The sequence below is a fragment of the Thiopseudomonas denitrificans genome, from assembly GCF_002866065.1.
In the GTDB taxonomy this organism is placed as follows: Bacteria; Pseudomonadota; Gammaproteobacteria; order Pseudomonadales; family Pseudomonadaceae; genus Thiopseudomonas; species Thiopseudomonas denitrificans.
Window position 1 is genome coordinate 230,687 of sequence record NZ_LNJZ01000009.1, and the last position, 57,671, is coordinate 288,357.

The 57,671-nt window shown below is 60.6% G+C and carries 45 protein-coding genes, 3 tRNA genes and 1 pseudogene (2 of these 49 running past the window's edge); 22 read left to right on the forward strand and 27 right to left on the reverse strand.

Going from position 1 to position 57,671, the window contains the following annotated elements; translation table 11 throughout:
* A protein-coding gene (locus AR306_RS10280; protein ID WP_101497483.1) for a diacylglycerol kinase crosses the window boundary here: on the reverse strand, positions 1-51 show its 5' portion. Its footprint begins 318 nt before the window's first position; only the first 51 of its 369 coding nucleotides appear in the window; the start codon lies at positions 49-51; its stop codon lies off the left edge, out of view.
* A 3-nt stretch (positions 52-54) separates the two neighbouring features.
* A complete protein-coding gene (gene erdR, locus AR306_RS10285; protein WP_101497484.1) occupies positions 55-708 on the reverse strand; it encodes a response regulator transcription factor ErdR in 654 nt (217 codons plus the stop codon).
* A gap of 303 nt (positions 709-1,011) precedes the next feature.
* Between erdR and AR306_RS10290 the strand changes: the two genes are divergently transcribed.
* Positions 1,012-2,028, forward strand: a complete 1,017-nt coding sequence (locus tag AR306_RS10290) for a DMT family transporter (RefSeq protein ID WP_338066596.1) — start codon at positions 1,012-1,014, stop codon at positions 2,026-2,028.
* Here the strand turns inward: AR306_RS10290 and AR306_RS10295 are convergent.
* The 4 genes from AR306_RS10295 to clpB form a co-directional block, all read right to left on the reverse strand.
* Complete coding sequence (locus AR306_RS10295; protein ID WP_101497486.1) at positions 1,955-2,671, reverse strand: tRNA-uridine aminocarboxypropyltransferase; 717 nt, start codon at positions 2,669-2,671, stop codon at positions 1,955-1,957. The genes AR306_RS10290 and AR306_RS10295 overlap by 74 nt on opposite strands.
* A gap of 255 nt (positions 2,672-2,926) precedes the next feature.
* Entirely contained in the window at positions 2,927-3,535 is a 609-nt protein-coding gene (locus AR306_RS10300) for a cytochrome b/b6 domain-containing protein (protein ID WP_101497487.1), read from the reverse strand.
* Positions 3,532-5,196 (reverse strand): tetrathionate reductase family octaheme c-type cytochrome, encoded by a 1,665-nt coding sequence (locus AR306_RS10305; protein WP_101497488.1) that lies wholly within the window; start codon positions 5,194-5,196, stop codon positions 3,532-3,534. Before AR306_RS10305 ends, AR306_RS10300 begins: the two co-directional genes overlap by 4 nt.
* A 229-nt stretch (positions 5,197-5,425) precedes the next feature.
* Positions 5,426-7,990, reverse strand: a complete 2,565-nt coding sequence (gene clpB, locus AR306_RS10310) for an ATP-dependent chaperone ClpB (RefSeq protein ID WP_101497489.1) — start codon at positions 7,988-7,990, stop codon at positions 5,426-5,428.
* A gap of 677 nt (positions 7,991-8,667) precedes the next feature.
* Between clpB and AR306_RS10315 the strand changes: the two genes are divergently transcribed.
* The 4 genes and pseudogenes from AR306_RS10315 (at position 8,668) to AR306_RS10330 (ending at position 13,197) form a co-directional block, all read left to right on the forward strand.
* A complete protein-coding gene (locus AR306_RS10315) occupies positions 8,668-8,931 on the forward strand; it encodes a DUF4212 domain-containing protein (protein ID WP_101497490.1) in 264 nt (87 codons plus the stop codon).
* A gap of 2 nt (positions 8,932-8,933) precedes the next feature.
* Positions 8,934-10,684: pseudogene (locus AR306_RS10320) on the forward strand (sodium:solute symporter family protein).
* A gap of 240 nt (positions 10,685-10,924) precedes the next feature.
* The gene (locus AR306_RS10325) at positions 10,925-11,440 is read left to right on the forward strand and encodes a hypothetical protein (protein WP_101497491.1); all 516 of its coding nucleotides are present in this window, start codon (positions 10,925-10,927) and stop codon (positions 11,438-11,440) included.
* A gap of 89 nt (positions 11,441-11,529) precedes the next feature.
* Complete coding sequence (locus tag AR306_RS10330; RefSeq protein WP_101497492.1) at positions 11,530-13,197, forward strand: Na/Pi cotransporter family protein; 1,668 nt, start codon at positions 11,530-11,532, stop codon at positions 13,195-13,197.
* Positions 13,198-13,896: 699 nt separating this feature from the next.
* Here AR306_RS10330 and AR306_RS10335 read toward each other — a convergent pair.
* From AR306_RS10335 to AR306_RS10350, 4 genes are all read right to left on the reverse strand, one after another.
* On the reverse strand, positions 13,897-14,349 hold the full coding sequence (locus AR306_RS10335; protein WP_101497493.1) for a YaiI/YqxD family protein: 453 nt from the start codon (positions 14,347-14,349) through the stop codon (positions 13,897-13,899).
* Positions 14,350-14,378: 29 nt separating this feature from the next.
* Entirely contained in the window at positions 14,379-15,998 is a 1,620-nt protein-coding gene (locus AR306_RS10340) for a sensor domain-containing diguanylate cyclase (protein WP_101497494.1), read from the reverse strand.
* A 163-nt stretch (positions 15,999-16,161) separates the two neighbouring features.
* Entirely contained in the window at positions 16,162-19,425 is a 3,264-nt protein-coding gene (locus tag AR306_RS10345) for an SbcC/MukB-like Walker B domain-containing protein (protein ID WP_101497495.1), read from the reverse strand.
* On the reverse strand, positions 19,422-20,684 hold the full coding sequence (locus AR306_RS10350) for an exonuclease SbcCD subunit D C-terminal domain-containing protein (protein WP_101497496.1): 1,263 nt from the start codon (positions 20,682-20,684) through the stop codon (positions 19,422-19,424). The genes AR306_RS10345 and AR306_RS10350 overlap by 4 nt, the downstream gene beginning before the upstream one ends.
* A 191-nt stretch (positions 20,685-20,875) precedes the next feature.
* Between AR306_RS10350 and AR306_RS10355 the strand changes: the two genes are divergently transcribed.
* Positions 20,876-21,769: a class I SAM-dependent methyltransferase gene (locus tag AR306_RS10355; protein WP_206168002.1), complete on the forward strand. Its 894-nt coding sequence runs from the start codon at positions 20,876-20,878 to the stop codon at positions 21,767-21,769.
* 191 nt (positions 21,770-21,960) lie between these two features.
* On the opposite strand, the gene AR306_RS10360 is transcribed toward AR306_RS10355, so the two are convergent.
* Both AR306_RS10360 and AR306_RS10365 read right to left on the reverse strand, forming a co-directional pair.
* Positions 21,961-23,013: an AI-2E family transporter gene (locus AR306_RS10360; RefSeq protein ID WP_101497497.1), complete on the reverse strand. Its 1,053-nt coding sequence runs from the start codon at positions 23,011-23,013 to the stop codon at positions 21,961-21,963.
* A 128-nt stretch (positions 23,014-23,141) separates the two neighbouring features.
* Positions 23,142-23,218, reverse strand: a tRNA-Asp gene (locus tag AR306_RS10365).
* 167 nt (positions 23,219-23,385) lie between these two features.
* Between AR306_RS10365 and AR306_RS10370 the strand changes: the two genes are divergently transcribed.
* Entirely contained in the window at positions 23,386-25,671 is a 2,286-nt protein-coding gene (locus AR306_RS10370) for a fatty acid cis/trans isomerase (RefSeq protein WP_101497498.1), read from the forward strand.
* A 186-nt stretch (positions 25,672-25,857) separates the two neighbouring features.
* On the opposite strand, the gene AR306_RS10375 is transcribed toward AR306_RS10370, so the two are convergent.
* Positions 25,858-25,934 (reverse strand) — tRNA-Asp (locus AR306_RS10375).
* Between the two features lie 15 nt (positions 25,935-25,949).
* A tRNA-Val gene (locus AR306_RS10380) sits at positions 25,950-26,025 on the reverse strand.
* 214 nt (positions 26,026-26,239) lie between these two features.
* Here AR306_RS10380 and rdgC point away from each other — a divergent pair.
* From rdgC to AR306_RS10420, 8 genes are all read left to right on the forward strand, one after another.
* On the forward strand, positions 26,240-27,160 hold the full coding sequence (gene rdgC, locus AR306_RS10385) for a recombination-associated protein RdgC (RefSeq protein ID WP_101497499.1): 921 nt from the start codon (positions 26,240-26,242) through the stop codon (positions 27,158-27,160).
* 705 nt (positions 27,161-27,865) lie between these two features.
* On the forward strand, positions 27,866-29,227 hold the full coding sequence (gene pcnB, locus AR306_RS10390; RefSeq protein ID WP_101497500.1) for a polynucleotide adenylyltransferase PcnB: 1,362 nt from the start codon (positions 27,866-27,868) through the stop codon (positions 29,225-29,227).
* Positions 29,227-29,718 (forward strand): 2-amino-4-hydroxy-6-hydroxymethyldihydropteridine diphosphokinase, encoded by a 492-nt coding sequence (gene folK, locus AR306_RS10395; RefSeq protein WP_101497501.1) that lies wholly within the window; start codon positions 29,227-29,229, stop codon positions 29,716-29,718. Before pcnB ends, folK begins: the two co-directional genes overlap by 1 nt.
* Positions 29,719-29,792: 74 nt before the next feature.
* Positions 29,793-30,593: a 3-methyl-2-oxobutanoate hydroxymethyltransferase gene (gene panB / locus AR306_RS10400; RefSeq protein WP_101497502.1), complete on the forward strand. Its 801-nt coding sequence runs from the start codon at positions 29,793-29,795 to the stop codon at positions 30,591-30,593.
* 3 nt (positions 30,594-30,596) lie between these two features.
* Positions 30,597-31,451: a pantoate--beta-alanine ligase gene (gene panC, locus AR306_RS10405; protein WP_101497503.1), complete on the forward strand. Its 855-nt coding sequence runs from the start codon at positions 30,597-30,599 to the stop codon at positions 31,449-31,451.
* Between the two features lie 50 nt (positions 31,452-31,501).
* The gene (gene panD, locus AR306_RS10410) at positions 31,502-31,882 is read left to right on the forward strand and encodes an aspartate 1-decarboxylase (protein WP_101497504.1); all 381 of its coding nucleotides are present in this window, start codon (positions 31,502-31,504) and stop codon (positions 31,880-31,882) included.
* Between the two features lie 297 nt (positions 31,883-32,179).
* The gene (pgi, locus tag AR306_RS10415) at positions 32,180-33,853 is read left to right on the forward strand and encodes a glucose-6-phosphate isomerase (protein ID WP_101497505.1); all 1,674 of its coding nucleotides are present in this window, start codon (positions 32,180-32,182) and stop codon (positions 33,851-33,853) included.
* 93 nt (positions 33,854-33,946) lie between these two features.
* Entirely contained in the window at positions 33,947-35,221 is a 1,275-nt protein-coding gene (locus tag AR306_RS10420) for a lytic murein transglycosylase (RefSeq protein WP_101497506.1), read from the forward strand.
* A 51-nt stretch (positions 35,222-35,272) separates the two neighbouring features.
* On the opposite strand, the gene AR306_RS10425 is transcribed toward AR306_RS10420, so the two are convergent.
* The 6 genes from AR306_RS10425 to AR306_RS10450 all read right to left on the reverse strand — a co-directional run bounded on the left by AR306_RS10425 (position 35,273) and on the right by AR306_RS10450 (position 41,697).
* Complete coding sequence (locus tag AR306_RS10425; protein WP_101497507.1) at positions 35,273-36,898, reverse strand: GGDEF domain-containing response regulator; 1,626 nt, start codon at positions 36,896-36,898, stop codon at positions 35,273-35,275.
* A 123-nt stretch (positions 36,899-37,021) separates the two neighbouring features.
* Positions 37,022-38,668 carry a chaperonin GroEL gene (gene groL, locus AR306_RS10430; RefSeq protein WP_101497508.1) on the reverse strand — a complete coding sequence of 549 codons (1,647 nt, stop codon included), beginning with the start codon at positions 38,666-38,668 and terminating at the stop codon, positions 37,022-37,024.
* A gap of 55 nt (positions 38,669-38,723) precedes the next feature.
* A complete protein-coding gene (locus AR306_RS10435; RefSeq protein ID WP_101497509.1) occupies positions 38,724-39,017 on the reverse strand; it encodes a co-chaperone GroES in 294 nt (97 codons plus the stop codon).
* A 270-nt stretch (positions 39,018-39,287) separates the two neighbouring features.
* Positions 39,288-39,752, reverse strand: coding sequence for an FxsA family protein (locus AR306_RS10440; protein WP_101497510.1), 465 nt, complete (start codon positions 39,750-39,752; stop codon positions 39,288-39,290).
* Between the two features lie 41 nt (positions 39,753-39,793).
* Positions 39,794-41,305: an AmpG family muropeptide MFS transporter gene (locus tag AR306_RS10445; RefSeq protein ID WP_101497511.1), complete on the reverse strand. Its 1,512-nt coding sequence runs from the start codon at positions 41,303-41,305 to the stop codon at positions 39,794-39,796.
* Positions 41,306-41,340: 35 nt separating this feature from the next.
* Complete coding sequence (locus AR306_RS10450) at positions 41,341-41,697, reverse strand: MGMT family protein (RefSeq protein WP_101497512.1); 357 nt, start codon at positions 41,695-41,697, stop codon at positions 41,341-41,343.
* Positions 41,698-41,738: 41 nt separating this feature from the next.
* Here AR306_RS10450 and AR306_RS10455 point away from each other — a divergent pair, with 41 nt between their 5' ends.
* Both AR306_RS10455 and AR306_RS10460 read left to right on the forward strand, forming a co-directional pair.
* Positions 41,739-42,752 carry a DUF481 domain-containing protein gene (locus tag AR306_RS10455; protein WP_101497513.1) on the forward strand — a complete coding sequence of 338 codons (1,014 nt, stop codon included), beginning with the start codon at positions 41,739-41,741 and terminating at the stop codon, positions 42,750-42,752.
* Positions 42,753-42,821: 69 nt separating this feature from the next.
* The gene (locus AR306_RS10460; protein WP_101497514.1) at positions 42,822-44,417 is read left to right on the forward strand and encodes an NAD+ synthase; all 1,596 of its coding nucleotides are present in this window, start codon (positions 42,822-42,824) and stop codon (positions 44,415-44,417) included.
* A gap of 86 nt (positions 44,418-44,503) precedes the next feature.
* Here AR306_RS10460 and AR306_RS10465 read toward each other — a convergent pair whose 3' ends face one another.
* The 4 genes from AR306_RS10465 to hemC are packed head-to-tail and all read right to left on the reverse strand — an operon-like array spanning position 44,504 to position 48,761.
* Positions 44,504-45,703, reverse strand: coding sequence for a heme biosynthesis HemY N-terminal domain-containing protein (locus AR306_RS10465; protein ID WP_101497515.1), 1,200 nt, complete (start codon positions 45,701-45,703; stop codon positions 44,504-44,506).
* Positions 45,703-47,028 carry a uroporphyrinogen-III C-methyltransferase gene (locus AR306_RS10470; RefSeq protein WP_166627820.1) on the reverse strand — a complete coding sequence of 442 codons (1,326 nt, stop codon included), beginning with the start codon at positions 47,026-47,028 and terminating at the stop codon, positions 45,703-45,705. Before AR306_RS10470 ends, AR306_RS10465 begins: the two co-directional genes overlap by 1 nt.
* A 12-nt stretch (positions 47,029-47,040) precedes the next feature.
* Positions 47,041-47,811 carry a uroporphyrinogen-III synthase gene (locus tag AR306_RS10475; protein ID WP_101497998.1) on the reverse strand — a complete coding sequence of 257 codons (771 nt, stop codon included), beginning with the start codon at positions 47,809-47,811 and terminating at the stop codon, positions 47,041-47,043.
* Positions 47,812-47,816: 5 nt separating this feature from the next.
* Complete coding sequence (gene hemC / locus AR306_RS10480) at positions 47,817-48,761, reverse strand: hydroxymethylbilane synthase (protein ID WP_101497517.1); 945 nt, start codon at positions 48,759-48,761, stop codon at positions 47,817-47,819.
* A gap of 243 nt (positions 48,762-49,004) precedes the next feature.
* Here hemC and AR306_RS10485 point away from each other — a divergent pair, with 243 nt between their 5' ends.
* On the forward strand, positions 49,005-49,496 hold the full coding sequence (locus AR306_RS10485) for a disulfide bond formation protein B (RefSeq protein ID WP_101497518.1): 492 nt from the start codon (positions 49,005-49,007) through the stop codon (positions 49,494-49,496).
* A 135-nt stretch (positions 49,497-49,631) separates the two neighbouring features.
* Here AR306_RS10485 and AR306_RS10490 read toward each other — a convergent pair whose 3' ends face one another.
* Positions 49,632-51,704 (reverse strand): TonB-dependent receptor family protein, encoded by a 2,073-nt coding sequence (locus AR306_RS10490; protein ID WP_101497519.1) that lies wholly within the window; start codon positions 51,702-51,704, stop codon positions 49,632-49,634.
* 402 nt (positions 51,705-52,106) lie between these two features.
* On the opposite strand from AR306_RS10490, the gene AR306_RS10495 reads away from it, so the two are divergent.
* Genes AR306_RS10495 through AR306_RS10505 form a run of 4 tightly spaced genes read left to right on the forward strand, consistent with a single transcriptional unit; the run spans position 52,107 to position 54,812 of the window.
* Positions 52,107-53,138, forward strand: a complete 1,032-nt coding sequence (locus tag AR306_RS10495; RefSeq protein WP_101497520.1) for a type I restriction endonuclease — start codon at positions 52,107-52,109, stop codon at positions 53,136-53,138.
* Positions 53,139-53,148: 10 nt separating this feature from the next.
* On the forward strand, positions 53,149-53,820 hold the full coding sequence (locus AR306_RS10500) for an ATP-binding protein (RefSeq protein WP_206168003.1): 672 nt from the start codon (positions 53,149-53,151) through the stop codon (positions 53,818-53,820).
* A 16-nt stretch (positions 53,821-53,836) separates the two neighbouring features.
* On the forward strand, positions 53,837-54,451 hold the full coding sequence (locus tag AR306_RS13745) for a Fic family protein (RefSeq protein ID WP_407071213.1): 615 nt from the start codon (positions 53,837-53,839) through the stop codon (positions 54,449-54,451).
* Complete coding sequence (locus tag AR306_RS10505; protein ID WP_101497522.1) at positions 54,435-54,812, forward strand: DUF3597 domain-containing protein; 378 nt, start codon at positions 54,435-54,437, stop codon at positions 54,810-54,812. Before AR306_RS13745 ends, AR306_RS10505 begins: the two co-directional genes overlap by 17 nt.
* 353 nt (positions 54,813-55,165) lie before the next feature.
* On the opposite strand, the gene htpG is transcribed toward AR306_RS10505, so the two are convergent.
* A complete protein-coding gene (gene htpG / locus AR306_RS10515) occupies positions 55,166-57,067 on the reverse strand; it encodes a molecular chaperone HtpG (protein WP_101497523.1) in 1,902 nt (633 codons plus the stop codon).
* A gap of 108 nt (positions 57,068-57,175) precedes the next feature.
* Positions 57,176-57,671: the 3' portion of an aminotransferase-like domain-containing protein gene (locus AR306_RS10520; protein ID WP_101497524.1), read on the reverse strand. It continues 923 nt past the right edge of the window; the window shows 496 of its 1,419 coding nt (coding positions 924-1,419); its start codon lies off the right edge, out of view; the stop codon is at positions 57,176-57,178.

Genomic DNA, 57,671 nt, shown 5'->3' on the forward strand with positions numbered 1-57,671 from the left:
AGCACTGACAAGGCGACGCCAACCGGTCTGCCCCTTGAAAGGAGAGGTCACGGATCAGGCCTGTTGCGGGATCGATTCCATCTGCTGCAGCAACAGGGCTGCCTGGGTACGGGTACGTACGTTGAGCTTGCGGAAGATCGCGGTCACGTGGGCCTTGACGGTGGCCTCGGACACATTCAGGTCGTAGGCGATCTGCTTGTTGAGCAGGCCGTCACAGACCATGGTCAGGACACGGAACTGCTGTGGTGTCAGGCTGGCCAGACCGGCACTGGCAGCCTTTTCCTCTTCGGTCATGGCGGTGTCTTCGTCCGGCTGCTCGGGCCACCAGTCATCGCCGTCCAGCACCGTCTGCACCGCCTGCTGGATCTGCTCAAGCGAGCTGGACTTGGGAATGAAACCACTGGCACCAAACTCGCGGGAGCGGCTCATGACAGCTGCCTCTTCCTGTGCCGAGACCATCACCACGGGAATTTGCGGGTATTGGCCGCGCAACAGCACCAGTCCGGAAAAACCGTGTGCCCCCGGCATGTTCAGGTCCAGCAGCACCAGGTCCCAGTCGGACTTTTCGGCCAGCCGGGCTTCCAGCTGGGCAATGCTTTCAGCCTCGACCAGGCGTACACTGTCGCCCAGGGTGATGGTCAATGCTTGCTGCAGGGCGCTACGGAACAGGGGGTGATCATCGGCAATCAGGATATCGTAAGCAGCCATGAAATAAGTAACCCGTCTCTTGAAAATAACTGGAATGTGACCGCCACAGTGTCGTGAGCACAGTGTTGTGCCCGTTACGCAGGCCAGGACTTGAGCCCTTGCAGTCACTGCGTGTCATCGGGCAACCGGATATGTATATGCCATATCGCCAGCAATACAGGCCATTTGCCAGCCTGCCACGAAATGACACCATCTTGCCGCGTTGACACGGGCAACTACCTTATACTAAGGCCCAAGCCAGCACAAGACTAACAGCGAATATCAACTTTTCACCTGACCCATACCAAAATGCCGAAAAAACTCTTGCAAACTAACCTCCTGCTGTTACTCGTGGCCATGATCTGGGGCAGCGCCTTTGTCGCCCAGCGGCTGGGCATGGACAGCATCGGCCCGCTGCTATTTTCCGGTTTGCGTTTCATTCTCGGCGCTCTGGTGGTGCTGCCTTTTCTGCTTTATCGCCGCCATGCGGGCAAGGTCAGTACGCCCTTTCTCGACCAGTCCCTGCTGCGCGGCGGTTTTCTGCTGGGCCTGATCGTCACCGCCGGCATCAACCTGCAACAGGCCGGCCTGCTGTTTACCAGTGTGTCCCATGCCGGTTTCATCACCGGCATGTATGTACTGATGGTGCCCCTGCTGGGTCTGCTGATCGGCCTGCGTACCAACACCGGTACCTGGCTGGGCGTTGTGCTGGCCATGTGCGGCCTGTACCTGCTGACGGTAGAAGACGGTTTCCGCATTGCCGGCGGTGACTGGCTGCAGCTGGCCAGTGCACTATGCTGGGCTGTGCAGGTACTGGTGATGGGGTATCTGGCCAAAAAGCACGACCCGCTGCGGCTGGCCTTTATCCAGTTCGTCACCTGCGCCGTTTTCAGCCTGCTGGCGGCCCTGTTGCTGGAACCTTTCTCCCTGCCACACATAGTGCAGGCCGCACCGGCCCTGCTGTACGCCGGCATCCTGTCCATCGGCATCGCTTTCAGCCTGCAGGCGATCGCGCTGCAGCGGGCCCGGCCGGCGCACGCCGCCATCATCCTGTCGCTGGAAGGCGTGTTTGCGGCGATTGCCGCAGCGCTGTTCCTTGGCGAAACTCTGTCGGTACAAGGCTATTTCGGTGCTGCCCTGATGCTGGGTGCCATGTTGCTGGCCCAGCTGTGGCCGCAGCAGCCACAACCCGCACCAGGCACCGAGCCGCTGCACTGTCTGAGCACCGGACCGGCCGCCCTGCCGGTCAGTGACGGCCAGACTGTTGTCATGGACGTTGCAACAGCGCCTGTTCCTGCAGCGGCGTCAGCGGACGCTTTGCCGCCAGATAGTGACGGTTGAAACGGGCAAACCAGCCGGCCAGCGCCTGTGCCGCCTCTGTATCCCCGGCCTGCTGCAGGCAGTGCACCATGACCTCGGCGGTCGATAGCTGTTCGGCGCTCTGTGCGGTACGCAGGTGATAGCGCGAAACCTGCTGTGGCTGCAGGCTGAGCACCGGCAATTTCTGCAGATATTCCGACTTGCGGTACATCTTGCGCGCTTCCTGCCAGGTGCCATCAAGCAGCACGAACAAGGGACGCTTGCCGCTGTTGTCGGCTCCGGCCGTTGCAGGCAGCTCATGCACCACCGGCTGGCCGGCAACCGCATTGTCGGCCGGAAACACCAGCCATGGCTGCCACTGCGGGTTTGCCAGCAGCGCCAGCATATCGGGGCCAGGCTCGGTGCGCGACCAGAGGAAGGCATGGGTATCCGGCACCACATCAGCAATCAGCCAGCCGGTGTTGCTCGGCTTGAGCGGTTCCTTGTCGGCCATCAGCAGGCAGACACCGCTGTGCGCCGCCACCTGCGGCTGCCAGGCACAGATACAGTAGCGCTCGGCCACCCGGCAACGCGGGCAGCGCACCAGCAGTGCGCCACGGGCGGCAAAGGGTTTCTGGCTGCGGGCCAGACGCGCGGCGCGCAAGCGGGCTACGGCGTGGGGCATGGCGGGGCTCCAAAAAGCGGCTACCTTAGCATGGCCCATGTTTCCATGGGAGCCGGTTTTCCGCACAACCAGCCGCCAGCCGGCTATAAGTCCGGTCTATTCGGGCATTGATTTGTAGATCCGGTCTCTTCGGGCATTGATTTGTAGGTCCGAATTTATTCGGACAAGCCCGGCAAAGCCGGGCAGCAGGGCCCGACGTGCGAATGAATTTGTGCCATGCGGGACGTGGTTGTGCGAATGAATTCGCACCTACGGTCAACCTTTCGCGTCTTCGTCGTCCAGTTCCTCGTAGCCGGTGATCATGGCATGCACATACTCGTAGAACGGCTTGCCGGTAAAGGCCAGATAGACGTGGGCAATGAAGAACACCAGCATGGCAAAGGCGGCTGCGGTATGCACAATCGCCACCGGCGCCAGCGTCAGCCAGCCCAGCCCCAGCTGCGGCCAGTAGGGATACAGCAAGTACAGCATGCCGCTGACCCAGATCACCGGCGAGATCAGCAGCTTGAACACCAGATAGGCCAGCCGCTGCAGCGGGTTGTGCTTGGCACTGAGCGACTTCTTGTAGGGCTTTTCCTCGTCCTTGAACATGCCGAACGCGTAGTAGCGCGCCATCGCGGCCAGCTTCTCGGTGGTCGGTATGTACTGGCGCCACTCGCCGGTGGTGAAGTGCCAGAAGATCGCGAACAGCCAGAGGGCGATCAGCAACAGCGCCATGACGATGTGCGCATTCACCGCCGTCTCGAAGCCGAGCCAGCTGTAACTGGAGTGGATCTCGAAGCCGGTCAGCATCAGGCCGATGATCAGCGCTGCCTGCGACCAGTGCCAGAAACGTTCGAATCTTTTGTAAACCATGACCTTCATGAGCGCTTCCTCCCGAAAATGATGCGGCCCAGCAGATGCACCAGCACCCCGGCCAGAGCGGCCCAGATGGCCCAGGTACCCAGGCGGTCAACCCAGACCGAGGAATCACGACCCGGCATGTAGAAGCCCTTCAGCTCGGCCAGGCGGCCATCGCGGGCATGACAGGAGTCGCACTGCAGTGCCTGCTCCTTGGGTGCCACCATGTGGGTGATCGGCCAGAACATCTCGTTGTCGACAAAACCGTGCTTGCCGCTGAACGGATCCGGTGCCGCGCCGGTTGCCACGGCATCAGCCTGACCAACCATCAGCGCCTTGACCCAGTTGAAGTTGGTCCAGAGCGCATCATCGCCATCCGGGCCGAACACGTTGGTCGCCAGCAGGCGGCTGGTCTGCTTGTCGTAGGGCTGCTTGCCGGTCATGCGCTTGAACGGCCAGATACGTGAATCGGGATCATCATGGCTGCCCTTGACCTTGTTGACCGACACCCGCTTCTCCGGATCGATCTCGTCATCCAGCATGGTGTACTCGACCTGGCCGTCAAACCAGCGGTAGACCGGCGGCACGTTGACCGCGTTGCGGAACTCGCCCTTGTGGTTGGCATAGGTCATCCAGCCATTGTCGTCATATTCGAAATACAGCACCGGCTTGCCTTTGGCATTGAGCACCAGTTCGCCGTTTTCGTCCCGTTTCATCTTCGTGCCGGCCTGCGACCAGTCCCAGTACATCTTGGTCGGCACGCCACCACGGGCAAACTCGGGAATGTGACAGGTCTGGCATGCCACCTTGCCGGTGTGGTCATTGAGCTTGTTGTTGACGCCGAAATCGTGCGGCTTGTCGCCATGACAGGACTCGCAACTGGCACGACCGCCATGACTGCTGCCGGGAATGTCGATGCCGTGGGTATCCTTGGCTTCCATGGCATAACGGCTGCCGGCCACGCTGTGCTCGTCCGAGGTGTGGCAGGTGGCACAACTGAAGTTGAGGCCGCCCGCATCCATGTGCACGTCCAGCGCCCGGTCGGGATTGATCAGCGAGCTGTCCAGATCGCCGTGCTTGACCCCGTCACCGCCACCCCCGAAGAAGTGACAGCTGCCGCAGTTCTGGCGACTGGTCGGGCCGACATTGCGTGCCACCATGCCCAGATCGACCTTTTTCACCGGGCGCTTGTTCTCGATCTTGTATTCGCCGTTGACCAGCACATCCTCATAGGCCGGATGTCCGGCACCGGCTTCGGTTTTCAGGTAGGTGGCGGTGGTGTCGTGACAGGCCAGGCAGTCGACGTTCTGCTCGGCAGTGAAATCGAAATCCTTGTCTTCCCAGCCATAGCCGATATGACAGGAGGTACAACGCGGATAGTTGGACTTGAGGCTGCCACAGAACACGTTGGGCTCATGCTTCTTGCCCAGCAGCTGTCCGGTTTGTGGCTGATTGAACTCCCACTTCCAGTGGGTGGTCTGCTGCAGCTGTTTTGCCGCCTCGGTATGGCAGGCGAGACAGGCACGGGTGACTTCCGGACCGCTGGCAAAGTCTTTTTGCAGCTCGGCGAACTTGCCGTGATCCGCAGTTGACGAGCCCGGCTTTACCGGAAGCCCGGTGCTTGCTGCCGCCGACCAGGAGCCGGCCACCAGCAACAAGAGACAGATCCTGATTAGAGTGCGCATGGCAATGATCCATAAAATACTTAATCTTCAGCTCATACTGTTCCCTGCTACAGAGTGACGCAATGACCTGCGACAATTGACCACGCTTAATTGAGAATGCCTATTACTAACAAGATGTTGGAGCAAACCCGGAAAAACTCCGAACCGCTGCGCCACAAGCAGACTTTTTGGTCAGCCAATAAAAAGCCCCTCTTCCGCAAGGAAGAAGGGCTTGCTTGAATCAACAGCCTCAGGCGAAGACTATTTCGCCGCCTGCCACCTGTGCCCTGATCTGCGCTCCCTCGCCAAACTGGCCGGAAAGAATCTGCTGGGCCAGCGGGTTTTCGATCCAGCGCTGGATGGCACGTTTGAGCGGCCGCGCACCATAGACAGGGTCGTAACCCACATCGATCAATTTGTCCATCGCCTCGCTGCTCAGCTCCAGGCTCAGACCGCGCTCAGCCAGACGCTGACGCAAGCGGCCCAGCTGGATCTGTGCAATGCCGGCAATCTGCTGCTTGTCCAGCGGCTCGAAGATCACCAGCTCGTCAATCCGGTTGACGAACTCGGGACGGAAGTGGCTGCCCACGGCATCCATCACCGCGGCACGCTGGGCTTCGCGATCACCGACCAGCTCCTGGATCTGTGCCGAACCGAGGTTGGAGGTCATCACCACCACGGTATTGCGAAAGTCCACGGTGCGGCCATGGCTGTCGGTCAGGCGACCATCTTCCAGTACCTGCAGCAGCACGTTGAACACATCGGGGTGGGCTTTTTCCACTTCGTCCATCAGCACCACGGAATACGGCTTGCGGCGTACCGCCTCGGTCAGGTAGCCGCCCTCTTCGTAGCCGACATAACCGGGAGGCGCACCGATCAGGCGTGCCACGGAATGCTTCTCCATGAACTCGGACATATCGATGCGCACCATGGCATCCTCGGTGTCGAACAGGAACTCGGCCAGCGCCTTACACAGCTCGGTCTTGCCCACACCTGTCGGGCCAAGGAACAGGAAGGAGCCTGCCGGGCGATCCGGATCGGCCAGACCGGCACGTGAACGACGTACCGCGTTGGACACGGCGGTCACCGCCTCGTCCTGGCCAATGACACGGGTGTGCAGCAACTGCTCCATCCTGATCAGCTTGTCGCGCTCGCCTTCCAGCATCTTGGATACCGGAATGCCGGTCCACTTCGACACCACATCGGCCACTTCCTCGTCGGTGACCTTGTTGCGCAGCAACTGATTTTCGCTCTTGCTGTGCTGGTCGACCATCTGCAGGCTGCGCTCCAGATCGGGAATCACGCCATATTGCAGCTCGGCCATGCGGTTAAGATCACCCTTGCGGCGGGCCAGCTCCATTTCCTGGCGGGCCTGCTCAATCTGCTGCTGCAGCTGGGCAGAACCCTGCACCTCGGCCTTCTCGGATTTCCAGACCTCCTCTAGGTCGGCATATTCGCGTTCGAAGCGGGCAATTTCCTCTTCCAGCTTTTCCAGCCGCTTGCGGGTGTCGGCGTCGTCTTCCTTCTTCAGGGCTTCACGCTCGATCTTCAGCTGGATCAGACGACGATCAAGACGGTCCAGCGCTTCGGGCTTGGAGTCGATTTCCATGCGGATCATGCTGGCCGCCTCGTCAATCAGGTCGATGGCCTTGTCCGGCAGCTGGCGGTCGGTGATGTAGCGATGGCTGAGTTTGGCGGCGGCAATGATGGCGCCGTCGGTGATGGTGATGCCGTGGTGAACCTCGTAGCGCTCTTTCAGGCCGCGCAGGATGGCAATGGTGTCTTCCTCGCTCGGCTCGTCGATCAGCACCTTCTGGAAGCGGCGCTCCAGCGCGGCATCCTTCTCGATGTACTGGCGGTATTCGTCCAGCGTGGTGGCCCCGACACAGTGCAGTTCGCCACGCGCCAGCGCCGGCTTGAGCATGTTGCCGGCATCCATCGCTCCCTCGCCCTTGCCCGCCCCGACCATGGTGTGCAGTTCGTCAATGAACAGGATAATTTGCCCTTCCTGCTTGGCCAGCTCGCCGAGCAGGGCTTTCAAGCGCTCCTCGAACTCGCCACGGTATTTGGCACCGGCAATCAGCGCACCCATGTCCAGCGACAGCAGGCGCTTGCCTTTCAGGTTGTCCGGCACTTCGCCATTGATGATGCGCTGCGCCAGCCCCTCGGCAATGGCGGTCTTGCCCACGCCAGGCTCGCCGATCAGGACCGGGTTATTCTTGGTGCGGCGCTGCAATACCTGCACGGTACGGCGGATCTCGTCATCACGGCCGATCACCGGGTCCAGCTTGCCCTGCTCGGCCCGCTCGGTCAGATCGATGCAGTACTTCTCCAGCGCCTGGCGGGACTGCTCGGCATTGGGGTCATCGACACTGGCACCGCCACGCAGGTTATTGATGGCGTTTTCCAGCGCCTGGCGGCTGACGCCCTGGCCCAGCAGGATCTTGCCGACACGCGTGTTCTCGTCCATCGCCGCCAGCAACACCAGCTCGCTGGAAATGAACTGGTCTTTCTTCTGTTGTGACAGGCGGTCGGCCTGGTTGAGCAGGCGCGCCAGATCCTGCGACAGGCTCATGTCGCCGGTGGGACTCTGGATTTTTGGCAAATCCTCCAGTACCCGGTTCAGTTCGGCCTTGAGCTTGTTGACATCAAAGCCCACCTGCATCAGCAGCGGGCGAATGGCCCCGCCCTGCTGGTCGATCAGCGCCAGCAGCAGGTGGACGGGTTCAATGGCGGTGTGGTCCTGGCCCAGTGCAACGGACTGGGCATCGGACAGGGCCAGTTGTAATTGACTGGTCAAACGATCGGCTCGCATGTTTTTTCCTCCAGATATCCTGTTGGGCGAGCCGTGGCGTATATCCATTAGTCTTACCCGGGCTCACCGGTAGCGAATGAATAGATAAGGACGCGACCACAAATTTCAAGCCGCCCGCCTTGCTTCGCTACAAGCAGAAGCCCGTTGACGGACATTTCTGGCGAACGGCTGCCTGCAAGCCGGCCAGCCTCCCACCCGGATTCGCCGCCCGAACAGGTGCCATCCCCCCTGCCCTGCAGCGCTACACACCAGCAAAGTGATACCTGCCAGGCCATTTTGCAACTGACCAGAAAACATTAAAAAACATTTAAAACATATTAGCATGCAAACAATTAGCACGAATCTTGTTGTCGTGCTAATTACATTTAAAGGTCAAACACAGTAGCCTGCTATTAATATGCTCCCAAACTGATAGCATCGAATAATCTAAAGGTCGAATACACAATTATCTGCCAAACCCTAGCATAAGCCACAAGCCATGAGCCGCAGTATTCAAGGCCCGGACCAACATCCAAAAAAACCGGCCACTCATGGAAACAATAAAAACAAACGCTGAAACTTAAACATTTCAGGACATCTTGCAACCCTTATAAAAATAAGACCGGAGGTTGAATAAAAATAAAGCCCGATTCTCTCGCCTGCGTTAACAAAAACAATTAAATCTGGAGTGCACAGTCATGCCAAAAGAAATTACTGAAAGGGATCAGCAGTACTGGAGTACCAACCTCCGCCTGATCATCATCTGCCTCGCCATTTGGGCCTTCGTGTCCTATGGGCTTGGCCTGTTGCTGCGACCGCTGTTCATGGGCATCCACATTGGCGGAGCCGACCTCGGCTTCTGGTTTGCCCAGCAAGGTTCAATTTTCACCTTCCTCGCCTTGATCGTCTTCTACGCATGGAGAATGAACAAGCTTGATGACGAATTTGGTCTGGAGGACTGATCATGAGCCAATTTACTATCAACCTGATTTTTGTACTGGGCTCGTTCGCCATCTATACCTGGATCGCGGTCTGGGCCCGGGCAAGATCAACCCGCGAGTTCTATATCGCCGGTGGTGAAGTTCATCCGACCATGAACGGCATGGCGACCGCGGCTGACTGGCTGTCTGCTGCCTCCTTCATCTCGGTGGCCGGCCTGATTTCCGTCGGTTACGTCAACTCCGCGTTCATCATGGGCTGGACCGGCGGCTATGTACTGCTGGCAACCCTGCTGGCTCCGTACCTGCGCCGCTTCGGTACCTATACCGTGCCGGACTTCGTTGGTAAGCGCTATGACAGTAAAGTGGCCCGCGTGGTTGCGGTACTCTGCCTGATCATCATCTCGCTGACCTATGTAATCGGCCAGATGACCGGTGCCGGCGTTGCCTTTGCCCGCTTCCTTGAAGTCAAGGTCTCTACCGGACTGCTGATCTCCTCTGTCGTGGTATTCGCTTACGCGGTACTGGGCGGCATGAAGGGCGTAACCTACACTCAGGTAGCCCAGTACATCGTACTGATCCTGGCCTTCCTGACCCCTGCCGTCTACCTGTCGCTGATGGTAACCGGCCACTTCCTGCCACAAACCGGCTTTATCGGTGCTCACGCCGAGTCCGGCACCCCGATGCTGATGAAGCTGAACGAAGTGGTGCGTGACCTTGGCTTCCAGGACTACACCGCAGACGTGTCCAACAAGTGGAACATGTTCCTGTTCACCCTGACCCTGATGGTCGGTACTGCAGGCCTGCCACACGTGATCATCCGCTTCTTCACCGTACCCAACATCAAGGACGCCCGTCGTTCTGCTGCCTGGGCTCTGGTGTTCATTGCGCTGTTCTACACCACCGCACCTGTTGTTGCCGCCATGGGCCGCATGAACCTGCTGGACAACATCTATCCTAATGGTGTTCACGAACCTTCGCTGTCCTATGAAGAGCGTCCACAGTGGTTCAAAAACTGGGAAGAGACCGGCCTGTTGAAGTTCGAGGACAAGAACGGCGACGGTCGCATCCAGTTCTACAACGACGGCACCCTGCCAACCCCCAACAAGAGCTTTGTTGCTCCTGAGGGCTGGGCCGGTAACGAGCTGACCGTGAACAACGACATCCTGGTACTGGCACTGCCTGAAATTGCCAACATGCCTGGCTGGATCATTGGTCTGATTGCTGCCGGTGGGGTATCGCTGCCGCCCTGTCAACCGCGTCCGGTCTGATGCTGGCCATTTCCTCCGCCATCAGCCATGACCTGCTGAAGAACACGCTGACACCGAACATGTCGGAAAAAACCGAAATGCTCTGTGCTCGTATCTCGATGGTCGGTGCGATCTCCGTGGCCACCTGGCTGGGCCTGAATCCTCCCGGATTCGCGGCACAAACAGTAGCTCTGGCGTTCGGTATAGCTGCATCCTCGATCTTCCCTGCCCTGATGATGGGTATCTTCATCCGTCGCATCAACAGCAAGGGCGCAATTGCCGGCATGCTGTGTGGTGCGGGTGCCACCCTGGTGTACATCTTCCTGTACCTGGGCTGGTTCTTCATCCCCGGCACCAACACCTTCCCGAACAGCCCCGAGTACTACCTCTTCGGTATCATCTCTCCGCTGTCCTTCGGTTGTATCGGTGCGCTGATCAACTTCACCGTGGCCATCGTGGTGTCCAACGCCACCGAGAAACCATCTGAAGAGATCCAGGACATGGTACGTCGCGTACGTTACCCATAAGCCCTGACTTGCTGTAAACTTACATCGACCTTTAGTGGGCTTTCATTGAAAGCCCACTTTTTTTGCCAGAAGAAACAACCCCGCCTCAAGACAACAGTCACTCCCGCCCGCGCAGGAGCAGGCTGTGGCCTGACCGGTTTCATCGCCGCCCGGCCGGGCTGACCGCTGTTTTTTGTGGCCCATGGAGGCACCCGTCACCATGAGCGTTAACCAGACCTGCAGTTTTTTGGAGTGTGTCGCATGTGGCATCTAATCGCTGTTTTCATCTCGGGCCTGAGCATGGGTGGCCTGGCCTACCTGGCCCGCAAACTGTCCCGCAACAGGCTGCCGTCATGGATCATCCCGGTCGCCGCCGGCGTCAGCATGTTCGGCTATCTGGCCGTTTACGATTACACCTGGTACGGCTACAAGACCGAACAGGTACGCATCACCCAGCCCTCTGACGACCTTGTGTTTTTTGGCGAAAAACAGGAGCGCAGCTTCTTCAAACCCTGGAGCGTGATCCGGCCCGCCATCAACAGCTTCTTCATTTTTGACGGCAACTCGAAAACCGTCGAACAGGACAACCAGGTCATCGTCGAGTACTTCCTCTACGAATTCATCAAGGACCCGATCGAGCGCCAGCAGGTCTATATGGCAGTGCTCAACTGCACCACTCTGGAACGCGCCGTAATTCCCCAGGGGAAAACTGTCAAGGCCGCCCAGCACGAGAAAATCGACACCAGCGACCTCTTCTATCAGAAGCTGTGCCGCTAAGCACTTGCCGTTTCCTATACAGACGTCGTACTCCATGCCCGCTGGCAGAATGCTAGGATGCAAACAAACATCCACACAAGCAGCTGACCATGGGCATTAAAGTCATTCTCAATCTTGCCGGCGGTGTAGCCCTGCTGTTGTGGGGGCTGCACATGGTCAATACCGGCATCATTCGTGCATTCGGTGCGCGCCTGCGGCGCTTTCTCGGCAAGGTGCTGAAGCGGCGTCTGCCGGCATTTCTGGCCGGCATGGGCGTTACCGCCATTCTGCAAAGCAGTACCGCCACCGCCCTGATGCTCAGTTCCTTTACCGCCTCCGGGCTGGTTGCGCTGGCTCCGGCGCTGGCCGTGATGCTCGGTGCCAACGTCGGCACCACACTGATCGTGCAGGTGCTGTCCTTCGATGCCTCGGCCATCGCTCCCACCTTGCTGTTGCTGGGTTTCATCACCTTCAAACGCAGCAAGCACACCATGCTCAAGGATCTGGGCCGGGTCGGCATCGGCCTGGGCCTGATGCTGCTGTCACTGGAAATGCTGGTCAGCAGCCTTGAACCGATCCAGGATGCACCCGTGGCCCGTGAGCTGTTCGCCGCCATTACCGGCGAACCGGTGCTGACCCTGCTGATCGGGGCGGTGCTCACCTGGGCTGCCCACTCCAGCGTAGCCACTGTATTGCTGACCATGTCACTGGCCACTTCCGGCCTGATCACCCCGCTGGCGGCACTGGCGCTGGTGCTCGGTGCCAATCTGGGCAGTGCCCTCAATCCCTTGCTGGAAGGGCTGGGCAGCAGCAACCCGGCCCACCGCCGGATGCCGCTGGGCAACCTGCTCAACCGCCTGCTGGGCTGCATCATTTTTGTGCCGCTGTTGCCACTGGTGGTGGAGTACCTGTCACTGCTGGACAGTCAGCCGGCCCGGCTGAGCGCCAATTTCCACATGCTGTTCAACCTGTTCATGGCGCTGGTGTTCATCGTGCCGCTGGGGCTGGTCGCCCGCCTGCTGGAGCGCATGCTGCCGGAAGCGGAAAACGAGAACGACCCCGGCCGGCCCCTGTACCTGGACTCGCACGCCATGGACACACCCAGCGTGGCCCTGTCCAGCGCCGCACGGGAAACCATGCGCATGGGCGACATCATCGAGAAAATGCTGCAAGACAGCATCACCGCCATCATGACCAATGACCGCAAGCTGGTCAGCAAGGTCAGTGCCATGGACGATGCCGTCGACCGGCTGCATGAAAGCATCAAGCTCTATGTGATCAAGATCACCCGGTCGGCGATGGATGACCGGCAAAGCAGGCGTGCAATGGAAATCCTCAGCCTGACCATCAACCTGGAGCACATCGGCGACATCATCGACAAGAACCTGATGGAACTGGCCAGCAAGAAAATCAAGAAACAGCTGCAGTTTTCCGGGGAGGGTGCCCGCGAGCTGACCGAAATCCATCGTGCCGTACAGGACAACCTGCGCTTGGCGATGAGTGTGTTCCTGTCTGGTGACGTAGCATCGGCCCGCATGCTGCTGGCACAGAAAAACCGCATTCGTGACCTGGAGTTCCGCGCGGCGGAAAACCATATCGAACGGCTCAAACAGCAGCGGGTGGAGAGCCTGGAAACCAGCTCCCTGCACCTGGATATCCTGCGTGACCTGAAGCGCATCCACTCGCATGTCTGCTCGACCGCCTACCCTGCGCTGGAAGCGGCCGGTGAATTGAATCAGCCCGGCCTGAAGCCGCCCGCTCCTGTTACCGGAAGCTGACTCCGCAGCGCTCTCCTGTTACATCACCAACCTGGTGCGCAACATTTGCGGCGAATGCCGCTCGCTGTGCAATTGGCCATCATCCTGTAGGTCCGAATTTATTCGGACAAGCCCGGCAACGCCGGGCAACAAAGCCCCGTGTGCGAATAAATTTGCGCAATACGGACCGGCTGCTTTCATGTGCGAATGAATTCGCACCTTTTGGCGCGAATGCCGCCACTCGCTGTGCAATTGGCCACCACCCTGTAGGTCCGAATTTATTCGGACAAGCCCGGCAACGCCGGGCAACAAAGCCCCGTGTGCGAATGAATTTGCGCAATATGGATGGGCTGCTTCATGTGCGAATAAATTCGCACCTACATTTGGCGCGAATGCCGCCACTCGCTGTGCAATTGGCCACCTTCCTGTAGGTCCGAATTTATTCGGACAAGCCCGGCAACGCCGGTCAACAAAGCCCCGTGTGCGAATGAATTTGCGCAATATGGATGGGCTGCTTCATGTGCGAATAAATTCGCACCTACATTTGGCGCGAATGCCGCCACTCGCTGTGCAATTGGCCACCTTCCTGTAGGTCCGAATTTATTCGGACAAGCCCGGCAACGCCGGTCAACAAAGCCCCGTGTGCGAATGAATTTGCGCAATACGGACCTGCTGCCTTCATGTGCGAATAAATTCGCACCTACAGGGACGTTTTATCGCTCAGCGGGCCAGCCGGGTCAGCAGGCGGTCCAGTGCGTTGGCAAACTGTTGCTTGTCCCGCTCGCCATACGCGGGCTGGCCGCCACTGGCAATCTGGCCGGTATCGCGCAGGTCGGCCAGCAGGTTGCGGGTGGCCAGGCGGTCGCCCATGTTCTTTTCGGTAAACTCGTGCCCGCGCGGGTCAAGGGCGGCCACGCCCTTTTTCAGCAAACGGTCAGCCAGCGGTATGTCGCTGCAAATGGCCAGGTCCCCGGCTTCGGCCTGCTCGACAATATGGTCATCAGCCGCATCCGGCCCGCTGGGTACCACCACCAGCCGTACACAGGCAAAGTTCGGCTTTTGCTGTGGCTGACCGGCCACCATGACCACATCCAGCTTGCGCTTCAGGGCGAAACGCACCACCAGGTCCCGTGCTGCTCGCGGACAGGCGTCCGCATCAATCCATATCTGCACCTTTGTGTTCTCCAGACTCCGTTTGCGCTTCAGTTTTCCGTGTCGATTGCCGACAGCTGGCTGTATACCCGGTTGCGCCCCAGCTTCTTGGACTGATAGAGGGCTTCGTCAGCCGCCTGCAACAGATCCAGGTAGCCGGCTGGGGAACCGGGCATGGCGCTGGCCACCCCGGCACTGATGGTAACTACTGGCCCCACCAGAGAACCGGCATGCGGCAGGGCCAGGGCCTCGATTTCCGCGCGGATGCGCTCCGCCTTGGCCAGCGCTCCGCGCAGCGGTGTATTGGGCAGCAGGCAGGCAAATTCCTCACCGCCGATCCGCGCGACCAGGTCATGCGAGCGGGTCAGGCTGTTCTTCAGGCTGGTGGCAATGCAAACTAGCCCGTCATCTCCATGCTGATGGCCATAAAGGTCGTTGAACTGCTTGAAATAATCGACATCCATCATGATCACCGACAATGGCTGCCCTTCACGCTGGCAACGGCGCCACTCGGCTTCGAGGCTGCGATTGAAGTGGCGGCGGTTGGCGATGCCGGTCAACTCGTCAAGAAAGGCCAGCGAGCGCATGTTTTCGGTTTGCTGCTCGAGCTGCCGGTTGAGCCGCAGCAACAGCGCGTTACTGGCAACGGTTTCCTGCTGGGCTCTGCGCAGCTCCCTGAACACCTGCTTGCTTTTGCGCCGCCACAGGCGCATGGCGCAGAGACTGACGCAGACCAGCAACAGGTACAACAGGGCGATCATCAAGCGATCATGACGGAATTTGGCAAAAATGGCGTCATAATTGCGGCTGATCGATACCACCAGCGCATCGCTGATATTCAGTTCCGACGGCATGATGGTCTGCTGGACCATCATGCTCTTTTCACCACTGGACAACAGCAGACCTTCCTGCACGCTGATTTTCCTGCCGCTGAGCTGATGGCGGGTAAACAGCGTGCCCGTCCGTGACAGGTTGAGCCCCAGCACCGTTTGTGCATTGGGTTCCGCCAGGAATATGGTGCCGTCAGCATGGGCGATGTTGGCCTGCATGTCATCGGCATAGAACACCGAGTCCAGCAGGATGCCGATTTCCAGCGGGCTGAGCTCGGTCAGCACCATGCCGGCAAAGCCGCCCTGCTCGTCGGTCAGTGCACTGGCCAGCGTAATGGTCAGCAAGTTGTCGGTCAGCTGATAGGGCTTGCTCACATACAGGATGCCGGTCTGCCGTTCCTGCATGACTCGTTGCACCAACTCATTGTCTGCCAGGCTTCCGCGCTGCTGGTCCGGGTCGCTGCTGGCCAGAATATGGCCATCGGCATCCAGCAGGATGGTGGCCCGCACCCCGACAATGGTCTGCACGAAAGCACGCAGGCGCTTGTCGATGAACGGCCGGGCCCGGACAAAGCCGGCCGGTTCCGACAGTAACTCTGCCTGCAGATTGTAATGCGAGGCGCGAATGCTCATCAGCTGACGGCGCAGGTCGTGATAGATGATGCCGCTCTGGGTCGACAAGCGACTGTACTCACCCGTGCGAATGGCCCGCTCCTCGCCCGTCTGCCATGCCAGGATGATCACACCAAGTAACAGCAGGCCGGCACTGAGCAGCAGCAATTCCAGCCTGCGTGAGCCATGCTGCAGTTTTTTCAGCGTGTGGTCGTAATTGTTTAACATGTGTGAAGGTCTTCTCACGCGACAGACGGCATGCCGGTACGGGCAGGAGCAGCCGTGGCAATCATGGCATTATGCCGCCCGCATGGCGATAAAACAAAGTTTTGAGTATCGCCACGGCTGGTTTCTTCCACTTCCACCAGGGTTCAGCATACCGCTTGCGGTTTCAGTCCGGACCTGTTTCTTCCAGCCGGCTGCATCCGGGACCTTCGATACGGCTGCGGCCACCATTGAGCGGGCGCACCCGGATCTGCGTGGCAATGCGCTCCTTCAGTGCCTGCACGTGGGAAATCACGCCAATCAGCTTGCCGTCCTGCTGTAGGCCGGCCAGGGTATCCAGCGCCACATCCAGCGCTTCCTCGTCGAGCGTTCCGAAGCCTTCATCAAGAAACAGCGAATCCACCCGCACGTTCTGGCTGGCCATGCGCGACAGGCCCAGCGCCAGCGCCAGGCTGACAATAAAGCTTTCACCGCCGGACAGGTTCTTGGTCGAGCGGATTTCGCCGGCCTGGTAATTGTCCAGCACGTTCAGTTCCAGCGGCTCGCTGCTGTCGCGCACCAGCAGATAGCGGTCACTCATCTGCTGCAGTGTGCGGTTGGCGTGGGCCACCATCAGCTCGAAGGTCAGCCCCTGGGCAAAGTTGCGGAATTTCTTGCCATCAGCCGAACCGATCAGCGCATGCAGGTTATCCAGCCGGCGGCATTCTTCCTGCTGCAACGCCAGCTGCTCCAGCAACTGCACCTGGCCGGCGCGCGCCTGCTCGTTTTCCTGCAACTGATGTGTCAGGGCCGCCATGCGGTTGCGCAATTGCTGCAATTGCTCCTGCGCCAGCTGCAATTCAGCCTGCACTTCCTCCATGGTGCGAGTTGTCAGCTCACGCGCCTGCTCTGTAGCCAGCCTGTCCTCAAGGTCGTCCAGCCGCGCACGCAAGGCGGTTTCGTCCGTGTCCAGCTGCCTGGCCCGCAATTGCAGATGCTGCCTGGTTTCGGCCGGCAGCAATGCCTCCTGCAGCGCCTGCTCGCTGACAAATCCGTGGGCCGTCAACTGGCTGGCCAGCCTGTCTTGCGCGACGGCCAAATCCGCCTGTCCGGTCTTGCACTGGCGTTCCAGCCCGGCAATCCGCTCCTGCAACCTGGCCAGCAACTGCTCCTGCTCTTTAAGCTGCTGCGCCTGTTGCTGGTGTGCCTGCTCCGCGCTGACAGCCGCTTCCTGCAAAAGCCGCTCTTGCGCGTCCGGATCGCGCTGGCCGAACAGTGCCAGCCGTTGCTGTTGTAACACTTCCTGCTGTTGCTGGCTCGCCTGCAGCTGCTGCTCCTGCTGTTGCAGGCTGTCTTGCTGCAAGCCGATCAGCGCCTGCAGGCGAGAGGTTTCCGCCTCGAAGCCCTGCTGTTGTTGCTGCAGCAGGCGCGCCTGCGCCATCTGTTGTTGCCAGCGGTCACGGCGAATGCGCAGTTGCTCAAGCAACTGTCCGGAACGGGTCGCCTCACCCGGCAGTACACCCAGCGGCTCCAGCACGCCGCCAATCTGTTCCCTGAACGCGGCCAGTGTCTGTAGTTGTTTCTGGCATTCGTCCCCGAGCGAGGACAACTGTTCCCTGTAGCCCGCCTCCCGGGTGGACAGCTCCAGGCCGGTTTTTTCGGTCCCGGCAAATTGCTCGCGCAAGCTCTGCAACCGTCGCTCGTGCTGACGGCACTGCTCCTGCAACATTCTGACCTGCTTGATCTGTTCTTCAATCGCCCTGATTTGCTCGCCCAGCCCATCCAGCCGGGGAACCTGCCCGTGCGCATAAGGATGCCTGGTGGCACCACACAGCGGGCAGGGTTTGCCGTCATGCAAGCTGTCGCGTTGAGCCTCCAGGCTTTCAATGCGGGCCAGCAATTCACGCTTGTCCCATAGGTGGCGCTGCTCGGTCTCGTAATCTTCCAGCTGCCGGCCAGCCAACACCGCGGCCAGCTGTTCCTGCGTATTGCTCAGGGTTGCTGTCGCCTGTTCTACGGCCTGCTGGTCTTGCCGCCAGCGCACGCGTTGCTGTTCCAGCTGCGAAGCGAGTGCCTGCAGCCGCTCCTGTGCCTGCTGCTCATGCTGTCGTGCATCCTGCAGCCGGTTTTGCAGCTGCTCCAGTTGCACCAGCTGCTGCTCGCCTCCGGCCAGGCCGGTGACCAGCCACTCATCCGCCGCATTCTGCTGGAAAAACACCTGTAACCCGGACTGCTGCTGCGCGTTTTTTTGCTGCAGGTCGTCATTCTCTTGCCGGGCCTGATGCAACCCGGCCAGTTTCTGCACCAGCACGTCGCGGCCCTGCACTGCCAGCGCCAACTGTTCAGCGTGCTGGCGCAACTCCTGATCCAGCACCCGCACCCTGCGCAGCTCCGGTGCCTGCATGACCTGCTGCTGACGCGCCTGCTCCAGCACAGTCGCCTGCTGCTCCAGCAGATGCTGTGCTGTCCGTACCGTTTCGGTCAGTTGCGGCAACCGCGCCTGCTCTTGTTCATGCGCGGCAGTAGCCGTTTCCAGCGCTCTGCGGGCAGCCTGTAACCTGGCCAGGTCCGGTTCCAGCTCTGCTGCCTGCAGTGCCAGCGCCAGCCGGGCACGTTCGGGCTCAAACTCCTGCTGTTGCGTGGCCAGCTGTTGCCGGCCCTGCTCAAGCTGCGTCTGTTGCAGCTGCAACTGGCGGATCTGTTCCTGCCAGCGCACGCTGGTCTCCAGCGTTGTCACCTGTTCCACCAGCGTCCGCTCACTGCTGCGCTCCTGCTCGAGCGCCTGCAGCAGCTCTTGCTCCTGCTCTGTGCTCAGCAGGCGCACACCGCCCAACCGGGCCTGCAACAGTTTCAGCTGTTCGCGCTGTTCACGCTGCATTTCGTGGGTGCGGATGGAAATGCGGCTATAGATGTCGGTGCCGGTAATCTGTTCAAGAATAGGAGCCCGGCTGTCCGCTGTTGCCTGCAAGAAGGCGGCAAAACCGCCCTGGGCCAGCAGCACCGAACGGGTAAAGCGCTCAAAATCCATGCCGGTCAGCTCGATGACGGCTTCCTCGACCTCGCGCAATTTCGACTCCAGCACTTCGCCGCTGTCGGCCCTGACCAGCTCCTGCTTCGGCTGTTGCAACTCGCCGCCGGGGCTGCGTCTTGAGCGGTGCTGGCTCCAGTGGCAGCGATAGCGCCCGGCCACCGTGGCAAAGGTGACCTCGGCAAAGCACTCGCCGCTTTGCCGCGACATGATCTCGTTGCTGCTCTTGGTGACCCGCCCCAGACGCGGCGTGCGTCCATACAGGGCCAGACAGATGGCATCCAGGATGCTGGACTTGCCGGCTCCGGTCGGCCCGGTAATGGAAAAAATGCCCTCGGCGGCAAAGGCCGGGTCGGTAAAATCGATCAGCCACTCGCCGGCCAGCGAGTTAAGGTTCTTGAAACGCAGTTGCAGGATTTTCATGCCGGCTGCTCTCCCTGCCCGGCCATGCCGTCTGCATCGTGCAGCGACTCCAGCACCTGCTGATAGCTGTGCAGCAGCTCGTCACGCTGCTGTTCCGGCACCTGGTGTGCATCCAGACAGCGCCCAAACACATCCAGCTCGCTCAGGTCGTCCAGGGTTTCCTCCGCCCGGCCCTGTTCCAGCACCTGCTGCACCACGCGCTGATTGCGGATGCGCAGGATCTCCAGCGCACTGCCGGCCACCTGTTCTTCCAGCTGTTCGCGCAGGTCACTGGCAATCTCCACACCGGTATACAGCACTTCCAGCCAGACCGGATCATTCTCGTCACGTAACGCCTGCAAGCGCAGGCTGATGTCCGGCAGATTGCCGGCAATGCGCTCCAGGCGCTGGAACACCGGTATGTCGAGCAACTCCACCTGCGGTACAAACGCCTGCTGTCCATCCCGGGCAAACTGTACCAGACACAGGCTCTTCTGCTGCCGCGCCTCGCCAAAGCCCATTGGCAGGGGCGAGCCGCTATAACGGATATGCGCCTGCCCGCCCACCTGCTGCGGCACATGCAAGTGGCCCAGCGCGACATAATCAAAGCATCCGGGAAACACTCCGGCATGCACATGGGCCAGCGACCCCACATACAGCTCGCGCACGCCATCACCTTCAACCGTCTGCCCGCCGGCGACAAACAGGTGGCCGGTACCGATCACCGGCACCGCCCGCTCCAGCCCGGCATTCAGGGTGCTGGCCGCCGCGCCGATGGCGGCATAATGAGCACGGATACCGTCTTGCAGTTTCTGCTCCTTGTCGCGGATGCTTTCATCCGCTTCGGCCTGGCGGATATCGCGGTCACGCAGATAGGGCACAGCGCAGACGATCAGCTGCGGCGCACCCGCTGCGTCACGCAGCAACAAAACCTGATCGGCCGGATCAGCACAGGCCTGCCCCACCACGTGCACATCCAGCGCCCGCAGCAGCCCGGCCGGTGCATCGAGAAACGAGGGCGAGTCGTGGTTGCCGCCGACAATCACCACATGCCGGCAACCGGTTTTGCCAACCCGGGCCAGAAAACGATAATACAGCTCCTGCGCAGCAGTGCCCGGCGTGCTGGTATCGAAAATATCACCCGCCACCACCAGCACGTCGACCTGTTCGCTGGCCAGGCGCTGCAGCAGCCAGTCAAGAAAAGCAACAAACTCGGCCTGTCGCCTGCGCCCGTACAGGGTGCGGCCCAGATGCCAGTCGGAGGTATGCAGGATTTTCATGGTTGTAATGAACGCCAGAAGAATGAATATATGGACTGAATAGCGCAGGGGCGGGGCTCCACAGCAGCACCGGGGGTGACTGCCGGCAGTCGCCCCGTTCTGCCAAAGCGGCTTCAGTTGCGTATATGTTACCCTGAGTGCCACCGGATGACCGCCCGTCATGCACCCACTTTCACCTGCAGGAGCACACTGTGTACGACGACTACGATTATGACGAGTATTCCATGGACGAGCTGAACTTCGGCGAAGACCCTTCCATGGACTATCTGCTTGAGGATGCCCTGCTCGAGGGTCTGCATCTGGACGAGTACAGCATCGACGAGCCGGACATCATGCTTGACGTACCCTATGTGCCGACAGACGAGAAGATCGTTGACGCCCTGCTCGACCTGGCCGGCGTGACCTCGCGCGACATCCTCTACGACCTGGGTTGTGGCGATGGCCGTATCGTGGTCGCCGCCGCCATGCAGCGCAACGCCCGCGGCATCGGCATCGACCTTGACCCGATGCGCATTGCCGAAGCGATGGAGTATGCCGGCAACTCGCGGGTCGAGCACATGGTGGATTTCTTCGAGGCTGACCTGCTCGAAGCCGATTTCCGGGAAGCAACCGTGGTCACCCTGTATCTGCTCGACATCATCAACCTGGAGCTGCGCCCCCGCCTGCAGCAGGAACTGCGTCCGGGCACACGCATCGTTTCCCACGCTTTCGACATGGGCGACTGGAAGCCGGACGAGCGCGTCAACTGCGGCGGCATCAACCTGTACAAATGGATCGTGCCGGCACAGCTTGCCGGGCACTGGCACTGGCAAGACAGCACCGGCCGTTCGTTCAACCTGCAGCTCAAGCAGAAACACCAGAAACTCAGTGGCCAGGCGCTGGTTGACGGACAGCCAGCCAGGCTGGTCAGCGCGCTGTTGCAAGGTGACTTGGCCGAATTTCGCATCCAGCAGGAGGGCAGCAGTCAGCTGCTCAACTTTGTCATGCGCTACAAGGATGGCCAGCTGGTACCTGAGGATAACGAACTGCAACCCGAACCGGCTACCCGCTGCTATACGGCAAAACCGGAAATAACAGAACCCTAGTGGCCTGTACGACTAATTCCATTAGTCAACGAACTAGCCGTTCAGGCCACTAGACATCCTCTGTTTGTAGGTGCGAATTCATTCGCACAAAAATTTTGGCGGCTTGACCAGGTGCCTGATTTTGTTCGAATAAATTCGAACCTACATTGGCATGCCCAAATAAGCCCAGACCCACAAACCAAAACAGACCACTAATCGCTTTTGTCACCTTTCAGCCGCACACCATCACTGAGCATGATGCCCAGCCAGCGTGTGGCCGGGCTGGACTCCAGCGCCAGCTTGACGATCATCGTCAGCAGGATTGACAACAGCATCCCCACCGGTCCGAACACCCAGCCCCACAGCATCAGCGACAGCAGCACGATCACCGGTGACAAGCCCAGCGTCTGCCCCATGAAACGCGGCTCGATGATGCTGCCGATGGCAGTATTCACGGCGATATACAACACCAGGGTCATCAGCCCCTCCGGAACGCCCAGTCCGAGAAAGGCGATCAGCACCGGCGGAATGGCGGCAACAATCGAGCCGATGGTCGGAATGAAGTTCAGCAGCCCGGTCAGCACGCCCCAGAGGATCGGGAAGTCCACCCCGATCGCCCACAGGCCTATACCGGCAATCAGGCCAGTACAAAAACTGCTGGTGGTCTTGATGGCCAGGTAACGGTTCACCGAACGCAAGAAGCTGCGCGTGCGCACCCGCATCCTTTTCTTGCCGGGGAAAGCCGCTTCCAGCTTGTCAACAATCGAGCGCTCCTCCAGCAACAGGAACATGAACACCAGCAGGACAAAGAAGGTATAGGCGGTGAACTGCCCCAGCGTACCGGCCAGATTGCGTGCCAGGCCGGTCAGCGTACTGACATTGGGCAGGGGGATGGCCGACGGAATGAATTCCTGCGGCACGCCGTAACTGGTGGCCAGGTTCCGCAACAGCAGCAGCTGGTCGGTCAGGCGCTCCTGGTACAACGGTGCCTTGAGCACCAGGCTTTCCGAGGTACCTTTGATCGCCAGAAACAGCAGAAAGAAAGAAAACCCGACCGTGGAAAACAGCAGGACAAAAGACACCCAGCCGGGAATGCCCTTTTTTTGCATCCAGGTCAGCGGCGGAATGCAAATGATGGTCAGGAAAGCCGCCAACAAGAACGGAGTGATGACAGAGCTGACGGCCTTGAGCCCGCCAATGATGATGACTGTGGCAGCCAGGCCAAACAGCCACAGCCATGAGCGTGATAAGACAGTGCGTTCCATGATGTTGCCCGTATGCAAAACACGGATCTTAGCACAGGGACCCAGCGGCTCAGGGCATTTTTGGCCGACACCCCGCACCCGCAAACAAAAAAGCCCTTAACTTTCAACAAGCTAAGGGCTTTCAAATATGGCGCAGTGGACGGGACTCGAACCCGCGACCCCCGGCGTGACAGGCCGGTATTCTAACCAACTGAACTACCACTGCGCGGCGCTTACGACGTATCGCCGTAGACAGGTCGCGCATTTTACTGTGTTTGCCCGGCAAGTCAAGCACATGAACAAAACCGGCGGCAGCAGCCCATGCTCCGGCGATGGCCAAACTGGCCAAAAACCTGCACACTGGCGCCTTTTGACAATATCCGCAGGAGCAGGATGACCATGCGTTCATTGATGATGATTTTCGGGCTGGGCTGGTGCCTGCTGGCCCAGGCTGGGCAGGTATCTTTCAGCCGTGATGTGCAGCCGGTACTGGCCGAAAAATGTGTGGCCTGCCATGCCTGCTATGATGCGCCCTGCCAGCTCAACCTGGGCAGTGCCGAAGGTCTGGAACGTGGCGCACACAAACTGCCGGTCTATCAGGGCTCCCGCCGTCATGCTCAGCAGCCGACGCGGCTGTTTGTTGATGCCAACAACGAAGACGAATGGCGCGGACTGGGTTTTTTCGATGTGTTGCAAGACCCGCAACAGCAATCCGTACTGTTGCAGATGCTCAGCCTGGCACGCCGGCACCCGCTGCCGGCCGACAACAGCAAGCTGCCGACCGGGCTGGATCTTAGCCTGAACCGCAGCGACAGTTGCCCCACCCCGGCCGAATTCAACACTTACGCCGACAAGCACCCGCACGGCGGCATGCCCTATGCCGTCACCGGCCTGAGCGACAGCGAATACGACACCCTGGCCAACTGGCTGATACAGGGTGCCGCCATGGATGCAACGTCCTGGCAACCCACGGCAGCCGAGCAGGCGCAAATCGACCAGTGGGAAACCCTGATGAACGGCACCAGCAACGAGCAGCGCCTGCTGGCCCGCTGGCTGTACGAGCACCTGTTTCTCGCCCATGTCTACCTTGATGAAGAAAGCGGCAAGCAGGGGCGGTTTTTCCAGTGGGTACGTTCGCACAGTGACAGCAGCGCCGCTCCCCGCGAAGTGACCAGCCGGCGCCCCAACCAGGATGCCGGCACCCACTTCCAGTACCGTCTGCGGCCGGTGCAGGATGTACTGGTACACAAGACCCACATCACCTATCCGCTTACGCAAGCCAAACTGGAGCGTGTCCGCGAGCTGTTCTGGGCCAGGCCGTGGCAGGTCGACGCCCTGCCCGGCTACGGCAGGCGCGCCCGCTCCAACCCGTTCGAGACCTTTGCCGCCATTCCGGCCGCAGCCCGTTACCAGTTCATGCTGGATGACGCCGAATATTTTGTACGCACCTTCATCCGCGGTCCTGTCTGCCGTGGCCAGATTGCCACCGATGTCATCCGCGACAACTTCTGGACCCTGTTCCAGGACCCGGCCCATGATCTTTACATCACCGATGCCGCCTACCGTGAGCAGGTTGATCCGCTGCTGGCCCTGCCTGGCGCCAATACCCGTGAAGAAAAGCTGTTGTCGTCCTGGCGTCGTTACAGCAAGTCCCGCAATGCCTATGAAAAAATCCGCAGCAAGGCCTATGCCCGCCTGCCGGCACCCGGCTGGGACGAGCTGTGGCAAGGCAACGACAATGCCCTGCTGAGCATTTTCCGCCACCATGACAGCGCTTCGGTGCGCAAGGGGCTGGTCGGTGAAGTGCCGCAAACCCTGTGGCTGATGGACTATCCGCTGCTGGAACGCACCTATTACCAGCTGGTGGTCAACTTCGACGTGTTCGACAACCTGTCACACCAGCTGCAGACCCGTCTGTATTTCGACCTGATCCGCAACGGCTCGGAAGTAAACTTCCTGCGCCTGATGCCGCCCAAAAGCCGTCAAAGCATCCTCGACAGCTGGTATCAGTACAGCGGCAAGGTCAAGAAGTGGCTGGTCTACACCAAAATCGACACCCACACTCCCAGCGCCCTGGCGCTGCCGGCTGAACGCAGCGTACAGGAATTCGGCCGCCAGCTGGCCACACGCTTTGCCGACCTCGATGCCAGGCCCGACCCGATCAACCGCTGCAACTCGGCGTTCTGCCACCGCCCCGGCCTGACTGACGAACAGGCCGCCAGCGAGCAGCTGCTATCACGCCTGGCCAGCCGGCCGGCGGCGGGCCTGCCGGTGATCAACTTCCTGCCCGAAGCCAGCCTGCTGCGGGTCGAGTTCAGCGACGGCAGCCGCGAAATCTACAGCCTGCTGCGCAACCGCGCCCACAGCAACGTCGCCTTCCTGATGGGCGAATCGCTGCGCTACCAGCCGGGACTGGACACCCTGACCATCTATCCGGAAGTGCTGAGCAGTTACCCCAACTTCATGTTCAGCGTAGCGGCCGGCGAACTGGATGATTTTGTCTGGGCCATGCAGAAAATCAGCACCCGGGAGGATTTTGATGTACTGGTCGATCGCTGGGGCATCCGCCGCACCCATCCGCAGCTTTGGGAGCACTTTCACGACCTGAGCCGCCATATCGGCGAAAGCCAGCCGCTGGAGCGTGCCCTGCTTGACATGAACAGGTATGAAGACCTCTGATCCTGAGTGACACGCCAGCCCGGAAACAAAACAACCCGCCAGCTGGCGGGTTGTTTTGTTTTTTCAGTAGCAGCCGGTACACGCTTTACAGGCAGTTGCGAAACCAGTTGCCCGGAAAACCGCTAAAAGACTTTTACCCGGAAAAGAAAAAGCCCCTGATTCGTTAAAACCAGGGGCTTTGAAAGATGGCGCAGTGGACGGGACTCGAACCCGCGACCCCCGGCGTGACAGGCCGGTATTCTAACCAACTGAACTACCACTGCGCGACTTCTCAAGAGTGGTGGGTGATGACGGGATCGAACCGCCGACCCTCTGCTTGTAAGGCAGATGCTCTCCCAGCTGAGCTAATCACCCTTTGTCTCTCGAAGTGGTGCGCATGATAGACAGTTGTTTTTGCTTTGGCAAGCCCCGAAGCAAAATATTTTTAAAATCAGTGCAAAGGGACAAGTATTGCCCGGCGGCGGAACGTCCGGCTGGCCCCCTTGTCCATGCAACCGGGTGCTCGGCACTTGGCTTGAGCCGCCCCGACAGGAATAATACCGCGCTTGTTTATCTGGAGTCTGTCTACATGTGGTTTCGTAATTTGCTTGTGTATCGTCTGAACCTTGAATCCCCTCTGCAGGCCGAGGAGCTGGAAACAGCCCTGGCCAGCCTGCCCGCCAAAGCCTGCGGCAGCCAGGTGGCCAGCACCTACGGCTTTGTCGCTCCCTGGGGAAAAAACGAGGATGCACCGCTGGTACACGCCAGCCAGGGCTTCATGCTTATTGCTGCCCGGCAGGAGGAACGCATCCTGCCTGCTTCAGTGGTGCGTGATGCCGTACAGGAAAAGGTGGACGAACTCGAAGCCGCTGAGGCACGCAAGGTCTACAAAAAGGAAAAAGACCAGATCAAGGACGAAATCGTGCAGACACTGATGCCACGGGCCTTTATCCGCAAATCGGTGACCCGTGCCGCCATTGACGCGCAGAACGGCTTCATCTATGTGGATGCCTCCAGCAGCAAGAAAGCCGAAGAACTGCTGTCTGCCATGCGCGAAGCTCTGGGCAGCCTGCCGGTGCGCCCGGTCAGCGTGAAGCAGGCCCCCACCGCAACCTTCACCGGCTGGGTCAAGAGCCACGAGGCCAGCCACGGCCTGTTCCTGCTCGACGAATGCGAACTGCGTGACAGCGCCGAAGATGGCGGCATCATCCGCATCAAGCGCGAGGACCTGTCCAGCGAGGAAGTGCAAAACCACCTGGCCGCCGGCAAGCTGGCCACCGTGCTGTCACTGGCCTGGGAAGAGAAGCTGTCTTTTCTGCTCGATGACAAGCTGGTGATCAAGCGCCTGCGCTTTGAAGACCTGCTGCAAAGCCAGGCCGAACAGGACGGTGGCGACGATGCCGCCAGCCAGTTTGATGCCAGCTTTGTCCTGATGATGCTCACCCTGCGGGACTTCATTCCGCAACTGCTGGAAGCGCTGGGCGGCGAAGAAATCCCGCTGGCGGTATAACGGCTCCGGCCCGGGCTGGCAACCGACCGGCCCGGGCCATTTCCCTCTTGCCCCTGTTACCCCTATCTGTCGCCCGGTAACAGTTTCGTGCATTAAGGTAACACTCCGATTGTTACCGGATGTCTCCCGCAGCACACAAAAACCAACAATACCCTTTACTATCAGTGCGATACAGAACATGGCACAGGGCGTGCTTTGTTTATCGCACAACAAAAACAAAAATTTGAAAAATAAAAATAACATCACCGACTCCAGTAAAAACAACAACAAAGCCGGAGACGCAATCAACTGATTACTTTGAAGAGGATTGTTGCAACACTGTCGCAACGGAACAACAAGAACAACAGCCGGCAACGGCACGGGTGACAGCAGTTGACAACGTCAGCATTCAAAGCAATCCGCTGATTTTTACAGTAATGGCTAAAAATTCCGGCACAACAAAAATAAAAACTGCCCAGACAACAAAAACAACATCAAAGCACAGCTGTAGATAGAGGAGGCCCTGGGCCTCCTCTTTTATTTTCCCGTTCTACGGCGTGACAGATTCACCCCGGACGCTGGCAGTGCTAGAATCCGCCTCCATGAATCTTCTATACAACTCCCGCTACCCGTCCAGCCTTCAGGCCAGCGCACCAGCCTGCGCAGAACGTCTGGCCCGCCCTGCCCCGGCACAGCCGCCGCAACATATCCTTACAGGCCCCTGCCATGCTTAAAAAGCTGATCCGTACCCTGCGCAAGCCACGCAAGGCTGCTGCGCCCAAAGGGCAGCAGCTGACCTTTGAGCAGCACGGCCTGCGCACCGACCTGTTTAGCCGCAATGCAGTCAACGTCGCCCTGCGCCTGCAGGAAGCCGGCTTCCAGGCCTTCCTGGTTGGCGGCTGCGTACGTGACGCACTGCTGGGCGAGCGCCCGAAGGACTTTGATGTGGCCACCAGCGCCACACCCGAGCAGGTGCGCGAGGTTTTCCGCAACTCGCGCATCATCGGCCGCCGCTTCCGGCTGGTGCATGTCCTGTTTGGCCGCGAGATGATCGAAGTGGCCACTTTCCGCAGCAACCATACCGCCCGCGATGCCGCCAGCGGCAAGGCGGTCATGGATAGCAGCGGGCGCATTCTGCGCGACAATGTCTATGGCACCCTGGAAGAAGATGCCCTGCGCCGCGACTTCACCATCAATGCCCTGTACTACGACCCGGCCAACCGCATCCTGCACGATTTTGCCGGCGGCATGAGCGATCTGGAAGCGCGTACCCTGAGACTGATCGGTGACCCGGAAACCCGCTACCAGGAAGACCCGGTGCGCATGCTGCGGGCCATCCGCTTCGCGGCCAAGCTTGGCTTTGACCTGCCACCGGAAACCGCCACGCCCATTCACCGCCTGGCACCGATGCTCGGCGACATTCCGGCAGCACGCCTCTACGAGGAAGTGCTGAAGGTCTTTCTCAATGGCAGTGCCGAAGACAGCTTCGACCTGTTGCAGCAATATAACCTGTTTGCCCCGCTGTTTCCGCTGAGCGCCGCCGAACTGGAACAGGACCCCGAATACTGCACCAGCCTGGTGCGCCTGGCCCTGCGCAACACCGATGTCCGGCTGGCCGAAGGCAAGACCGTCACCCCGGCATTCCTGTTTGCCGCCCTGCTGTGGCCCGGCCTGCTGCCCCTGATCGCCCGTTGCCAGGCCGAAGGGCTGGCACCCGTGCCGGCCATCCAGAAAGCCGCACACATGCTGCTGCCGGTGCAGATACAGCGCATTGCCATTCCCAGGCGCTTTACCATGCCGATGCAGGAAATCTGGGCCCTGCAGGAACGCCTGCCCTACCGCTACGGCAAACGTGCCGAAACCGTGCTGGCTCACCCCAGGTTCCGCGCCGCTTACGATTTTCTGCTACTGCGTGAAGATGCCGGCGAAGACACCGGCAATCTGGGCCAGTGGTGGACCGACTACCAGTTTGCCAGCGAACCCGACCGCCGCCGCATGATCACCGAGCTGAGCGGTCCGGTCCGCAAGAGCCGACGTCCGCGCAAACGCAAGGCACGTACCACCGGCCCGGCAGGAAGCAATCACTGATGCAACAGGTACATATCGGGCTTGGCAGCAACCTGGGCGACTCGCGCCAGCAGCTGGAGCAGGCCCTGCAGGCTATCGGCCGGCTGCCACAGACCCGGCTGCTGAAAACCTCGTCACTGTACTCCAGCGCCCCGCTCGGGCCTGCCGACCAGCCGCGCTACACCAACGCGGTCGCCCTGCTGGAAACCGGCCTTGATCCACTGCAGCTGCTCGACCACCTGCAAGCCATCGAGCAGGAGCAAGGCCGCGAGCGCAAGGGCGAACGCTGGGGGCCGCGCACCCTGGATCTGGACATCCTGCTGATCGGCCAGCAAAGCATCAGCAACACACGCCTGCAAGTTCCCCATTACCACATGCATCAGCGTCCCTTTGTCTTATACCCTTTGGCTGAGGTATCCTGCGCTGATTTACAATTGCCCGACGGCCGTCTTCTGGTCGACCTGCTCCTGCAGTGTCCACAGGACAGCAGCCTGCACCGTCTGGCTCCATAACGACAACTCTCGTAAAACCTTGCATCACAGCCATCCCGCCGCGCCGGCGAGGATCGCCAAAAGGAGCAGCCACCATGCCTGACATCACCCTGACCACCCTGCTGGAGCACAAGGCACGCGGCGAAAAAATCACCATGCTGACCTGCTATGACGCCACCTTTGCCGCCACCTCGTGCGCGGCCGGTATCGAGACGCTGCTGGTCGGCGACTCGCTCGGCATGGTTCTGCAGGGCCGTGACAGCACCCTGCCGGTGACCATCGAGGATGTGGCCTATCACACGGCCAGCGTCAAGCGTGGCAACAGGGGCGCCCTGATTGTCGCCGACCTGCCATTCATGGCCACTGCAAGCCTCGAGGAAATCTACCGCCAGAGCGCCATGCTGATGCGTGCCGGTGCCCACATGGTGAAGCTGGAAGGCGGCGACTGGCTGTGCGAGGCCGTCACCGGGCTGGCACAGCGTGGCATTCCCGCCTGCATTCACCTGGGCCTGACGCCGCAGTCGGTCAATGTCTTTGGCGGTTACAAGGTACAGGGCCGCGACGCCGAAGCAGCCGCACGGCTCAAGGCAGATGCACAGGCACTGGAGCAGGCCGGCGCGGCCATGCTGTTGCTCGAATGCGTACCCGGCAGCCTGGCGGCTGAAGTCACCGCAGCGGCAGCCGTGCCGGTCATCGGCATTGGTGCCGGCCCGGATACCGATGGCCAGGTGCTGGTCCTGCATGACATGCTCGGCATGTCACTGACCGGCTTCACACCAAAGTTCGTCCGCAATTTCATGCCGGAAGCCGGCTCCATCGAAGGCGCCATCGCGGCCTATGCCGACGCCGTCAAACAGGGGCGCTTTCCCGCGCCGGAACACGAATTCAAAGCCTAGATCATGATTACCGTTGACAACATCACCGCCCTGCGCGAGCAGGTCCGTCAAGCCCGCCTGAATGGCCGGCGCATCGCTTTCGTCCCCACCATGGGCAACCTGCATGCCGGGCACATGTCCCTGATTGCCACCGCACGGCAGCACGCCGACTTTGTCGTGGCGAGCATTTTCGTCAACCCGCTGCAGTTCGGCCCCAATGAGGACCTCGACAGCTACCCGCGCACCCTGGCCGCCGACCAGGATAAACTGGCCGCCGCCGGTTGCGCCCTGCTGTTCACGCCGACTGATGCCCTGATGTACCCGAACGGCATGGACAACCACTGCCTGGTGCATGTACCGGAGGTCAGCGAGGGCCTGTGCGGCGGCAGCCGTCCGGGGCATTTCGACGGTGTCGCCACCGTGGTCACCAAGTTGTTCAACATGGTTCAGCCCGACCTGGCAGTGTTTGGCGAAAAGGACTATCAGCAACTGACGGTAATCCGCAAAATGGTCAGCGAGCTGAATATTCCGGTGCAGATCATCGGGGCGCCCATTGTCCGCGACAGCGACGGGCTCGCATTATCCTCGCGAAACGGGTATCTTGACGCCGCGCAACGCAAAACAGCACCTGCCCTGCATGGCTGCCTACAACAAAGCGTTGCCCGGATACGGTCCGGACGCCGCGATTACGCTGCCCTGTTGCAGCAGGCCGCCCAGGAGCTGACAGAAGCCGGCATGCAACCGGATTACCTGGAACTGCGCGAAGCGGACAGCCTGCAACCGGCCAATGCCGACAGCCGCCGACTGGTCATGCTGGCTGCGGCCTTTCTTGGCAATACACGCCTGATCGACAACATCGAGTTCGACGTGCAACCCTGAACCTGTCCGGCACCTTGCTACGCACCACCAGATTAGAGGTAGAAACACTGATGCAAACCATACTGCTCAAAGCCAAACTGCACCGGGCGATTACCACCCACGCAGTGGTGGACTACGAAGGCTCCTGCGCCATCGACGGTGACTGGCTGGACATGTCCGGCATTCGTGAATACGAGCAAATCCAGATCTACAACGTCGACAACGGCGAGCGCTTCACCACCTACGCCATCCGTGGCGAAGCCGGTTCGCGCATCATTTCCGTCAACGGTGCGGCAGCGCACAAGGCCAGTGTCGGCGACCGCCTGATCATCTGCGCCTACTGCCACTACGAAGAGCACGAACTGGATACCCACCAGCCACGCCTGCTGTACATGGCGGCCGACGGCTCGCTGAGCCACAGCAGCAACGCCATTCCGGTACAACTGGCGTAAAAACCTCCGGGCACGCGTGCGGTAACGGCAATACCGCACGCGCCTTCCCTCCTGATCAGCATGCTCTTGTTGCACAGATCAATGAAAGCGTTTGTGCTTTCCCGGCGCTGTCACTTCGGTGCTAATATTTAAACCAACCTTTAAGGGTCTCCCTGCAATGCAACGCGGGCGTGTAGCGTTGTGCATGGATCACTCCGGCCGGCTGCGGACGCCCCTGCACCGGCAGGGCGGTTTTCCGCGTTTCGGCACCATGGCCACAATGACGATTGGCGTTGTACTCAACATAAGGACATCAGGATGCAGCAGGCTTTTTCTCCCGTTAACCCGCTCACCCTTCCCGCCTGGCAGTCGTTGCAGACACAACGGGCTGCCATGCACGGCTTTTCCATGCCCGCAGCCTTCGATCTTGATCCGCAGCGCTTCGCCCGTTTTTCGCTCAGCCACCAGGGCATGTTGCTGGATTACTCGAAAAACCTGATCGACGTTCCCACGCTGGACCTGCTGCTGCAGCTGGCCGCACAGGCCGGCGTTCCCGCAGCGCTGGCGGCCCAGTACCGGGGCGACATCGTCAACACCACCGAGCAGCGCCCGGCCCTGCACAGCGCCCTGCGCCGCCCCGCGCACGGACAGCTCATGCTCGACGGCCACGACATCCTCACCGAGGTGCGGCAGGTACACGAACGCATGGCCGAGCTGGTGGCACAGGTACATAGCGGCCAGTGGCAAGGCTTTGCTGGCCAGGGCATCACCGATATCGTCAACATCGGTATCGGCGGCTCCTTCCTCGGCCCGCAACTGGCGGTGGAAGCCCTGCAGCCTTTTGCCTGCGGCGGGCTGCGCTGCCACTTTCTGACCAATATCGACAGCAGCGAGTTTTACCAGATCAGCCGCCAGCTCAATGCCGGGCGCACCCTGTTCATCGTCTCCAGCAAGTCATTCGGCACCCTGGAAACCCTGAAAAACGCCGAGGCCGCTCGCCGGTGGCTGCTGGCGCAGGGCTGCCCGCACGAGCAGCTGTGCCGCCACTTCATCGCAGTGTCCAGCAATGTCGAAAAAGCGGTCGCTTTCGGCATCACCGAAAAGAACATTCTGCCCATGTGGGACTGGGTCGGCGGGCGCTACTCGCTCTGGTCGGCGATCGGCCTGCCCATTGCCCTGATGACCGGCATGGACAACTTCAAGGCCATGCTGGCCGGCGCACACGCCATGGACCTGCACGCCCTGAACGCTCCGCTGGCAGATAACATGCCTGTCATCATGGCGCTGCTGGGCATCTGGTATGCCAACTTTCATGGCGCGCAAAGCCACGCCGTGCTGCCTTATGACAACTACCTGCGCAGCCTGCCCGATCACCTGCAACAGCTGGACATGGAGTCCAGCGGCAAGCGGGTCCGCCATGACGGCCAGCCGCTGGACTACAGCAGCGGCCCGGTGATCTGGGGCAACATCGGCACCAACGGCCAGCACGCCTATCACCAGCTGCTACTGCAGGGCACCCAGATGGTTCCGGCCGACTTCATCATTTCCGCCCGCAGCCTCAACCCGGTGGCCGATCACCAGCAATGGCTGTACGCCAACTGCCTGTCGCAAAGCCAGGCGCTGATGCAGGGCAAATCCCTGCAGCAGGCCACAGAAGAGCTGCGCGCCGCCGGCATGGACGAGGCCGACGTGGCCCGGCTGGCTCCACACAAGGTGATTCCCGGCAACCGGCCCAGCAATACCCTGGTGTTGCCACAGCTTGACCCGCACCATCTTGGCGCCCTGATCGCCCTGTACGAAAACAGGACCTACATCCAGAGCGTGATCTGGGGCATCAATGCCTTTGACCAGTGGGGTGTCGAACTGGGCAAGCAGCTGGGCGAGCGGATTTATCCGTTGCTGAACAGCGATGCCGGCACAGCCGCCTGCGACAGCTCGACCGCCGGGCTGGCCCGGCTGTTCCGCGCAGCCCGCTGCAGCTCCGGTGATTGAAGCACGACACGGGAATCAGTCCGCCGGCAAAACCTGCTCCGGTCCGGCGGCAGAAAATGCTAGACTTGTGCGACATTTTTCAGGACTCCACCCATGTCAAAACTGCCCACACTGGCACTTGCCACCCTGCTCGGGCTGGCCGTTACCGGCCCCCTGTACGCTACACCGGCCGGAACCGGTGCGCCCGCCGGCACACAGCAATCACGTTCCTTCGAACAGTGGCTGACAGAATTCACCCGCACGGCACGCAACGCCGGCATTGAAGGCTGGGCGCTGGAGCAGGCATTCACCGGTATCAGCGCCGACCCCTCGATCATCCGCGCCGACGAAAGCCAGCCCGAATTTACCCGCCCGGTCTGGCAGTATCTGGAAGGCGCGCTCTCCTCCTGGCGCATTGCCCGCGGCAAGGCAGTGCTGGCGGAACACCGGCGCACCCTGGACCTGATCGAGGAACGCTACGGTGTTGACCGCTATACCCTGGTTGCCATCTGGGGCATGGAAAGCAATTATGGCCAGCAAATGGGCGACAAGAACATCATCCGCTCACTGGCCACCCTGGCCTGGCACGGCCGCCGTGCGGCATTCTGGGAAGACCAGCTGATGGCTGCCCTGCGCATTTTGCAAAATGGCGATGTCAGTTCCAGGGCAATGATCGGTTCATGGGCCGGCGCGATGGGGCAAACCCAGTTCATGCCGACCACCTATCTGGAACACGCAGTAGATTTTGACGGTAACGGCAAGCGCGATATCTGGAATTCGAGCGCCGACGCCCTCGCCTCGGCAGCCAACTACCTCAACAACTCGGGCTGGCAGCGTGGTGCCGGCTGGGGCCATGAAGTACGGCTGCCAACGCTGTTCGACCATGCCCTGGCCGACGGCGAGCAACGCAAGCCGCTGGCTGAATGGCTGCAACTCGGGGTGGAGCTGGACGGGGCCGCCTCGCTCAGCGCTGAACAGCTGCAGCAGGAAGCCAGCATCTTCCTGCCGGCCGGCTACCGTGGCCCGGCCTACCTGCAGCTCAACAACTTCCGCAGCATTCTGCGTTACAACAACTCGACAGCCTACGCGCTGGCTGTCGGCCTGCTGGCCAACGGGCTGCAGGGAGAGCACTTCAGCCTGCACCGCTGGCCCACCGAAGACCTGCCGCTGAGCCGCAGCGAACGGCTGGAGTTGCAACAGCTGCTCAATGACCTGGGACTGGCTACCGGTACCGCCGATGGCATCATTGGCGTCAATACACGCAAGGCCATCCGTGGCTTCCAGCAACTCCAGGACCTGCCGCAGGACGGCTACGCCTCCAAGCACCTGCTGGAAAGAATTCGCAGCGCCGCCGCCGAGGCCAGAAGCAAGGCGCCAGAGCCGCACTGACAGCGGCTGCAGCTTCCCGGCAGTACTTCTGTCAGGCAAGCTGTAGTGGTTTCAGGCAATCACGACCTGGTTCCGGCCCCGGCTCTTGGCACTATACAACGCCTGGTCGGCCAGAGTGATCCAGTCCAGCGCCGGCTGATCCTGATCCGGTCGGCACTCGGCGACACCGGCACTGAACGAGCAGCTGAACGCACCGCTCACGCCCTGGAAGTCCATGTGCCGGAAGCGCTCAAGCAATTCGTTGACCACAGCTGCTGCCTGGATTCCGTCGGCATCCGGCAGGATCAGGACAAACTCCTCGCCGCCATAACGGCCAATCATGTCGCTCTTGCGCAAACGCTGCTTGAGCAGCATGGCCAGACTCTTGATCACCCGGTCACCCAGCGGATGGCCATGGGTATCATTAACCTGCTTGAAATGGTCGATATCCAGCATCACCACCGAAAGCCGGCGTGACAGCCGGCGGGCCCGCTCATGGCTTTCCTCCAGCAGCTGCTGGATATGCGTATGGTTGTACAAGCCGGTCAGGCTATCCCTGACCATGCGCGCCTTGAGACCGCGTGCCCGGGCCACCCGGTTGCGTACCGTGGCAATCAGTACGTTGGGCCTGACCGGTTTGGTAAGAAAGTCATCCGCGCCCTGCTGCATGGCCCACAGCTGCTTGTCCAGATCTTCTTCGGCCGACTGGTAAATGATCGGAATGCTGTCGAAGCGGTCGCATTGCCGGATCATTCTGGCCAGCTCCGGCCCAGAGCATTCCGGCATGTACATGTCCAGAATGACCAGATCCGGGTTGAACTCATCCAGCTCCCGCAATGCCAGTGTCGGGTTGTGCACGGTACGGGTCATGATCACCGCAGAGTTCAGCACCCGTGCCGTCAGCATCGACTGCGCCCTGGAGTCATCAACGACCAACACCCGGCTGGGTTCGCGCATGCCCGGCACCACGGTCGTCTCGATCACTTCGAGGATTGCCGGTGCCTCCAGCTCACCCTGCAGGAAAGCCTCGCCACCAATGCGTACCGCAGCCAGCCGGATCATTGCATCCGCCCTGTCGCTGCTGAAGAACACCACCGGCACCCTGGCTTCTGCCCGCGACTGGACTTCGGCAACCAGCACCAGTCCCTGCCCTTCCGCGACGAAGTCCACATCCATGATCAGTGCCAGCGGATAACGCTTCCCGAAGGCCTCCCGCAATCCGGCAGCATCATGCAGAACCTGTGCCTGCATGCCGTAAAACGCCAGTTGCGTGGCCAGCAACTCGGCCTGGCCACGGTCATCCAGAGCCAGATACAGCGGTTTGCTGCGTGTTCGCACCTGTTCCGCATCAGGCATTGCCTGGTCGCTGGCCAGCTGCAGACGGGCTTCACACAAACGCTGCATCAACAGGTCAAGCACCTCGATGGTGGCGGTCGTCAACCGGCCCTGATCGGAAGCCACCTGCTGCATGACCTGCAGCACTTGAGCTGCAATCTCCTGGTGCTCCCGCTGCTCATAGCGCTCGGCATAACGCTGCAAGCGCCCGGCGGCCTGTTGCAGGTTGCGGGCGGTATCCGGTGTCCAGGTGGCACGCTGACTGTCATGCCAGCATTCGGCCATGTAGTGGGCCTCGTTGATGACCCGCACGGAAAAATGATTCTTCAACCGTGTTGCGACATCCTGTTGTGCATGAGTCATGTATCAATTCCTGTTTTCTGGCAGGCCGCCGGTGCTGACGCTTGATGCTAGCACAATCAAGAAACAAAAAAACCGCGCCCGGTTTCCCGGAGCGCGGTTTTTTGTGTCACAGGGACGGGGCGATTACATCATGCCCATGCCGCCCATACCACCCATGCCGCCCATGTCAGGCATTGCAGGGGCAGCCGAGTCGTCTTTGACTTCGGCAATCATGGCCTCGGTGGTGATCATCAGACCGCCAATGGAAGCCGCCGCCTGCAGTGCAGAACGGGTCACTTTGGCCGGGTCCAGGATACCCATGGCAATCATGTCGCCATACTCGCCGCTAGCAGCGTTGTAGCCGAAGTTGCCTTCGCCCTGCTTGACCTTGTCCACCACTACGCTGGCTTCGTCGCCGGCGTTGGCCACGATCTGGCGCAGAGGTGCTTCAACCGCACGACGCAGCAGGGCAATACCCACGTTCTGCTCTTCGTTGTCGCCGGTCAGGCCTTCGATGGCCAGCAGCGCACGTACCAGAGCGACACCGCCGCCAGGTACCACGCCTTCTTCAACGGCGGCACGGGTAGCGTGCAGCGCGTCTTCAACGCGGGCTTTCTTCTCTTTCATCTCGACTTCGGTGGCAGCGCCAACCTTGATCACGGCAACACCGCCAGCCAGTTTGGCCAGACGCTCTTGCAGCTTCTCTTTGTCGTAGTCGGAAGTGGTGTCTTCGATCTGCTTGCGGATCTGGGCAACACGGGCCTCGATGTCAGCCTGCTGGCCGGCACCATCGATGATGGTGGTGTTGTCCTTGTCCAGAACTACGCGCTTGGCGTGACCCAGGTGCTCAAGGGTAGTGGTGTCCAGGCTCAGGCCGACTTCTTCGGAAACCACGGTACCACCGGTCAGGATGGCGATGTCCTGCAGCATGGCCTTGCGGCGGTCGCCAAAGCCGGGGGCTTTAACGGCAGCTACTTTAACGATGCCACGCATGTTGTTGACCACCAGAGTGGCCAGCGCTTCGCCTTCAACGTCTTCAGCCACGATCAGCAGCGGACGACCGGCCTTGGCAACGGCTTCCAGCACGGGCAGCAGCTCGCGGATGTTGGAGATTTTCTTGTCAACCAGCAGCAGCAGCGGGTCTTCCAGCTCGGCCACCATGGTGTCCGGCTTGTTGATGAAGTACGGAGACAGGTAGCCACGGTCAAACTGCATGCCCTCAACCACGGACAGCTCGTTTTCCAGACCGGAACCTTCCTCAACGGTGATCACACCTTCTTTACCGACTTTTTCCATGGCTTCGGCGATGATGTCACCGATGGTGCTGTCGGAGTTGGCAGAGATGGTGCCCACTTGCGCGATGGCCTTGGAGTCGGCACAGGGCTTGGCCTGAGCCTTCAGTTGCTCGACGATGGCGGCGGTAGCCTTGTCGATGCCACGCTTCAGATCCATCGGGTTCATGCCGGCGGCAACGGCTTTCAGACCTTCGTTAACGATGGCCTGCGCCAGTACGGTGGCGGTGGTGGTGCCGTCACCGGCTTCGTCGTTGGCCTTGGAGGCAACGTCTTTAACCAGTTGCGCACCCATGTTCTCGAAACGGTCTTTCAGTTCGATTTCTTTGGCAACGGAAACGCCGTCTTTGGTGATGACCGGTGCGCCAAAGCTGCGCTCCAGCACTACGTTACGACCCTTTGGACCCAGGGTAGCCTTTACCGCGTCAGCCAGGGTGTTAACGCCAGTAAGCATTTTTTTACGGCCGGCATCGCCGAACTTAACTTCTTTTGCAGCCATTTGATGTTTACCTCAAAATTCTTCTGGATTGTTTCAATCGTGAAAAAAAGACAGATCAGCCTTCGATAACGGCCAGAATCTCGCTCTCGTTCATCACCAGCAGGTCTTCACCGTCAACCTTGACGGTATTGCTGCCGGAATATGGACCGAACACCACCTTGTCACCCACCTTGACGGCCAGGGCGCGCACTTCACCGTTGTCCAGCACGCGGCCGGTACCGACGGCAACGATTTCACCCTGATTGGGTTTTTCAGCGGCTGAACCGGGCAGCACGATGCCACCGGCGGTTTTGGTTTCTTCTTCACTACGGCGGATAACCACACGATCATGCAGAGGACGAAGCTTCATTCTCGATCTCTCCTAACGGACAATTAACAACCGGCAGACATGCATTGCCTGCCCTTGATGAAAAAGGATGTTCCGGACAGGGTATCCGGACATCCGTTGAGCACACCGGGGTGTGCCACAGTAACTGGTGCAAGCTATATGGGGCTGGCAAAACGCATTTCAAGGGACCGGCACAATAAATATCCCGGGACAGCGGGCCCGCGCCGCAACCGGCCCGGCAACCCCGTGACCATCCGCTGGCAACCACAAAACGGGAGCCACAGGCCCGGTTTAGTCCTTGTCCTTGCGCTCGTACTCACCCTCGATGATGTGGACTTCACGCTCATCGTGGCTCCCCTGCGTGCGGCTCTGCCGGTATTCGCCATATCCGGCACGGATATCCGCCTGCGGCATGCCGCGACGCATGCGCCGGATCAGCCAGTAACGGGTCACCGGCAGGATGCAGAGCACACCGGCGGCATCACTGATGAAGCCGGGAATGAACAGCAGCACGCCCCCGATCACCCACAACAGGCCGGTCAGCATGGCGTCATCCGGCACCTCGCCCCGCGCCATGCGCTCGCGCACACTGAACGCGGTGGCCACGCCCGCCATGCGGATGCAGAAAATGCCGGCGATGGCGCTGAAGATGATCCACAACACCACGCTCAATGCGCCAATCTCGCTGCCGACCTTGATCAGCACATACAGCTCCAGCAGCGGCAGCAACAAGAAAAACCATAAAAAACCTTGCATATACCCCTCCCTTCCAGGGTGTGTAAAACCCGGCCCGTCGCCTATTTCTTCTGGCGTGCATCCAGACGCCACTGCCAGATGATCAGCAGTACGGTGGGCACGCCCAGCAGCGCCGTGGCGTAAAAAAAGTTGGCATAACCCAGTTTGTCCACCATCACGCCGGAATAACCGCCAATCAGGCGCGGCAATAACAACATGATCGAGCTCAGCAGCGCATACTGGGTGGCCGAAAAGCGCAAATTGGTCAGGCTGGACAGATAGGCGACAAAGGCCGCCGTCGCCATCCCGGCACTAAAGTTGTCGCAGGAGATGGTCACCACCAGCATCTGCATGTGCGCGCCCATGCCACTGAGCATGACAAACATCAGGTTGGTCGCCGCCGAGGCAATGCCGCCCAGCAGCAGGATCGGCATGATGCCGAAACGCACAATCAGCACACCGCCGGCACCGGCCCCCAGCAAGGTCATGATCAGGCCGAAGACCTTGCTGACCCCGGCAATCTGGTCCTTGGTGAAGCCCTGGTCAATATAAAACACATTGGCCATCACGCCCATCACCGTGTCCGACATGCGGTAAGTGGCGACGAGTCCGAGCAACAACAAGGCCTGCCAGCGATAACGAACGATAAAATCGTTCACCGGCGTCAGCACCGGAGCCAGCCCCCGGCGCCCGAACGAAGACAGACAGGCAACAATGAACAGGCTGTACATCAGGCCGCGCAGAAATGCCCGGTCGGTGAAAAACAGGTCGGCCAGGCTTTGCGAACCGCGCAGAAACGGGTGGAAGTTGGTGTGGTAATACTGGGTCAGCATGGCCGGCACCGAGATCAGCAGTACCATCAGCACCACAATCGACACCAGCTGATGACTCAGGGCATAGGGCACACGATCCGCTGTTTCATCCAGCTTCAGCTTTGGCTCTTTCATCCACAGGGTGGTCAGCATGCCCGGCAGCATCAGCAATGCAAACAGCAGGTAAGTACTGGCCCAGGCCGAATGCCGGTATTGCAGGCCGGTCGAGCCGAACCACTCGGCAAAATACAACGCGCCGGCGGTGGCCAGCAGTGCCGCCACCCGGTAACCGGCCATGTAGCTGGCGGCCAGCGCGGCCTGGCGTTCGTTCTCGACAATTTCGAGGCGGTAGGCGTCCACCGCGATATCCTGGGTGGCCGAAGCGAAAGCCACCATCACTGCCAGTGCCACCAGCACTGCCAGGTGTGTCTGCGGGTTGCTGAAGGCCATGCCGGCCAGCCCGATGGCCACCAGGATCTGTGACAGGATCAGCCAGGAGCGCCGCCGCCCCATGCGCCCGAGCAAGGGCAGCTTCCACTGGTCCAGCATCGGCGACCAGACCCACTTGAAGGCATAGGCCAGGCCGATCAGGCTGGCATAGCCGATGGTTTCGCGTGCCACGCCGGCCTCGCGCAGCCAGACCGACAGCGTGGAGAACACCAGCATGTACGGCAGGCCGGCAGCAAACCCGAGCAGCAGCAGGGCCAGCACGGCCGGACTGGAATAGGTGGTCAGCGCTTCGCGCCAGCCCTTGTTAGTCATGGTCAACTTGCATCAAAATAGCGTCCGGAATTGTCTTATGGCTGCCAACGGTAACGCGGCAAGGATACCCGTCCATTGCTGACCTGAACACCCTCGCAACGCAGACGCTGGCATTGTTCCAGCCAACTCTCGCTGCCTTCGGGCACGCTCAGGCGTCCGGCCTGGTTGATCACCCGGTGCCATGGCAGGCGGCTGTCATCCGGCAGGTTGCTCAACTGGGTACCAACCCAGCGTGCGGCGCGGCCCAGCCCGGCCAATTCGGCCAGCTGGCCATAGGTAACCACCTTGCCTGCCGGCACCTGTGCCAGCGCAGCATAGAGCATTTCCCGTCGCCGGGCGGCATCGGTGAACTTTTTTGCGGTGACCGGCGTCCTAGCGCCACCACCATCCATTGCGTCTTCCACTCCAACCTCATCAAACGGCTTTACTCTTTATGCGCACCCTGTTTCTTTACGCAGCTTTGAGCTGTTGCGGACTGGCAAGTTCAGTCTGGGCCGATACCGTCACCCTGAACAACGGTGACCGCATCAGCGGCACCATTGTACTGCTGGATGGCGGGCGGTTGTTAGTCAAAACGGCCTATGCCGGCACCCTCTCCCTGGACATCAAGCAGATTGCCAGCCTCGACAGCGACCAGCAATTTCTGGTCAGGCAGCAGCGCAGTGACGATGGCCGGCTGGCCCGGCTGCACGGCAGCGAGGCCGGCAGCGTCAGCCTGGTGTATGAGGGCGGAGAGCAGGCCAGCCCCATCGCATCAATTCATCAGCTTACCCCCCACGAGCCCAAAAAGCTGGTCAGCGACCTGCTCTGGAGCGGCTCGCTGCACCTGGCGGCAGACTTCAACCGTAACGAAAACGACTCCGACAAATACGATCTCAAGCTGGCCAGCCAGCTGCGCCATGGCCGCTGGCGGCACGGCTTTGACGCCCAGTACGAACACGAGACCAAAAACGAGAGCAGAAAAACCGACCGCTATACCGGCGGCTACGGGCTGGATTACTTCCTGACCGAGCGCTGGTTCTGGAAAGGCAAGGGCAAATACACCCACGACCGCCTCGAAGATGTGCGCACCCAGAGCACCCTGGGTACCGGCCCGGGCTTCCAGTTCTGGGACAATGCACTGGGTGCTTTTTCTGCCAGCACACTGCTTACCCATAACCGCTACAGGTTTGCCAATGACGAGCGCGAGCACTTCAACTCGCTGGTCGCCAGCTGGGATTACCGGCGCTATTTCCTCGCCAAGACCCTGGAGCTGTACTACCAGGGCGAAGTGGGCCTGCCCTTCACGCCGGCCGTCAGCTACACGCTGGATAACGAAGCCGGCCTGCGCTACAAGATCAACAGCTGGGCCTCGTTCAGCCTGAGATCCGAGTGGGAAAAAGTCAAAAGCCAGCAAGGCGACCTGAACGACCGCCGCTACCTGATGGGTGTCGGGGTTACCTGGTAACCGGCATGACCGGAAGGCCGCCGGTTTGTTAAACTGGCGGCCTTGTTCCCTGCCCACAGGATTGACCGCATGCCCGCCCTGCCCCGCATCACCCTGGCCCAGATCCGCATCCACTCCGGTGACCCGGCTGCCAACCTGGCCAATATCGAACATGCCATCCGGCAGGATGACGGCCACAGCGACCTGCTGGTCTTTCCCTCGCTGGCCCTGACCGGACATGTCCTGCAGGACCGCTGGCTGTACCCGCATGTGGCAGAGGCCGTGCAAGACGCCCTGCCAACCCTGTGTACACTGAGCGAACAACAGTCTTTCCTGCTTGGCATGCCCCGTTTTGCCGACGGCCACCTGTATCACAGTGCCTGCCTGTTCCATCAGGGCCGGCTGCTCTGGAGCCATGACAAGCAATGGATGTCACCCGACCCGCTGCAGAATCAGCAACGCTATTTCACGCCCGGCAGCAGCCTGCCCTGGCTGGAGTTTCAAGGCATGCAGCTGGCCATCACCCTGGGTGACGAGATGTTCCGGCCAGAGTTGCAACAACAGTTGGCATCCCGGCCTTGTACACTGCTGATCAATCTGGGCGACAGCGCCTTCCACCATGACGGCCTGCCTGCAAGGGAGCAGCAGCTGTCAAAAATCGCACGCCAGCTGGGCTGCCCGCTGGCACAGGTCAACCCGGTGGGCGGACAGGACGAGCTGGTATTCGACGGCCATAGCTGTGTAATGGATGCCGACGGCTTGCTGCGTCAACGGGCTACAGGCTTTGCCGAAGCGCTGCTGGCCGTTGACCCGGCTGCCGGCCCGGCACCAGCCCTTCCTGCCAGCGAAGCCCTGACCTGGCAGGCGCTGGTGACCTCGCTGCATGACTATGCCGGAGCCTGCGGTTTCAACGGTGCCCTGCTTGGCCTGTCCGGCGGCATCGACTCGGCGCTGGTGCTGGCACTGGCGGTGGACGCACTGGGTGCCGACCGGGTGACGGCGGTCATGATGCCCTATCACTACACCGCGCAGATCAGCCAGGATGATGCCGCCGAGCAGGCCCGCGCCCTGGGCGTGGCCTATCATGTGGCCCCCATCGCGCCGCTGGTCGAACCCTTTGCCGCACAGCTGCAACCGCTGCTGGAACAATGGCCAGCCCCCGCGCAGGACACCACCGAGCAGAACCTTCAGGCGCGCAGCCGCGGCATGCTGCTGATGGCGCTGTCCAACCGTTCGGGTGCCCTGCTGCTGACCACCAGCAACAAGAGCGAGATGGCGGTCGGTTATTGCACCCTGTACGGCGACATGTGCGGCGGCTTCGCCCTGCTCAAGGACATCCCGAAAACCCTGGCCTACCGGCTGGCCGAATACCGCAACACGCTGGGTCCGGCCATCCCCGAACGGGTGATCACCCGCCCGCCCACCGCCGAGCTGGCCCCTGGCCAGGAAGACAGCGACAGCCTGCCACCCTATCCGTTGCTGGACGAGATCGTGCGCCTGTATGTGGAAGAAAGCCGCAGCGTGCAACAGTTGCTGGATGCCGGCCTCGATGCCGGCTGGGTGCAGCGCGTGACGCGCATGATCGACCGCAACGAATTCAAGCGCCGCCAGGCGGCACCGGGCCCGTGCCTGAGCACGCGCGGCTTCGGACGTGAACGGCAGGTGCCACTGGGCGGGAAGCTGTAGCCCAAGGATACAAGGCTCTGCCCACACACAGAAAAGCACCCGGGCAGGTGCTTTTCCATTTTCTACCGTAGATCAGTGAATGGCTGCTAGTCGATCCGGTCGCCGTTTTGGCGTTCCAGCAGGCGAATGCCGGTAGCCAGCAGCTCGTTGCCGGTCTTGTAGTCGCCCATCTGGTTGAGCAGGCGCGCCAGCTCAGCATATACCTGCGGAGTCGGCCGGCGCTCCAGGCTGGACTGGTAATAGTCCCGCGCCCTGCCCCATTGCCGCGCCTGTACCGCCAGCCGGCCCAGGGCAAACAGCGCCATGGCATCATCGGGCACTTGCCGCAACCAGCCCTCTGCCGTCTGCAGGGCGCGCTCCGGATCGGCATGGGGGATCTGTGCATACGCCTGCAACAGGGCCACATCGACATTCTGTTCCAGTTGCTGGCGCAGCAATCCTTCGGCCTCACCGGCGTGTCCCAGGGTGATCAGCTGGCTGCAGTACGCCAGCACGGTTGATGCATTGCGGTGCAGGCTGGACGACATGGGGTTCCACACCTTGTTCAGCTGTTGCAGGTCGCCGGCAGCCTGCAACCGGCCTTGCCATGCACGCTGCTCGATCGCCTTCACCTCGCCTTCGCTCAGTGACTTGATCTTGTACAGGTCCGGCACCAGCCCGATCAGCCCGCCCCAGTCCCGGTTGTCCAGCAGGACATGGTACAGGCGCTCGATCAGTTCGGGGTTCTCGGAGTTGTGCCGCTGGGCGTTCTGCAGCAATTGCTGTGCCTGCTCCTGCTGGCCGCGCTGCTGGTAAAGCTCGGCCTGGCAAAGAATGATCGCCAGATCGCTCTCCGGCAGACGTGTCCGGGCTTCTTCAAGCAGCTGGTCGGCGGTATCACGCTGTTGCAGTTTTTCCGCGGCACGCGCCGCCGCCAGAATGTAGGGCAGCGGCTGCGGACTGGTTTTCGCCGCATGACTCAACTGGCGCAACGCCGGCTGCCAGTTGCCGCGGGAGAACTCCAGCATGCCCTGGTTGACCGCTTCGTCCAGCCGCTTCTTGCGGTTGCGGGCCGACCACGGGTTGACCCAGCCCAGCGATGCCAGCACGGCACAGGCAAGCATGCGCAGCAGGTACAAACCGGCCAGCAGGACCGCAATGCAGGCCAGAAACACCCACAGGGTGGATTCGAAGCGGATGTTTTTCCAGGTGATCAGCACATAGCCCTGATGTTCCACCACCAGCATGCCCAGTCCGGCAGCCAGCAGGATGGCTATCAGCAACAGCAGAAAAGTACGTTTTTTCATTATTGCGCCTCCCGTGGAGCACGACGCTCAAGGGTGCGCTCCTGGATATAGCCTTGCAGGGCCACCAGTGCCGGGTTGATGTCAGGCATGGCCTGGCTGACCCGCGCGCCTGCCAGCTCCTGCAACTGGGTACGCATGCTGCCGGCGGCCTGGTGGTCTTGTGCAAAGTACTGGTCGAGCAACTCGATGCCTTGCGCCACGGCCTGATCATATACATCCTGCAGCCCGTTAAGCGCCGCCCACTGTGCCTGTTCAAGGCTCAGGCTGACCGCCAGACGGATATGGGTCAGCTGCTGGCTCGACAGCAAGGGCTTGATGTCATCGGTGTTGCTGTTGATGTCCAGGCGAATGTAGCTGGAGGCCTTGTCCAGCAGTTTGTTCCAGTCGACACTGCCGGTATCGCCGCTGCCGGCACTATAGCCGGGCAGCATCTGGTCGAGTTTACCGACCTGCTTTTGCAGGGCGCCCAGACGCATGAACACGCCGGCCCGGTCCAGTTTGGGCAACGCACGCACATCGGCCAGCGCCTGTGCCAGCGCTTCGCGGGCGGCAAAAGCGGCCGGATCATCCTGTTCAAACAGGATCTGGTCTGCCGCTTCCAGCAGGTAGCGGGCACTGTTCAGGTCCTGCAGCGCGGCCAGTCGCAGATGCGCCATGCGCATCAGGTGTTCCGCCTCGGCCAGCCGCCAGTCCTGGCGGGTGTTGCCGAATGCCTGCTCGAAACGCTGGGTAAATGCCTGCTGTGCGGACTGCATCTGTACCAGCAGACGCTGGTTTTCAGCCAGTTCGGCGGCTTTGGGCAAGCTGCCGACTTGCTGCTCAAGCTGGCCAAGCTGCTGCTCCAGACCACCCAGCTGTTGCTGGTAGCTGCCCGTCTGTTGTTCCAGCTGTTGCAGCTTCTGTTCCTGTTGCTGCAGCTCGGCACTGTGATCGGCCGCTGCCACAACAGCCGGAGCCGAAGCCGCCTGCTGTCCCTGATACCACATCCAGCCACTCGCACCGGCACTGGCCAGGGCAACCAGCAATGCCAGTACCGACAGGCCCGTGCCGCCAGCAGATGACCTGACCGGCGGGGCCGCATGACTGCCCGGCTCTTCAGCAGCAGGCTCGGCTTCTGCAGCTTTATCATCAGCCGGCGCACGCGCGCCCTGTCCAGACCCGGCTTCATCCGCCGTTGCACTGTCCACGGCCGCTTCGGCATCGGCAACCGGCTGCTCCGGCAACGCTTCAACCGGCTCCTGCCCGTCCTGCTCCGGTACTGCCGGCTGGATCTGGTCCTGTGGTGATTTTTTATCGGTACGCTTGTGTTTATTGTCTTTGCTCATCATCTCGTCCTTCTAGGGCTGTGCCGGAGCATTACGCTGAAGTGCGGCCAGCAAGGCCTGGTTGCTTGCGCCCTGGCAATCGATCACCTGCCGGGCACCTAGATCACGTGCCGTTTGTGCAACTCGCGGACTGGGCACAAACAATGGCAGCCGGCACAGGGTCGCCCAGTCCGGCCCGGCCAGCCGGATCAGGTTGTGCAAGCCCTGCTCACTGCTGACAACCAGTCCGTTCAGTGCATGTTCTGAAACCGCCTGCAATAAAACTCCATCAGGGTATTCAGGCATGAACCTTTGGTAAAGTGGCAAAAAGTCCACGATGATGCCGCGCGCCGCCATGCTTTGTGCCAGAAATTCGCGCCCCTGGTCAGCCCGCACAACCAGCACCCGCGGGCCGGGCTGCTGCAGCGAGCGTTCAAACCCGGGTAGCGCAAGCAGCGCCTCACTGTCGTCGCCTGTTGTCGGCCAGCACACATTCAGGCCGTAATCGGCAAGAATCTCGCCACTGGCCGCACCAACGGTAAACCATTGCGGCCGCAACGGCGGTTGCGGCCAGTATTGGTCCAGCCGCTGCAGCATATAACGGGCTGCCGGCTTGCTGACCACCACCACAGTGCTGTAACGGTCCAGCTCCAGCAGTATCTGGCGCTGCTGCGGGGTCTCGGGCAGTGGCTGCATGTCCAGCAGCGGCATGCCGTGGCTATAAATGCCATACCCACCCAGCAGTTGCCCCAGCACGGCATTGTCTGCAGCCGGCCGGGTAATCAGGACACGCCAGGTCGCCACCATGATTACTGGCCCGGTGCCTCGTCAGCGTAAATCCGGGCCAGGATCTCACCGGCACCCTGTGCCAGCAGCTCTTCAGCCACCCGTATACCCAGCGCTTCGGCTTCTGCACGCGGAGCACGGCCCTCGGCACGCAGCATGAGCGAGCCATCAGGCTGGCCCACCAGGCCACGCAACCAGAGCTCGTCACCTTCAAGCACGGCATAACAGGCAATCGGCACCTGGCAACCACCATTCAAATGCCTGTTCAGTGCCCGCTCGGCAATGATGCGGTCGGCCGTATCCGCATGCTGCAACGGCTGCAACAGGGCATGAATTTCACTATCGGCGGTACGGCATTCGATGCCCACCGCACCCTGCCCACCGGCCGGCAGACTGTCTTCATGGCTCAGGCTACTGCGGATACGGTCGGCAAAGCCAAGGCGGATCAGGCCGGCAGCGGCCAGAATGATGGCGTCATAGTCGCCGGCATCCAGCTTGGCCAGCCGGGTGTTGACGTTGCCACGCAAGAAGCGGATCTGCAGGTCAGGACGTAACGTCAGCAGCTGGGCCTGACGCCGCAGGCTGGAAGTACCCACCACACTGCCTTGCGGCAGATCATCTAGGCTGGCGTAATTGTTGGAAACAAAGGCATCACGCGGGTCTTCACGTTCGCAAATGCAGTACAGGCCCAACCCTTCGGGAAACTCCATCGGCACGTCTTTCATCGAGTGTACGGCAATGTCGGCTTCGCCATTGAGCATGGCAGCTTCCAGCTCCTTGACGAACAGGCCCTTGCCGCCAATCTTGGCCAGTGGCGAGTCCAGCAGCTGGTCACCACGGCTGACCATGGGTACCAGGGTCACCTGCAAACCGGGATGGGCCTGTTCCAGGCGGGCCTTGACGTGCTCGGCCTGCCACAGGGCCAGAGCGCTCTTACGGGTGGCGATACGGATTTCACGGACTGACATGATGCTTTTCTTCTGCCTTTACACAAAGAGTTGGACTTTTTCGGTCCACATCATAACAGGCCGGTCGCCAAGTTTCCCTTGATTTGCACCATGTTTGTCCCGCCCGGCAAGCACCGCCCTGCAGCCGGCAAAAGTGTTCTGCAACCACTCGGCAACATAAAATACCGCTTGGCTACACATGCCTTGACTCATTGCACTGCTTGCAGAAAAATGGCCGCCTCTTTATTTCCGCCGGAGCCGGTCATGTCTTTTCTGCAGCCTCGTCTGATGTTTTTGCTGGCCTTTGCCGGCTGTTCACTGCTGATGCTGATAGCGCTTTACCTGCAGCACGGTCTGGGCCTTGAACCCTGCCCCCTGTGTTACGTGCAGCGGGCAGAGGTGATGCTGTTTGGCGCTATCGCCCTGCTGGCGTTCCTGCACAACCCGAAAACCACTGGTCGCCGCATCTATGCCGGACTGATGCTGCTGACGGCTGCTGGCGGCATCGCCACCGCCGGCCGGCAGATCTGGCTACAGCACCTGCCCAAGGACCAGCTGCCCGAGTGCCTGCCACCGCTGGAGTTCATGCTGGAAGCCTTTCCCCTGAAGGATGTGATTGCCAAAATGCTGTACGGCTCGTCCGACTGTGCCGAGCGTGGCTGGACCCTGCTCGGTCTGAACATCGCCGAGATGAGCATGATCAGCTTCGTACTGATGCTGCTGTGGAGCCTGTGGCTGCTGTTGCGCAAGCAATGAGCCTGTGCCGGTGGCCCGTACCGGCGGAGTCCGGGCGCTGCCAGCACGGCCCGGTAAACTTCATGCCAGCCTGTTTGCCCTCTGCCACAGCCCTGCCGGCAATACCGGCAAGGCTGTGCCTGCGCCAGGACAGTTCTAGTCCCAGCGATACTCCACGCCGACACCCGCCAGCCAGTTGCGCCTTGGCGCAGGCTCGTAGTAGCGATCACCCGAACCGTTGACGATCAGCGAACCGATATAAGCCTTGTTATTCAGGTTGTTGACCCGCACAAACGGCTCGAACGAGAATCCGCCCACCGCATGCCGGTAACTGGCACGCCAGTTGAACACATGGTAACCGCTGGTGGAGTGCTGGTTGCTATCGGTGGCATAGCGCTTGCTCATGCCCTGCAGCTCGATGGCGGTTTCCAGCGGTAACTGCGGCGGTTGCCAGGCCAGCTCGCTGTAATAGGTGTGCCGGGCAACACCGGGCAGGGTCTTGCCGTTGTGTTTGCCGCTCTGGCCGTTATAGCTGTCGTATTTGGCATCCAGCAGGGTATAGGCCAGGTAGCCGGTCAGGCCGTAGGCCAGCTTTTGCTCGATGCTGAACTCCAGCCCCTTGCGGGTGGAACGTGCCGCGTTGGCATAGGTGGCGCGGCCATTGACGTTGGCAAAGGTGACAATCTCGTCCTTGACCCGTGTGTGAAACAGCGCCACGTCAATCCGTGTGCTGTCCGAGCGCCACTTGGCACCCAGCTCGCCATTGCGTGACACACTGGGCTTGATGCTGCTATTGAAGCCGGTCTGGCCATCCGGCCGGTAAGCCACTTCCTGCAGCGTCGGGGTTTCAAAACCCTGCCCTGCTGCCACATACAGGCTCAGCTGGTCTGTCCACTGCCAGTTGAGGCCAGCGGCGGGGTTGGTCTTGTTGAATTTGGTGCTGCCGCTGTCATCCTTGCCATCGGCAAGGAAGTCGTCGTGGGAGTCGAACTTGAAGCGGTTATGGCGGATACCGGCCACCAGCTGCCAGCGCGGTGCCAGCTCCCAGGTGCTGATCAGATAAGCTTCGCGGCTGACGGTACGGTTGTATTCCTTGCGCTTGAGCTGGCCCTTGACGCCCATCTCGTTGTCCTTGCCCTTGCGCTGCTCGCCCTGATAGTTGTAGGTGATGCCCGAGGCCAGCTCGACCGGCAGCCCGAACAGCTCGGTCTGGCGTTTCCAGCCCAGTTCGCCGCCGCCAAAGCGGCGGTCCAGCTGCACCACGCCATTATTCTTGAACGCCAGGTACTGCAGCATTTCACGGTTGCCGCCATACAGCATGACGGTAATCTCGTCATCATTGTGCAGCTGCTGCTGGTAGTTGATACCCACCTGCTGGTGTCGCACCGACTTGCGCGTATTGAAGGTTTCGGCCACGGCGGCCACCTGGCGACGATCCTCACGCACCTGATCGGCGGTCAGCCCGAGCGGGTCTTGCGACAACGGCTGGTCCAGGCTGTTGAACACCAGTGTCAGACGTGACAGCTCATTGATATCCCAGCCCAGACGCAGGTTGGCCACGTTGCGGTGAGTCTTGCTGTGATCACGATAACCGTTGGTGGACAACCGCGAGGCATTGCCGCTGATGTTCAGATCGCCATGCTGGCCGCCATAACGGATGCGCGAGCGCAGCAGGCTGTCCGGCCCGCCGGCCACACGGGCATCCAGCGTCGGGGTTTGCGGGCCATCGGCGGTATAGCCCTGAATGATGCCACCGGAGGCATTGCCGTACAGGGTGGTCAACGGCCCACGCAGCACTTCCAGCCGCTGCAGGCCATCCAGGTCAAACAGCGCCGGCTGGCCCTGCCCGTCCGGCATGGTCAGCGGAATGCCATCCTGTACCAGTCGCACGCCACGCACGCCAAACTGCGAACGGGCACCAAAGCCGCGCGACGAGATCTGCAAGTCCTGGGCGTAGTTTTCACGATTGAAGGCACTCAGCCCCGGCACCCGCTGCAGCGACTCGGACAGGTTGGCACCCAGCTGGGTTGCCTGCTCGTCCTGCATCTGCAAGGTATGCCGCGCCAGCGGCATGGTCTGATCGGTAGTGTCCTGGCCACCGCCGAGAATCACCTGTGCCGGCAGGTTGAGCGGCTCCTGTGCCCAGGCCATGCCGCTGCCCAGCAGGCTGACGGCAACGGCCAGAACCTGAACCGGCTTAAGGGCAAAACACGGAAATTGACTACTCATGATGATGTCGTCCTGTTTTCAAAGGCATGGCATAAGCGGCTGACTGTGCACTGGCCATCCATGCCCCTGAAAAGCACCCGGAAACAACAAAATCCTGTCGCGCACCCGCCCTGCTCAGCATGTCTCTTTATTCTTGTTTTATTCCACGCCGCTGTACTCAAGGCAGACGGGCAGGAATACCAAAGGATTACACCCCCGAGTATAGAAACCTGCCGGCACCCTGCCACAGGCTGCTTTGGCAGGCACCAGGCGGCACTTTGGTAGCAAGTCTTTGGCAGCCACAGAAAAAGCAGGGATACCCGTTTGCACGGGCCAGCCTGCACGACAGCACATCCGGCGGCAGCAACGGCTATAATCCCGTACCATTCCCGCATGTATTCCACCGGAAGGTATCCAGCAGACATGACCACCGCCAGCAACTTCGACTTCCTGCGCCCGCACAACCGCCTGTTGGCCGAGCTGGGCAGCCTGGCCGAAGCCACCCTGCACATCGACCCCGGCGCTGCACAAACCCGCCTGCGCGCCTTTGCCGAAGAAACCGTCAAAAGCATCTACAAGGAAGAACGCCTGCCGCGCCTGCCGCAAGCCAACCTGTACGAGCTGCTCAATGACAGCGTGTTTACCGCCTGCGCCAACCGCTCCCTGCTCGATTTGCTGCACTTTCTGCGCATGCAGGGCAACGACACCGCCCACGGCGGACTGGGCGATCCGGCCAGAGCCATGCAAGCACTGAAAAGCGCCCACCAGCTGGCCCTGTACATGGCGGTCAGCTATTACGGCCACAGCGCCAGCCAGCTGCCCGTTTTCACCCAGCCATCCGACCGCACCGGCAGCCTGCAACAGTCGGTGGCCAGCTACGAAAAGCAGCTCCAGGAACAACAGCAGGCGCTGCAACAGCTCACCGAACAGCTTGAGCAGGAGCGCAGCAAACAGGCGGCCCTGGAAGCCCCTGCCAAACCTGACCAGCACAAGCGCCAGCAACACAGCCAGCAGGTGGCCGACAGCCTGCACTGGGACGAAGCCACCACCCGCCGCCTGCTGATCGACAGCATGCTGCTGCAAGCCGGCTGGAATGTAGAGAACAGCCAGCAGGTCAGCCTGGAATACCGCCTCGACTTTCCGCACAACCCGTCCGGCAACGGCTTTGCCGACTATGTACTCTGGGGCGACAACGGCAAGCCGCTGGCCGTGGTGGAGGCGAAAAAATCCGGCAATGTCAGCCTGCAAGCCGGCCGCGAACAGGCGCGCCTGTATGCCGATGCCCTGCAAACCATGACCGGCCAGCGCCCGGTCATCTTCTACAGCAACGGCTACGAAAGCTTCATCTGGGACGACAGCCAGTACAACAGCTACCGCCCGGTGTACGGTTTCTACAGCAAGGACAGCCTCGACTACCTGATAAATCTATTACCAGGAAAAAGGTTTCGAGATTAACGATGCCTTTTTGCACAACCTTGACCTGTACACGCCGGACGGCCATAGCCTGAACTATGTGGCCTATTTACTGGCTGACAACAACAATCTGTCGGTCAAGGTGGCCAAGTATGCCGGTACTGACAAGTGCGACCTGATCGAGAACGAGGAATACGGCTTCTGCTCGCTGGTCAAGGCAACCCACAGCGTGCTGGGCAAGCTCAATATCGAAAACCGCACCCTGACCCGTATCACCGGCGCTGCCGAGCGTGAACAGCACCGCCTGCTGGATGAGCGCGCACTACGCGAGGCGCTGATTAACGCCATGGTGCACAACGATTACAGTGCCGAGGTGATGCCGGTGGTGGAAATTTACGCCGACCGTCTGTGCATTACGTCCTACGGCGGGCTGATCAACGGTCTGAGCGTGGATGAATGTCTGGCCGGACGTTCCATGCCGCGCAACCGTGAGCTGATGCGGGTATTTCGTGATCTGGAGCTGGTGGAACAACTCGGCTCCGGCATGGCCCGCATCCTGCGCAGTTACGAGCCGGGCATCTTTCATTTCAGTGAAAATTTTATGGAAGTGCGCTTTCCTTTCAGCGCCGGGGCAGCGTCAGGGGCAGAGTCTACCCCCCAAGTCACCCCCCCAAGTCACCCCCCAAGTCGCGGAGCTGCTGGAGCTGCTACGCCAGCATGGTGAGCTGGGTACGCTGGATATTGCCAAACGGCTTGATTTGAAAAACAGAAAGCACGTCCGCACTGCCTACATCAACCCGGCGCTGGAACAGGGACTGATTGAATACTCCATCCCCGACAAGCCCAGCAGCCGGTTGCAGAAGTACCGGCTAAAAAGCAAGCAAGAACACCCGGCCCAAAAGCCGGAGGTAGCACCTACAACAGCCGTCGGGTTTATGGCATACAAAAAATGGCCAGCAACTCCTGCAACTCATTCACCCCCTGCTTATGCCTCAACAAGTCTGATGTACACCACAATCCATAGTCAGCGGGTTCAGTCAGCGTTGCTACCAGATGCCTGGCCAGTTCTTTCTTACAGGCTGTCGAGCTATCTGGTACTTTTTTGTCCAGCAAGCGCAGAAACAATCCCTCAATGCAGGGAGAGCAACCCAGCAGCTGAATATCATGCTCCCTGGCTTTTTTGTGCAACTGTGCCGCCCATGGAAAGAATAAACTCAAAAATCGATTTTTCGTGCCTCCCGAGCAAAACGCGCTATCATTCGCGCTGGCTCAGGCCACTACCGCGGGATGCCGGCAGGCCGGCGCTATCCGTTCTCAATGATCTACAGGGAGACAACCATGTCCTTTTTCAATAAAGTCCTCAGCGCACTGGGGATCGGTAGCGCCAATGCCGCAGAAAACACCGCAGCGCCCGCCCCGCAAGCTGCCGAAGCACCGGCCACCAGCGCCATTGCCGTGGTTGACGTGGTGGCCCAGCTGGAGCAGAAGGCCGCCGCCAATCCGCAAAAGCTGAACTGGAAAACCTCAATCGTCGACCTGCTCAAGCTGCTGGACCTGGACAGCAGCCTGACCGCCCGCAAGGAGCTGGCCACCGAGCTGGGCTGCCCTGCCGAGCTGATGGGCGACTCGGCCCAGATGAACATGTGGCTGCACAAGCAGGTGCTGACGCGCATCGCCGCAAACGGCGGCAACATTCCGGCCGAGCTGCTCAAATAGGCCATCGGCTACGGAGTTCCGACCATGCAAATCAGTGACATTCTTGCCTAGATGGGTGGCATGCAATCCATGGCCAAAAGCCTGGGCGTCAGCGAACAGGATGCCATGCAGGGGGCAGCTGCCCTGCTGCCGGCGATTCTCGGCGGCATGAAAAAGCAGGCCCAGAACGCCGGTGGCGCGGATCTGGGCCTGCTTTTTCATGCTGGATGCCAACGGCGACGGCAATGTGCTGGATGACATCCTGCGTGCGGCCGGCAAGCTGGGCCGTTAAAAGTTGATATTTGCTACGGCGAAAAAAAGGGGTCAGGTACAAATGTACCTGACCCCTTTTTCATTCGGCCTGGAACTTGCGATCAGCCGGCCATTTCCACCAGCAGCTTGTTCAGGCGCTGCACATAGGCGGCAGGGTCCTTGATACTGTCACCGGCGGCCAGTGCGGCCTGGTCAAACAGGATCAGCGCCAGATCGGCAAAGCGGTCTTCGTCGGCTTCGTTGTCCAGCTTTTCCAGCAGCGGGTGTGTCGGGTTGAACTCGAACACCGGCTTGGACTCGGGCACCTTCTGGCCGCTGGCTTCGAGAATCTGGCGCATTTGCAGGCCCAGATCCTGCTCGCCAATGGCGAGAATGGCCGGTGAGTCGGTCAGGCGGTGGGAAACGCGCACATCAGACACCTGCTCCAGCAGCACGGCATTCAGGCGCTCGACCAGAGCCTGTTTATCCTTGGCGATTTCCTCCTGGGCCTTCTTGTCTTCTTCGCTGTCCAGCTCGCCTAGATCCAGATCGCCACGGGCCACGTCAACCAGCTGCTTGCCGTCAAACTCGGTCAGGTAGCTCATCATCCACTCGTCGATGCGGTCGGACAGCAGCAGCACCTCGATGCCCTTCTTGCGGAACACTTCCAGGTGCGGGCTGTTCTTGATGTGGTCGTAGCTGTCGCCGGTCAGGTAGTAGATCTTGTCCTGGCCTTCCTGCAAGCGGCTCACATAGTCGGCCAGCGCAATGTTCTGGGTACCGTCGGTGCCATGGGTGGAAGCAAAGCGCAGCAGGCCGGCGATCTTTTCCTTGTTGGCAAAGTCTTCCGCCGGGCCTTCTTTCAGCACCTGGCCGAAGGCATCCCACACCTTGGCGTAGTTTTCGGCATCGTTTTTGGCCATTTTCTCCAGCATGTCCAGCGCACGCTTGGTCAGCGCGGTTTTCATGCTGTCGATCACCGGGTCTTTTTGCAGGATTTCACGCGACACGTTCAGCGACAGGTCGTTGGAATCGACCACTCCCTTGATGAAGCGCAGGTACAGCGGCAGGAACTCGTCGGCCTGATCCATGATGAACACGCGTTGCACATACAGCTTCAGACCGCGCGGCGCTTCACGATGGTAGAGGTCGAACGGCGCACGGCCCGGCACATACAGCAGCGAGGTGTATTCCAGCTTGCCTTCGACCTTGTTGTGGCTCCAGGCCAGCGGATCGTCGAAGTCGTGGGCAACATGCTTGTAGAATTCCTTGTATTCCTCGTCCTTCACTTCGGTACGCGGACGGGTCCACAGGGCGCTGGCACGGTTGACCACTTCCCACTCGGCTTCCGCAGGTGCTTCTTCTTCGCCGTGATGTTCTTTCGGCAATTCGATCGGCAACGCCACATGGTCGGAATACTTGGTGATGACATTACGCAGGCGCCAGCCGTCGGCAAATTCCTTCTCGTCATCCTTCAGGTGCAGCACGATACGGCTGCCGCGCTCTGGCTTGTTGATGGTTTCGATATCGAATTCGCCTTCGCCCTCGGACGACCAGAGCACGCCCTCTTCGGCGCTCAGGCCGGCACGGCGGGTAAAGACTTCAACTTTTTTCGCCACAATAAAGGCAGAGTAAAAACCGACACCGAACTGGCCGATCAGCTGGGAGTCCTTTTTCTGGTCGCCGGTCAGCTGCTGCATGAATTCGGCAGTGCCGGACTTGGCGATGGTGCCCAGATGCGACAACACTTCGTCACGGCTCATGCCGATGGCGTTGTCTTCGATGGTCAGGGTGTTGGCGTCCTTGTCGAAGCTGATGCGGATTTTCAGCTCCGGGTCCTTCTCCAGCAGCTCGGGATTGGCCAGCGCTTCAAAGCGCAGCTTGTCGGCGGCATCCGAGGCGTTGGATACCAGCTCGCGCAGGAAGATTTCCTTGTTGGAGTACAGGGAGTGGATCATCAGGTGCAGCAGCTGTTTGACTTCGGTCTGAAAGCCCAGGGTTTCTTTTTGGGTTGTTGCGGTCATTGGTTTCTCCACACGACAAACAATGGAATAAAAAGGCAATGTTTGATCATGTGGGGACAGCCGGGCCTGATTTCAAGGGAGCTAGCCGGGCGAAGGACGCCGGCCGGGTCAAACAATCACCTGGCGGACAGGTGCGGCGGCGGCCGGCTCGGTCAGGATATCGGCGAGCTTCTGCAGGGCAACGGTCAGGCTGGCCTGGTCACGGGCACCGCCCAGCGAAACACGCAGACCGTGCACATCCCTCGCCTCGGAACAGAAGGCTTCGGAGCCGGCGACACCCAGTCCCTGCTCTTGCGCGACCTGCAACAAACGCCGGGGTTGTTGCCATTGCGGCAGTGACAACCACAGATGCAGGCCATTCGAATGGGCATGCCGGATACCGAGCAGCAAACGGGCAGCCAGTGCCTGCCGGCGTGACAGCTCCTCGCGTACCCGGTTCAGCATGTCTTGTGCCATGCCGGTACGAATCCAGCTGGTGGACATGGACACCGCTCCCTGCTGGGCCATCAGCATCATGCCGCGCAAGGCTTCCAGCACGGGATCTGCGTGCTGTCCTTCCGGCATCAGGATATAGGCGGTGCGCAACCCCGGTGCCAGACATTTG

What these genes read in the sequence shown, in the direction of transcription:
- AR306_RS10350 (WP_101497496.1), bottom strand. Translation starts at nt 20,684, where the DNA reads ATGAAAATCCTGCATACCTCCGACTGGCATCTGGGCCGCACCCTGTAC.
- AR306_RS10370 (WP_101497498.1), top strand. Translation starts at nt 23,386, where the DNA reads ATGACCATGCGTTCATTGATGATGATTTTCGGGCTGGGCTGGTGCCTG.
- pcnB (WP_101497500.1), top strand. Translation starts at nt 27,866, where the DNA reads ATGCTTAAAAAGCTGATCCGTACCCTGCGCAAGCCACGCAAGGCTGCT.
- erdR (WP_101497484.1), bottom strand. Translation starts at nt 708, where the DNA reads ATGGCTGCTTACGATATCCTGATTGCCGATGATCACCCCCTGTTCCGT.
- AR306_RS10340 (WP_101497494.1), bottom strand. Translation starts at nt 15,998, where the DNA reads ATGTTAAACAATTACGACCACACGCTGAAAAAACTGCAGCATGGCTCA.
- AR306_RS10305 (WP_101497488.1), bottom strand. Translation starts at nt 5,196, where the DNA reads ATGCGCACTCTAATCAGGATCTGTCTCTTGTTGCTGGTGGCCGGCTCC.
- panD (WP_101497504.1), top strand. Translation starts at nt 31,502, where the DNA reads ATGCAAACCATACTGCTCAAAGCCAAACTGCACCGGGCGATTACCACC.
- hemC (WP_101497517.1), bottom strand. Translation starts at nt 48,761, where the DNA reads ATGTCAGTCCGTGAAATCCGTATCGCCACCCGTAAGAGCGCTCTGGCC.
- htpG (WP_101497523.1), bottom strand. Translation starts at nt 57,067, where the DNA reads ATGACCGCAACAACCCAAAAAGAAACCCTGGGCTTTCAGACCGAAGTC.
- AR306_RS10345 (WP_101497495.1), bottom strand. Translation starts at nt 19,425, where the DNA reads ATGAAAATCCTGCAACTGCGTTTCAAGAACCTTAACTCGCTGGCCGGC.
- AR306_RS10465 (WP_101497515.1), bottom strand. Translation starts at nt 45,703, where the DNA reads ATGAAAAAACGTACTTTTCTGCTGTTGCTGATAGCCATCCTGCTGGCT.
- clpB (WP_101497489.1), bottom strand. Translation starts at nt 7,990, where the DNA reads ATGCGAGCCGATCGTTTGACCAGTCAATTACAACTGGCCCTGTCCGAT.
- AR306_RS10445 (WP_101497511.1), bottom strand. Translation starts at nt 41,305, where the DNA reads ATGACTAACAAGGGCTGGCGCGAAGCGCTGACCACCTATTCCAGTCCG.
- AR306_RS10360 (WP_101497497.1), bottom strand. Translation starts at nt 23,013, where the DNA reads ATGGAACGCACTGTCTTATCACGCTCATGGCTGTGGCTGTTTGGCCTG.
- panC (WP_101497503.1), top strand. Translation starts at nt 30,597, where the DNA reads ATGATTACCGTTGACAACATCACCGCCCTGCGCGAGCAGGTCCGTCAA.
- AR306_RS10330 (WP_101497492.1), top strand. Translation starts at nt 11,530, where the DNA reads ATGGGCATTAAAGTCATTCTCAATCTTGCCGGCGGTGTAGCCCTGCTG.
- AR306_RS10485 (WP_101497518.1), top strand. Translation starts at nt 49,005, where the DNA reads ATGTCTTTTCTGCAGCCTCGTCTGATGTTTTTGCTGGCCTTTGCCGGC.
- AR306_RS10325 (WP_101497491.1), top strand. Translation starts at nt 10,925, where the DNA reads ATGTGGCATCTAATCGCTGTTTTCATCTCGGGCCTGAGCATGGGTGGC.
- AR306_RS10440 (WP_101497510.1), bottom strand. Translation starts at nt 39,752, where the DNA reads ATGCAAGGTTTTTTATGGTTTTTCTTGTTGCTGCCGCTGCTGGAGCTG.
- pgi (WP_101497505.1), top strand. Translation starts at nt 32,180, where the DNA reads ATGCAGCAGGCTTTTTCTCCCGTTAACCCGCTCACCCTTCCCGCCTGG.
- AR306_RS10435 (WP_101497509.1), bottom strand. Translation starts at nt 39,017, where the DNA reads ATGAAGCTTCGTCCTCTGCATGATCGTGTGGTTATCCGCCGTAGTGAA.
- AR306_RS10450 (WP_101497512.1), bottom strand. Translation starts at nt 41,697, where the DNA reads ATGGATGGTGGTGGCGCTAGGACGCCGGTCACCGCAAAAAAGTTCACC.
- AR306_RS10300 (WP_101497487.1), bottom strand. Translation starts at nt 3,535, where the DNA reads ATGAAGGTCATGGTTTACAAAAGATTCGAACGTTTCTGGCACTGGTCG.
- AR306_RS10490 (WP_101497519.1), bottom strand. Translation starts at nt 51,704, where the DNA reads ATGAGTAGTCAATTTCCGTGTTTTGCCCTTAAGCCGGTTCAGGTTCTG.
- folK (WP_101497501.1), top strand. Translation starts at nt 29,227, where the DNA reads ATGCAACAGGTACATATCGGGCTTGGCAGCAACCTGGGCGACTCGCGC.
- AR306_RS10420 (WP_101497506.1), top strand. Translation starts at nt 33,947, where the DNA reads ATGTCAAAACTGCCCACACTGGCACTTGCCACCCTGCTCGGGCTGGCC.
- AR306_RS10470 (WP_166627820.1), bottom strand. Translation starts at nt 47,028, where the DNA reads ATGAGCAAAGACAATAAACACAAGCGTACCGATAAAAAATCACCACAG.
- AR306_RS10425 (WP_101497507.1), bottom strand. Translation starts at nt 36,898, where the DNA reads ATGACTCATGCACAACAGGATGTCGCAACACGGTTGAAGAATCATTTT.
- AR306_RS10455 (WP_101497513.1), top strand. Translation starts at nt 41,739, where the DNA reads ATGCGCACCCTGTTTCTTTACGCAGCTTTGAGCTGTTGCGGACTGGCA.
- panB (WP_101497502.1), top strand. Translation starts at nt 29,793, where the DNA reads ATGCCTGACATCACCCTGACCACCCTGCTGGAGCACAAGGCACGCGGC.
- AR306_RS10315 (WP_101497490.1), top strand. Translation starts at nt 8,668, where the DNA reads ATGCCAAAAGAAATTACTGAAAGGGATCAGCAGTACTGGAGTACCAAC.
- groL (WP_101497508.1), bottom strand. Translation starts at nt 38,668, where the DNA reads ATGGCTGCAAAAGAAGTTAAGTTCGGCGATGCCGGCCGTAAAAAAATG.
- rdgC (WP_101497499.1), top strand. Translation starts at nt 26,240, where the DNA reads ATGTGGTTTCGTAATTTGCTTGTGTATCGTCTGAACCTTGAATCCCCT.
- AR306_RS10495 (WP_101497520.1), top strand. Translation starts at nt 52,107, where the DNA reads ATGACCACCGCCAGCAACTTCGACTTCCTGCGCCCGCACAACCGCCTG.
- AR306_RS10505 (WP_101497522.1), top strand. Translation starts at nt 54,435, where the DNA reads ATGTCCTTTTTCAATAAAGTCCTCAGCGCACTGGGGATCGGTAGCGCC.
- AR306_RS10295 (WP_101497486.1), bottom strand. Translation starts at nt 2,671, where the DNA reads ATGCCCCACGCCGTAGCCCGCTTGCGCGCCGCGCGTCTGGCCCGCAGC.
- AR306_RS10460 (WP_101497514.1), top strand. Translation starts at nt 42,822, where the DNA reads ATGCCCGCCCTGCCCCGCATCACCCTGGCCCAGATCCGCATCCACTCC.